The organism is Streptomyces sp. NPDC058371 (genome assembly GCF_042723265.1).
In the GTDB taxonomy this organism is placed as follows: domain Bacteria; phylum Actinomycetota; class Actinomycetes; order Streptomycetales; family Streptomycetaceae; genus Streptomyces.
This window is the reverse complement of record NZ_JBHXJC010000004.1, coordinates 94,616-150,722: the sequence shown is the minus strand read 5'-3', so window position 1 is coordinate 150,722 and position 56,107 is coordinate 94,616. Positions and strand designations below refer to the sequence as shown.

Sequence of the window (56,107 nt, the reverse complement as noted above, 5' to 3'; positions counted from 1 at the left end):
GGAATCCCCCGCCCAACTGGTCGTAGAGGCTGGAGCGCACCATAGCGTCGCAGATCCCCTCAGCCATCTCCAGCGCTCCCTCGGACTTCGTCCGGGCGTGGTGCCGCAACAAGAACTCGGTCACCATGCTCGGCGGGAACTTGGTGTCGCCACCGCCGAGCCAGCCGCTCACCGGGTCGTACTCCCGCGTCAGCCCCAGCAGCGCCTGGGCAAGCTCCTCCTCACCAGGCAGCTCACCCACTCCATGGTCCAGCTGTCGCGCCGCCAGGTCGCGAGTGATCTTCCCTGCGACCTCTCCGACCTCTTCACGCCGGCTGCTCCACGCGTTCTCAACGCCTTCCAGCACCTGCCGGAAGGACGGCATACCGTGCCGGGAGGCGGGCGGGAAGTACGTGCCGAAGTAGAACGGCTCCCCGTCCGGCGTCATGAAGACCGACATGGGCCAGCCCCCCTGGCCCGTGGCCGCCTGTACAGCCTCCATGTAGACAGCATCCACGTCGGGGCGCTCCTCGCGGTCCACCTTGACATTCACGAAGTGCTCGTTCATGTACACCGCCGTCGCCTCGTCCTCGAACGACTCGCGCGCCATGACGTGACACCAGTGGCAAGCGCTGTATCCCACGCTCAGGAAGACAGGCACGTTGCGCCGACGGGCTTCCTCGAAGGCCTCGGCCGACCAGGGCCACCATTCGACGGGGTTGTCCGCGTGCTGAAGGAGGTACGGGGACGTGGCGTGCACGAGTCGGTTGGACATACCTCCATCTTCGCGCACCCGCACATCTGCTCCCCACGCGCCACGGGGGGAGCCACGGACGGGAGTAGGGATCCAGGGTCGGCCGGAGACGCCAGCGCCTCAAGGTCGGGCACCGCGGAGGAGTGCCTCAGTGCGGGATGGGCCGATGAACTGGTCCGGACGAAGGCACGGCCCTGCGCTTCGAACTCACTTCTTGGCGGTGGTGTCCTTCTGCGAAAGCCAGTCGAACTCAAGCCGTTCCAAGATCGGGGTGCGGTCTCCCTGCCGGGCGGCGGGCTTGACCGTGATGCGGTCCTTTCCAAGGGCGCACCTCAGGAGTATCCGCTTGTCCGCCATATCCGCCGCTTCCCACGCCTCACGCAGGGTGTCGGCCTGCGTGAGGAGCGAGAGGTCTGCCTCCGCTTCCAATACCTCGACGGTTGCGGTGATGCTTTCGATGGCGGCGCGCTGCCCTTCGCTCAGCTCCTCGAAGCGCTCTTCGTCCATCTTCCCGTACACATAGAAGTCGTCTTCGAGCTTCTTCACACGTCGCTGGGCCGCCTCAAGGGCCGTCTGTGCCTCGTCCTTCTTCGACTGGGTCTCGGGGTCAGCGAAAGCGAGCCACCGACGGGCTATCTCAATGACCACCACATCACCGGGCTCAAGCCCCATGATGCGGTGGATCCAAGCCTGCCCGACCGCGTGGTCGATGCGGTCCGCGAGGGTTACCACTCCCTCGCAGATGGACTTGCCCCGCGTCTGCCTGAGATCACACCGGTAGCGTCCCCCACGGTGGCTCATTGATCCACCACACGGTTCAAGCTGCCCTGTACCGCTCTTGTCCCGCATCCGCCCGCATCGGTAAGTTCCCGTTCCCAAGTACTTGGCTTCCGGCTTCCCCTTCGCCCACCGTTCGTCGGTCCGCTCGGCGATGAGCGCCTTGATCTTGAACCACTCACCCGGCGTCACAACCCCCTTGCCGCACATGATGACTTCGCCCCTCTCGTTGCGCAGAGGCTCGCCGTATCCCTCCCAGCTGTCCAAGGGGTTACCGTGCCCGTCCGCCTTGCGGCGCCGGACCGGGACCATGCCTGCGAAGAGCGGGGATTGAGCCAACTTACTCACCGCGGTGGAGGACCAGGTGGCACCGCTTCGCGTCCGGTACCCCGCCTCATTGAGCTGATGGGCCGTGTTCTTCGTCGACTTCTTGTCGAGCAAGAGGTCCGCCAGCCTGCGAGCCGTGTCGTACTCGTCCGGGTGGGGTTCGACCTTGCCACTTCCTGGAGTACTGAAGAGCCCGAACGGGGGTTTGCCCGTGCCCCGTCGGCCTTCCGCCTTGTGCGAATCATGGCCAATCTTCACGCGCTTGGCCATGTCCTTCGCCTCCTCCCTGGCGCGTTCACTCAGGATCGCGAAGACCATGCGTCCACCCCTTGCGGAGTCCAGCCCTTCGGAGACGGACACAAGGCGCGCTTGTCGGCGGTCGAACTCGTCGAGCAACCGGCCCACCGCCCCCATGCCGCGCCGGTCGAAGCGGTCCGTCTTCCACACGCCGAGTGTCTTCGACTTGCCGTCCATGATCGCTTGCGTGGCCCTCTCGAACTCCCGGCGCCGCACGTAGGCTTTGGAGGCTGAGAGCTGTTCGAACCAGACGTGCCGGATCTGAACTCCGTTCGCCTGTGCCCAGCGCGCCACGTCCCGCAAGTGCCCTCGCAGCGTAGCCAGGTCTTCCTTTTTGTTGCTTCGCCGCAGGTAGGCGTCCATGAGGCCCGACGGCTCGGCCGTCGCGGGCCTGTCCAGTCCCAGGGTTTCCAGTTCCTCAGCGCTGAGCCCGAGCTCAACCAACGTCGTGTGATCCTCGCGCACCACAACTCCCTCTGTTCTCAGGAGAAAAGGTACAGAAGCAATGGTCCTTTATATTCAATTTTCCAGAAGTGCGGCACGATCCAGTCCGTCGTAGATGCCGCCGCGCGCCATGCGTTCGCAGAGGTCCCGCGCCATCGGCGGGGCACCCTGGGAACCTGTCCCCACGACCTTCCCGGCGACCTCGGCCACCTCTTCGCACCGGCCTGTCCGGGCACGCTGCACGCCTTCGATGCCCTGGCCGAAGGACGGCATTCCGTGGCGGGGCGGAGAAGCGCGCGGCCGCCCGGCGCGCCCCTCGAAGGCGCCTGCGCCAGTACGTCCGTACCCGGCGCCTCCCGTGCCCGTCGCGGGCGCTGGCCACGCGCGCTCGCGGGATCACCCCGCGGCGGTGATCGTCGGCCCCCTCGCGCTCGCGCTCCGGACCAAGGACACTCGTAGCCAATGCAGTTGCCGCCGGAGGGGGACGTGAGATGCGGGACAGCCATCGGGCGGAGGCCGAGCGGCTGGTGGCCCGGGCCGTGGAGGAGGAGGTGCGGCGTTCGGGTGGGCGCACCGACGGAGCCGTGCTGCTGTCGCGGGCGCGCGGCGGACTCGACACCATGGCGCGGACGGTCGCGGAGGAGTACGAGGCGTACACCCGCGCGCTCGACGAGGCGGAGACGGGCCGGCTGACCTTCGGGCAGCGCTACGCCCGCGAAGGCGCCGGAACTCCCTTGGTGGTGGCGGCCGTTGCCGCGGTCGCGGCCGTCGTGGCGGACCTGGCGCTCGGCACGGGCGCGGGTACGGCGTTGGGGGCCGGCGCCGTCGTCGGTGTGGCCGGCGCCGCGACGACCGTGGCAAAGGTGACCGCCGCGCATCTGCCGGACGCGAGCCGCAGCGCCGGTGCCCGGAGCCAGCCGGGGGGCCCGGAGCAGCTGCGGCTGCAGTGGCTGACCGCGCTGGAGGTACGTGGCATCCGCCCGTTCCTCGACCAGCAGCGGGTACTCAGCGCGTCCATGGGCGCGAAGCAGGGGGCGCCGCAGCTGCGCCGCACGGACAAGAGCGCGGCGGCGCGCCGACGTACCGTCCTGGAGCAGTCCTTCGGTCAACTCCCCGAGCCGGACGGGGTGTTCGCCGGGCGCCGGCAGGAGCTGGCGCGGGTGGCGCAGTGGGTGCACGCGGCTCGCGCCAGCACGGAGACGAGACCGACGGTGGTGGTGCTGCACGGGCCGCCCGGCTCGGGCCGCAGCACGCTTGCGGTGCGGGCGGCGCACGACCTGAAGGACCAGTTCCGGGGTGCGTGCGTGGTGGATCTGCGGGGCGACAGCCCGGAGGAGCCGCCGCTGACCACCCGCGAGGCACTGCTCCATCTGCTCAACCGGCTCGGCGCACCCCGCGAGCAGCTCCTGTTCCGTGAGCGTTCCTCGCAGGATCAGCAGGTCAGACGGCTGAGCGAGCTCTATCACCAGCATCTGACGGGCCTGCCGGTCACCATCGTGCTCGACGACGCGTCCGACGCCGAGCAGGTGCGCGCGCTGCTCCCCGAGCGCTCGGACAGCCTGGTGCTGGTCACCGCGCGCAAGCCGCTCGACCTGCCGGCCGACCTGTCCGCCTGGGCGCATCAACTCCCGCTGGAGGCGCTGGACGCCGCGGGCGCCGAAGAGCTGCTGAACGCTGCGGCGCAGGACGCGTCGGGCCCGTACGACGCCGAATCCTCGGACCGTATACGGGAGTTGTGCGGCGGCCTGCCGCTGGCGCTGCGGGTCGCGGGCTCCTCGCTCGGCACCCGTACGCCCCTCCGGCTGGCCGCGGACCTGGAGGCGTACGGGCCCGTGGAGCCGGTCGAGCGGGTGCTGTGGCTGCGCTACGCGGACCAGTCGGAGGCGGCCCGGCGGTTGCTGCGACGGCTGGCGCTGGCGGGCCGGGCCTCGCTGGGCGCGGCCGCGGCGGCGGCCCTGATCGCGACGGACGAGCAGGAGGCGACCCGTCAGCTGACCGCGCTGGCGCGAGCGGGCCTGATCGACCACGTGCGCGGCAGCCGCTACCGGCTGCACGACGTCGTAAGGACCTTCGCGCAGGCGCGGCTGCTGGACGAGGAGGAGCCGGCCGAGCGGACGGCGGCGCAGGAGCGGCTGATCGTCAACTACGCGGAGCTGGCGGACTCGGTGATCCGTCTGGTCGACGGCAAGACGTCGACGCGTGCGGACACCGCGTTCCAGTCGAGCACGGTCGGCCCGCACGGCTTCACGTCCCTCGACTCGGCCCTGCGCTGGCTGGACGACGAGTCGAGCTTCATCACGGCGGCGCTGCGGCACGCGGAGGGCGTGAACCAGGCGGCCGTTCTGAATCTGCTCGGCGCCCTGTGCGACTACTGCCTGCTGCGCGGCGACCTCTACCGTCTGGGCGAGATCAGCGAGCTGACCCAGGCCGTCGACCAGGGGCTCCTGGTCCGCTCGGTGCAGTGGCGTACGGGCATCGCGGCCCGTCAGCTCGGCGAGCTGGACAAGGCGCGCACGACCCTCGCCTCGGTCGTGGACCTCTATTTCGAGGCGCACCACGACGCGGGAGCGGCCCGCGCGCTCTGCTCACTCGGCATCACCCTGCACCACCAGGGCAATCTGACCGAGGCGGCGGCGCGGCTCCAGGAGGCGATGGACCTTCAGGCCTCCCCCGAGCTGTCGGCGGACCGCGCCTGGACGATGCACGCGCTGGCCGCGGTGGAGCGGGACCGCGCCCGGCTGTCCGAGGCCCTCGACCTGCTCACCGAGGCACTGGTGCTGCACCGCGAGGGCGAGTCGGTGCACGGCGAGGCGTGGGCGCACTTCCAGCTCGGCCAGCTCGGGCTGCGCATGGGCGATGTGCCGCGCGCGGAGCGGGAGTTGCGGGAGGCGCTCGATCTGTACGGCCGTACGCGCGACGCCCGTGGCGAGGCCTGGGCGCTGACGCAGCTGGCGCGGGCCCGGCTGGTGGACGGCGATCCGTCGTCGGCCGTCGACGGACTGCGCCAGGCGGCCTCCCGGCACCGGGACAACGAGGACGCGCGCGGCGAGGCCTGGACGGTGTACTACCTGGGCCAGGCGCTGGAGGAGACGGGCAGTCTGGACCAGGCGGTGCGCGAGCTGGAACGCTCCCGCACGATGTTCTCGCGGATGCGGGACGTCTACGGTCTGGCGTGCGCCCGCCACCACTCGGCACGGGTGACCCGCGACCAGCGGGCGGCCCAGACGGGCTCGCTGCGCAACTCCGGGTTCGCCCGTCAGCTTCTCGTGGACGCCCGCGCCGACTTCCAGCGCATCGGGGTGGCCCACGGCGAGGCCTGGACCTGCCTGGAGCTGGCCGTCGTCGACGCGGGCAACGCCCGTACGCAGCAGGCCCTCGCCCTGTGCGACGAGGCGCTGGGGCTCTTCACGTCCTACGGCGACCGCCGCGGCGAGGACTGGGCGCGCTTCCTGCGCTGCACGCTGCTGCCGTACGCCTCCCCCGGCGGCACGGAGGTGGGCTCGGCCGTCGCCCAGGAGGAGCTGAGCCGGCTCGCCCGCTCGGGCCACCCGTCCCGGGACGCCAAGCTGGACGACTACGTCGAGGGCTATCAGCTGCTGCTGGAACGCGGCGCGAACCTCGACGACGGCTGGCAGGCCTGGCGCCTGGGCATGGTCCCCAACCGTCACGCCCGCGAGGTCATGGGAGTACCGGTCACGACCAACCGGTAGCCGCTCGCCCAGGGGGTACGGCGGGGTACGGCGGGCTCTCTTCCCGCCGCGACGGCGCCGGCCCGGCCATCACTGCCGTACCCCGGCGCCGAGGGGAGGGGTGTTCTTCCTGCTGCGAAAGCGCCGGGCTCAGGGGGCGTCGTCCGGCGGTGCCACCACACCGCACCCCGGCGAAGCCGAAAGCTCGCGCACCTCCGCGAAGCCGAAGGCTCGCGCACCGCGACGGAGCCGGACGCGACGGCGCACCCCGGTGAAGCCGACAGCCTTCGCACCGTAAGGGCGAGCGGACGCGACGGCGCACCAACCGCCCCAGCGCGAGGTCACCACAGCGGACCGCGGCCGCCCCGGCCGAAGCGGGGCAGGCGCAGCCGAGGGAGCCGGACTCAGCCCTGCTGAGGCTTGGGCGTGGGCTTCGGACCGCCGGAGGTCTTCTCCGCGGTCCCGTTGCCGGAGGCCCCCGCACCGTTCTCCGAATCCACGTCGAAGTCGACCTTCCGCATGTGCCGGTTCATCGACTTCATCAGGCCCCACACCGCCAGAGCCATCACCGCGAAGACGATGAAACCGAGGACGCCGGGGGTGACCTTGTTCTCGTCGACCTCCTTGGCGAGAGGGACGAGGTGTGTCATTGCCAGGCTTGCGCTTGCGCTCATGTCAGGCATTGTCGCGGATGCCCGCAAAGAGGTCGTCCTCGGGGAGGGAGGTATCGACGAGGGACTGCACGAGCTCGTACTCCTCGGTGGGCCAGACCGCCTTCTGGATCTCCATCGGGACCTTGAACCAGCCGCCGTCGGGGTCGATCTGTGTGGCGTGCGCGATCAGCGCCTTGTCACGGATCTCGAAGAACTCCGCGCACGGAATGTGCGTGGTCAGCGTGCGCTCGGTGCGCTCGAACTCCGACCAGCGCTTCAGCCAGTCCCCGTACGGCGACTCCAGGCCCCGGTCGAGCAGCGCATGGTGCAGCGCCTCGGTGCGCGGGCGGTTGAAGCCCTGGTTGTAGTAGAGCTTCTGCGGCTGGTACGCCGGGCCGAACTCCGACTCCGGGTACTTCTCGGTGTCCGCCGCACCCTCGAACGCCACCATCGAGATCTTGTGGGTCATGATGTGGTCGGGGTGCGGATAACCGCCGTTCTCGTCGTAGGTGGTGATCACCTGCGGACGGAACGAGCGGATCTGCTTCACCAGCTCACCGGCCGCCTTGTCGACGTCCTCCAGGGCGAAGCAGCCGTCCGGGAGCGGCGGCAGCGGGTCGCCCTCCGGAAGTCCGGAGTCCACGAAGCCGAGCCACTCCTGCTTGATGCCGAGGATCTCGCGGGCCTCGTCCATCTCCTTCTTGCGCACCTCGTGGATGTGCTCCTCGATGTACTTGTCACCCTGCAGCTTCGGGTTGAGGATGGAGCCGCGCTCCCCACCCGTGCAGGTCACGACCAGCACGTCCACCCCCTCGGACACGTACTTCGCCATGGTGGCCGCGCCCTTGCTCGACTCGTCGTCGGGGTGGGCGTGCACGGCCATCAGTCGCAGCTGGTCAGTCAAGACTCAATCCTCAGTAAGTCGGCGCCCGGTGTGAATCGGCGCGATCGGCGGCTTCTATAGTGACCGAATCGGGGGGCGAATAATTCCGGGGCCGGGTCCCGGGAGCCCCTTCCGGGACCTCTGTTCCGGCCCCTTGCGAGAGGACGATCATGAGTACGGCGAGCACGCAGCTGCCCGAGGGCCGGTACGGCCCCTCCGCGGACGAGCGCGCCGACCGCAAGCTCAAGGTCATCGGCGGCGTGCTGGGCGTGGCCCTGCTCGTGCTCGTCGGCTGGTTCGCGTACTACTACGTCGGCGGGAACAAGATCAGCGCGGAAGTGATCACCTTCAGCGCTTCGGACAGCGCCGTGAAGGTGCACCTCGAAGTGCGCAAGGACACGGACGCGAGCGGCTACTGCACCCTGCGCTCGCAGAGCGCCGACGGTGGCGAGGTCGGCCGCGCGGACTTCCGCTTCGATCAGCACTCCTCCCGCATCGACAAGGTCGTCACCCTGCGCACGACCGCGCGGGGCACCACGGCGGAGCTGCTCGGCTGTCACGCGGACTGATCGCCAGGGCTTCTGGGGCTGCTGTGGCTCCCGGGGTCCGACCGCACCGCACGCGAAGCGACGCGGCCCGGTCTCACTCTTAACACTTGGGCGCTGACCTGCATTGACGTAATTCTGATGGCTTATGTCCTCCCCCTTGAGCCGCGGAATTGTTAGGCTCGTGGTTTCGCCCACCCGAGAAGGAACATTCTTCTGGGTAGGGCGATGCTTTGTATTCCCAGTACCTACGAGGAGCACCTGTGACCCAGACCAGCGAGAACGTCACCTGGCTGACCCAGGAGGCGTACAACCAGCTGAAGGCCGAGCTGGAGCACCTGTCTGGTCCTGCGCGCACGGAGATCGCCGCCAAGATCGCGGCTGCGCGCGAGGAGGGGGACCTGCGCGAGAACGGCGGGTACCACGCGGCCAAGGAGGAGCAGGGCAAGCAGGAGCTCCGCGTGCGCCAGCTGACCCAGCTCCTGGAGAACGCCAAGGTGGGCGAGGCCCCGGCCGCGGACGGCGTGGTCGCGCCCGGCATGGTCGTGACCATCGCCTTCGACGGCGACGAGGACGACACCCTGACGTTCCTGCTCGCCTCTCGCGAGTACGCGAGCGCGGACATCGAGACCTACTCGCCGCAGTCCCCGCTGGGCTCCGGCGCGAACGGCAAGAAGATCGGCGAGGACGCCCAGTACGAGCTGCCGAACGGCAAGCTCGCCTCGGTGAAGATCCTCAAGGCCGTGCCCTACCAGGGCTGAGCCTCGCTCCGTCCTTGGCGAGCCCCCGGCGCGTGGCGCCGGGGGCTTCGTCATGTCCGGACGACCGGATGATGCCCGGGGCACCGCCGCGGAGTGCGGACTGACGGGCCGGACAGGTCAATCGGGTCAGGCGGATCAGGCGGATCAGGCAGGTCAGGCCGCGGCGGAGCGGTACTTGCGGACCGCCAGGGTGCGGAAGATCAGCACGATCACCACCGAGTAGATCAGCGAGGCCCACACCGGGTGCTGCATCGGCCAGGCATCGGACGGGGACAGGCCGGGGTCGCCAAAGAGCTTGCGGCACGCTTGCACGGTCGCGCTGAACGGGTTCCACTCGGCGATGTGGCGCAGCCAGGGCGTCATCTTGCTGGAGTCCACGAAGGCGTTCGAGATGAACGTCACCGGGAAGAGCCAGATCAGTCCACCGGAGGTGGCCGCCTCAGGCGTGCGCACGGACAGACCGATCAGCGCGCCGATCCACGTGAACGCGTATCCCAGAAAGAGCAGCAGCCCGAAACCGCCCAGGATCTTCCCGAAGTTGGTCGGGTCCACCGAGCCGGGGCGCCAACCCACGATCAGCGCGACGATCGCGAGGACGAGCAGCGTCAAGGCCGTCTGCACGAGATCCGCAACGGTACGACCGGTGAGGACCGCGCCACGCGCCATGGGCAGCGAGCGGAAGCGGTCGATGAGCCCCTTGTGCATGTCGTCGGCGATGCCCGCGCCGGAACTGGCGGTGGCGAACGTGACGGTCTGCGCGAAGATGCCCGCCATCAGGAAGTTCTTGTAGACGTCCAGATCGCTGCTGTCGCCGATCTGCATGGAACCGCCGAACACGTATGTGAACAGCACCACGAACATGATGGGCTGGATGAGCCCGAACAGGATCATTTCGGGAATCCTGGTCATCCGAATCAGGTTCCGTCGGGCGATGACCAGGGAGTCGCGCACGGACTGGCCGAGGACGCCCTTGCGAACCGCCACCGGGGCGGCGTCTGTCGCGGCACTCACTTCGCGGTCTCCTTCTTCGTCCGGCTGTTCTTGCCTTCCGCCGTGCCGTTGTCCTCGTCCTTCACCTCGGCGACGTGTCCCGTCAGCGAGAGGAAGACGTCGTCGAGGGTCGGCCGGCGCAGGCCGATGTCGTCGATCTCGATGCCACGGGTGTCCAGCTCACGGATGACCTCCGCGAGAAGCTTGGCGCCGCCGGTCACCGGGACGGTGAGCTTGCGGGTGTGCTCCTCGACCGTGGTCTCGCCCTTGCCGAAGCCGCGCAGCACCTCGGAGGCGGTCACGATGTGCTCGCGCTCGTGCACGACGACCTCGACGCGCTCGCCGCCGGTGCGTGCCTTGAGCTGGTCGGAGGTGCCGCGGGCGATGACGCGGCCGTGGTCCACGACGCAGATGTCGTGCGCGAGGTGGTCGGCCTCCTCCAGATACTGGGTGGTCAGCAGCAGCGTCGTACCGCCGGAGACGAGCTGTTTGATGACCTCCCACAGCTGCTGCCGGTTGCGCGGGTCGAGGCCGGTCGTCGGCTCGTCCATGAACATGACCGGCGGGGACACGACGAGCGCGGCCGCCAGGTCGAGCCGGCGGCGCATACCGCCGGAGTACGTCTTCGCGGGGCGGTCGGCGGCGTCCGCGAGGTGGAACTGCTCCAGGAGCTCGCCCGCCCGCACCTTCGCGGCCTTCGCCCGCATCTGGTAGAGCTGGCCGACCATCTGGAGGTTCTCCCGGCCCGTCAGCAGCTCGTCGACCGCCGCGAACTGGCCGGACAGGCCGACGGAGCGCCGGACCGCGTCGGGGTGCTTCAGTACGTCGATGCCCGCGACGATCATCTTGCCGCTGTCGGGCCGCAGCAGGGTCGTCAGACAGCGGACCGCGGTGGTCTTACCCGCGCCGTTCGGCCCGAGGAGGCCCAGCACGGTGCCTTCCGGGACATCGAGATCGACGCCGTCCAGAGCCCTTACGTCACCGAAGGTCTTCACCAGGCCTTCGGCATAGATGGCGCCTGGCATATGAGTCTCCACGTCGTTGAGGATTCTTGAAAAGCCTAGGTTTGTGCCGTTCGCATCGCCCAGTGAGGAGCGTGAAACACACTGTAACGCGATGTATCGCGTCTCTCAATGGATTTTTCCCATGACCGACAACAAGGTCGTTGACCTCAGTCGATGACGGTGTAGCCCGCCTCGCGCAGCGCCCGGTTGACCTCGGCGCAGTGCTCGGGGCCCTTCATCTCCAGATGCAGCTCGACCTCCACCTCGGTGAGCCCCAGCCGCGGATCGGTCCGCACGTGGCTCACATCGAGGACGTTAGCGTCGGCCACTGACAACACCCCGAGAAGTGTCGCCAGGGCGCCGGGCCGGTCGGTCAGCCGCAGCGTGACCGCCAGATAGCGGCCCGCCGCCGCCATGCCGTGGCGCAGGATGCGCTGCATCAGCAGGGGGTCCACATTGCCGCCGGACAGCACCGCCACGACCGGCCCCTCGAAGGCGCCCGGCTCGCTCAGCAGGGCCGCGACGGGGCTCGCGCCGGCCGGCTCGACGACGAGCTTGGCCCGCTCCAGGCAGAGCAGGAGCGCGCTGGAGAGATGGTTCTCCTCGACCGTGACGACGTCGTCCACCAGGTTCTGGACGATCCGGAACGGGACGTCCCCCGGCCGCCCGACCTTGATGCCGTCGGCCATCGTCGCCGGCTTCTCGACCGCCAGCGGGCGCCCGGCCGCGAGCGAGGGCGGGTACGCCGCGGCGCCCGCCGCCTGCACGCCGACGATCCGCACGTCCCGGCGCAGCGCCTTCACCGCGGTGGCGACGCCCGCCACCAGGCCGCCCCCGCCGATCCCGACGACGATCGTGCGCACCTCGGGGCACTGCTCCAGGATCTCCAGGCCGACCGTGCCCTGACCGGCGATGATGTCCGGGTGGTCGAACGGGTGGATGAACACCGCGCCCGTCTCGGCCGCGTACTCCTGGGCGGCGGCCAGCGTCTCGTCGACGACCTGTCCGTGCAGCCGCACCTCGGCGCCGTAGTCGCGGGTCGCCGCGACCTTCGGCAGCGGTGCGCCGGTGGGCATGAACACCGTGGAGCGGACGCCGAGCAGCGAGGAGGCCAGGGCGACGCCCTGCGCGTGATTGCCCGCGCTCGCGGCGACGACACCGGCGGCGCGCTCCTCGGGAAGCAGTCCCGCGATCCGCACATACGCGCCGCGCAGCTTGAAGGAACCCGTCCGCTGGAGGTTCTCGCATTTGAGGTGCACCGGCGCGCCGACCAGCTGGGACAGATGCCTGCTGCCCTCCATGGCGGTCACCCGCGCCACGCCCGAGAGCATCTTCTGGGCACCCCGTACGTCGTCCAGGGTGACCGTCGGCAAGGAGTCAGCCGTGCTGTAGCTCATGACCACCAGTCTCGCAGTTCACAGCGCGCCCCTCCTGGTGTGACCACGGGGCGAGACTGGTTTGCACAGCAGCGGTACGACCCGCGCCCCGGCCGCGTACCCTGTCCCCCAACCCAGCACCCTCCGCATGAATTGAGCCCCCGGCCATGCCCACAACACCTGAAATGTCGATGGACATGACGACCCTCGGTGACACCGGTCTCCTCGACACGCTGCAGCACGAGGTGGCGGTGTTCGCCCGCCGTGCCGAACAGACCCGGCTCGGTGGGGTGGGCCAGGTGCGCAACTCCATGGACCGTGCCGCGTACCTGCTGCTCAACCGCCTCGACAAGGAAGGCCCGATGGGCGTCAAGGCGCTGGCGGCGAGCATGGGGATCGACTCCTCGACGGTCACCCGGCAGGTGGCACCGCTCGTCGACACCGGCCTCGTCAAGCGCACCTCCCACCCGGAGGACGGGCGGGCCGTGGTGCTCCAGCTCTCCCCGCGCGGGATGTCGCGCCTGGAGGAAGTGCGTTCGTCGAGGCGTCAGTTGATGGCCGAGCTGACCCACGACTGGGCGCCCGAGGAGCGCGACGCGTTCTGCACGCTCCTCACGCGCTTCAACGGCGCGCTCTCCGCCCGCCAGGCCGCGCAGGGGCTCCCGGTGGCGGAGCCGCAGCAGGAGTCCTGACCCGCCGGGCGTCGCGTCACGCGCGCGTGCATGTGCGCCGGGCTCTTGACCGGAAGCCCAGGCCTGGCCTCATATGAGATCGGGCCCTTGTCGTACGCGGTCTGACCTGTCGTACGCGGCCGGGGTTCCGCGTTTCCCACAAGTCCCTCAGGTCTCACAAGTCCCTCAGTTCCCCCAGGACCCGCAGGGTCGTCCTCAGGCGGAGGCGTGGTGCGAGAACGGCGTGCACTGCAGAGTGCCCGCCGGGCCCGGGAGTTCGAGACGTTCGTCGCGGGCGCGGCAGGGCGGCTGCTGCATGCCGCCACGCTGCTCACGGCGGAGCTCCCGGAGGCCAACCCGCGCGCGCGGCGCCTGCTGACGCTGGCCCTCGCCCACACGTACGCCCGCTGGGACCGGCTGCGCGGCGAGGACCCCTACGATCGGGCCCGTCAGGAGCTGGCGGTCCGCTTCGCGCGCACGGCCTGGCACCAGTACGGCGGCCTCGGCCGGGCCCGCCCCGGTGGCGTACTGGCGGGGCTCACGCCCCAGGAGCGGCTGATCCTGGTGCTGCGGTTGTACGAGGGCGTCGCCGAGGAGCAGACGGCGGCCCTGCTCGGCCTCCCGCGCGAACGCGTACGGACGATCTGCGCCCGCGCGATGGCCACCCTGCTGCACCCGCCGCGCGGACCGGCGCCCGCGCTGGCGAAGGTGGCGCCGTCGTGAACCTGCCCGAGCGGGAGTCGGCCGTACGGCGAATGCTGGAGCGGACGCCGCCGCAGGTGCCGGCCGACCTGTACGCCGACGTCGTACGCCGCGGTGGACGCATGCTGCGCCGCCGGACGGCGGCCCGGCGGCTGATGTGGCTGCTGCTGTTCGCGGCGGCCGTCGCGTTCATCGTGTGGGCCACGATGGCGCGGCCCTGGGTGGAGCCGCCGTCGGACACGACTCCACCCCTCACCGGCTGGTGAGCGCCGGTTCGTCCCCGGCGCTCCGCCCTTTCCGGCCTGTCTAGCCGAGGGCCTGCTGGAGGTCCTGGAGCAGGTCGTCGATGTTCTCGATGCCCACGGAGAGGCGTACGAGATCGGCGGGGACCTCGAGGGCCGAGCCGGCCACGGAGGCGTGGGTCATCCGCCCCGGGTGCTCGATCAGGGACTCGACGCCGCCCAGGGACTCGCCCAGCGTGAACACCTTGGCGCGGTTGCAGACCTCGACGGCCGCCTCCTCGCCGCCCGCCACACGGAAGGAGACCATGCCGCCGAAGGACTTCATCTGCTTCGCGGCGACCTCGTGGCCGGGGTGCTCCGGGAGGCCCGGGTACAGCACGCTCGTCACGCGCGCGTGCCGGGTGAGCATGTCGGCGACCTTGGTGGCGTTCTCACCGTGGCGGTCCATGCGCACGGAGAGCGTCTTGGTGCCGCGCAGCACCAGCCAGGAGTCGAAGGGGCCGCTGACCGCGCCCATCGCGTTCTGGTGGTAGGCCAGCTCCTCGCCCAGGCCCTGGTCGCTGACGACCAGCGCGCCGCCCACGACGTCCGAGTGGCCGCCCATGTACTTGGTCAGCGAGTGCACGACGATGTCCGCGCCGAGCGCCAGCGGCTGCTGGAGATAGGGGGTGGCGAAGGTGTTGTCCACGACGAGCCGGGCGCCCGCGTCGCGCGCGATCTGCGCGACCGCGGCGATGTCGGTGATGCCGAGGAGCGGGTTGGACGGCGTCTCCACCCAGATCGCCTTGGTCTTCGGGGTGAGGGCGGCCTGTACGGCGGCGGGGTCGCTGGTGTCGGCGACCGACCACTCCACGCCCCAGCGGGAGACGACCTTCGCGAAGAGGCGGAAGGTGCCGCCGTACGCGTCATTGGGGATGACCACGTGATCGCCAGGACTGAGCAGCGTACGCAACAGGCAGTCCTCGGCAGCCAGTCCGGACGCGAACGCGAGGCCGCGGCTGCCGCCCTCCAGGGCGGCGAGGTTCTCTTCGAGGGCGGTCCTGGTCGGGTTGGCGCTGCGGCTGTACTCGTATCCGCCGCGCAGCCCGCCGACGCCGTCCTGCTTGTAGGTCGAGACCTGGTAGATCGGCGGGACGACCGCGCCGGTGAGGGGATCGGCGGTGTTTCCCGCGTGGATCGCCAGGGTCTCGAAGTGCTGACTGAAGTGCCTGTCGCTCATGGGAACCGAGGGTAGTGCGCTCGCGCGGTGGATGACGGCACGCACCCCCCGCGAGGCGTCCGGACGGCGACCGCGAGGCCGCTCAGGGCCCGCCGCAAAAGCCTTCGGGGTCTGCCGGGAAAGGCCGTCGCCGACCGGGTTGGCCAAGTGTCCGACCCGTCTGGTTCGCTTGAGGCATGGAGATTCTCTGGGTCCTGATCGCGCTGGCCATGTTCACCATGGTTCTGCTGCCAGTCCTCAGGCGCAGGCACGCCGGAATTCAGCAGGTCGCCCCCGGTGACCCGGACGCCGCGGACCCGGCGAACTACGGCTTCGCACGGCAGGAGGAGCTGGACATCCGGATGCCCGGCCCGGACGGCGACCTGCTCGACGTGCTGGACCTGGTGCAGCGCACCCAGGACTACCGCGCCGCGTCACAGCTCCTCGCGGGCACGGACACGGACGGCGAGCTGCGCTGGCAGCGGGTGCAGGCCTTCGCCGGCGCGGCGTCCCTGGAGCTGCGGCAGCGCCCCGGCGGGGTCAGCGAGACGCCGGGCGGGCAGTGGCTGCGGGTGTGGCGGGCCGAGGCCCCGAAGGACGCGGGCGGCTCGGCGGTGCACGCGGAGTTCCTGGTGCAGCAGGCGTGGCGTACGGCGACGCCGGGCACGGACGAGTTCCGGATCATCATGGAGGAGGCGCGGGCGGCGTGCGGCGACGCGGCGCTGCTGGCCCCCGGTGACCCGGTTCCGTACATCATCGAGCTCTCCGTGGCCCGCGGACTGACGTACTCGCAGGCGGAGTTCGAGAAGCTCTGGCTGAAGATCCTGGACCGCGCGCCCGCCCATATGGGCGCCCATCTCGCCGCCCTGCACTACTGGTGCGAGAAGTGGCACGGCTCGCGGGCGCTGGCGTACGCCTTCGCGGAGGCGGCGGCGGCCCGGGCGCCCCAGGGGTCACTGCTGGCCGCGATGCCGCTGTTCGCGGTCTTCGAGCACCTGCCCGAGGTGAATCTGGTCAGCGGGTTCTACCAGAGCGAGGTCGTGACGAAGGCGGTGCACGGCGCACTCTTCGCGGTGCACGCGGCCCGCCCGGACGACCCGATGCTGGCCCACGTCCGCCACCTGCTGGTGTTCTTCCTGGTCCGCGGGGAGCGCTGGGCGGAGGCGATGAACCAGTTGGTCCACATCGACGGACACGTCGGGGCCCTGCCCTGGACCCTGACGTCCGACCCGGCCGCGGACTACGCGGTCTATCGCGCCCTCGCGGTGGCGGGGTACGAGGCGAATGGGGGGAGTCCGGCCACGTTGTCGCACTGAGTGCGGTGTCGCGGAGCCGGGGTTTTCCCGCGCGAGACGGCCCGGCCGCGGAGCCTCGGCCCGGTGGGCCTCCGCTCTCCGGCGGGCCGTCTCGTGTGGCCGGCCTGCGCCCTGCGCAGGGACGTCTCGCCCGGTCAGCCTGCGCATTGCGCCGGGACGTCTCGCGTGGCCTGCCCCCGCTCTCCGGCGGGCCGTCTAGCCCGGTCAGCCTGCGCCCTGGCCAGGACGTCTCGCCCGGTCAGCCCGCCGTGCGGGTGGGCAGCCGCCAGCCGGGGCGCGGGAAGTGGCAGGTGTAGCCGTCCGGGTAACGCTCCAGGTAATCCTGGTGCTCGGGCTCGGCCTCCCAGAAGGGGCCGACCGGCTCCACCTCGGTGACGACCTTGCCCGGCCACAGTCCGGAGGCGTCCACATCCGCGATCGTGTCCTCGGCGATCCGCTTCTGCTCGTCATCCACGTAGTAGATCGCCGAGCGGTAGCTGAGGCCGATGTCGTTGCCCTGACGGTTCTTGGTGCTCGGGTCGTGGACCTGGAAGAAGAACTCCAGGATCGCGCGGAAGTCGGTCCGCTCAGGGTCGAAAAGGATCTCGATGGCCTCCGCGTGCGTGCCATGGTTACGGTACGTCGCGTTCTGCACATCGCCCCCGGTGTAACCGACCCGGGTCGCCGTCACACCCGGAAGCCGGCGGATCAGGTCCTGCATCCCCCAGAAGCATCCGCCCGCCAGCACGGCCCTCTGCGTCTGCGCAGCCATCGCGGCCCTCCAATATCTGTCAGCTGTCTGTCAGCTCGGTCACTCGGGCTGCTCGGCTCGCACACCGCCGGCATCCCCTCCCACCCCCTCAACGCGCGAGGGTGCCGAGCGATTCCGTGCCCGTTCAATCGGCCGAGCGGCCGGCCGCCGTGAGGAGTGCACCGGCCGGTGCCTCCCCCATGGCGGCGCCCTGTTCCGGGGAGCCCGGCGGCTCACGGCGGGGTCCAAAGGCACCAGGCGACCCCGACGCCTCTGATCTGTCGGCGTCAGCGAGGGATGCCTGCGTCATCCAGGTATTGGTGCATGACTTCCGCCGGAAGGCTCGGGTTGCCGAGGGCGCGGGAGGAGGTCTCCGGATTCCCACAGCTTTCGTGGATGAGATCGACCGGCAGTGCGGGGTGCGCGGCTGCCATGGCACGTACACGACCGTCGGGGTCGGAAAGCAGCCGGACCACAGCTTCGACGGGTGCTTCGGAGTCCAGCGCCACCAGCTGTCGTTTCTCTGGATCCGGGTCGTCGGCGAAGCGTTGTCCGTTGCCCGCGCGCGGAAAGTTGGGGTGGGCCTGCAGACCGCCCTTGGTGATGACCTTGCAGTCCAGATACGTCTGCAGCACCACCTCGCCGTCGACGGTCGGCTGGTTCTCGCACAGCAGGAGTCGTACGGGGTAGTCGTCGTCCTTCGAGAGCAGGTCGACGGCGTCGGCAGGCAGGTGCCGGCTGTAGGCGGCGCTGCGCCGCAGCAGAGTGTTGGCCGACTTGGCGCATTGGCGCAGGACATCGGGATCGGCGCAGAGGCGAACCCATTCGACGGGATGGAGCCGGTCGGACGGGCTGATGGTGACGTCAATGGCGGCGCGTTCGGTCTCCGTCAGCTCGGGCCGTACCGATACCGCCAGCCTGACCCGGTGCGCGTCGTCGTTCGCCAGCGTCCGGACGATGTCGATGGGAACGTTGAGGTTGGCCGCCAGCTCCCGCCGGACCTCCTCTTCGGTGCTTGCGGCGAGCCGTTCGGCGGTCGCCCTGCTCATGGCGCCGGAACGGATCACTTGCCACCTGACGAGGCCGGCAATTCCTGCGTCGAGAAGAAGGTCCGTACAACCCGCGTCATCGCGGCAGGCCTCGATCATCGCCGCCTGGCGGACCGTGTCATCGGCGTCTCGGAGCAGACGGCTTCGGGTGTCCTCGGACAGCAGGGTCCACTCGCGGCAGGCTGCCTGTCGGAAGTCCGCATCCTGATGGTCGGCGAGCCCGGCGACCAGGCTCGGAGCCGTGTCATTGCAGAAGGCCGCGTTCCGGCGGACCTTCGGGTCCGGATCGGCGAGCAGGCGCTGCTGAGTGGACAGGGGCAGTGGTGGCGTGGGGATGCGGAACCAGTCGGGTCCGATGGCCAGGCCAAGGCGGACGTGGGTATCGGGATCGTCCACGAGCCTGGCGCGTTGTTCCGCCGGCACCGCGATGTTCTCCGTGAGCATGCTCCGAAGCCTGCCGTCGGGATGCGCCACGATGGCGTCGACCACCTCGTCCGGCAGAGCACGCCAGGCCATCGTGTCCCAGGCCGCGATGGCCTCCTCGTACAGCAGCCTGGTCAGGACATCGGCCGGCGCCGCAGGATTGCGCGCGATCGCGGTGAGAGTCGCGCGGTGACCGCAATCTCCACACACGGTGGACCCCCTGTTCGCCAACAGCCCTCGTGGGCCCGCAGATTGTGCGCATGCCAGGTGTACAAGGTCAACATCAGTGATCGGCCCACCCGCCGTCCGCGAGGGCCGTTTCTCCGCCGTGCGGAAGCGAGACAGGATGACGTGGACCATCAAGCAGCGCTGACAGACCATTGCCCATCACCGACGTCGAACCCCGGAGGGCGCGCGGACGGGCCCTGCCATGCTGCCCGACAGCCGGCACACGCTCGCTCGGGCGGGCGTTTCTTGCCCGATTGGCGTGGTCGGCTTCGGGCGTCGGCTGAGTCGCGCGCCTGCGCTCGCGGCGCGGGCGACCAGGGAGCTGTCCGGGTCAGGTCTGACAGCCGCAGCCGGACGCGGTGTGCGCGGCTGTGACGGGGACGCCGGACTCGGCCGGCGTGCAGCAGGCGGTGCCGCCGCAGCATGCATCGGCCGATCCGGTCGCCTGGGATGACTGCGTCCCGGTACGGGGCTTGGTGGCGCGGACGATGGCGGAGTGCATGCCGTCGGCCACGGGGTGCGTGGGCGTGATCTCCACGTTGACGAAGCCGGCCGCCTCAAGGCCCGCGCGGTACTCCGTGAAGGAGAGGGCGCCCGCGATGCAGCCGACGTGGTCCCCGCGCTCGGCGCGCTGGGCGGGGGTGAGGGTGTCGTCGGCGACCACGTCCGAGACGCCGACGCGGCCGCCGGGCACCAGGACACGGTAGGTCTCGGCGAACACCGCCGCCTTGTCGGTCGACAGGTTGATCACGCAGTTGGAGATCACCACGTCGATGGTGTTCGCGGGGAGCGGGACGGCCTCGATGGTGCCCTTGAGGAACTCGACATTCGTCGCGCTCGCCTTCTTCGCGTTGGCCAGGGCGAGTTCGAGCATCTCCTCTGTCATGTCGAGGCCGTACGCCTTGCCCGTGGGCCCGACACGGCGGGCGGAGAGCAGGACGTCGATGCCGCCGCCGGAGCCGAGGTCGAGGACGCGTTCGCCTTCGTGGAGATCGGCCACGGCGGTCGGGTTGCCGCAGCCCAGTGAGGCGGCGACGGCCTCGGCGGGCAGGGCGTCGCGCTCGTCGGCCGCGTAGAGGGTGGAGCCGAAGTTCTCGTCGACCTCGACCGGCTGCGGGCCGCAACACGCGGTGCCGCCCTCGGTCACCATCACGGCCGCGGCGGCGTACCGCCGGCGGACGGTCTCGCGCAGTTCACCGGCCTGTTCACTCATGACTCACTCCTTACGACGGGGCATGACAGGCCACGACAAGAACGGCGGGGCAGGACGGGCCCGGAACGACTGTATTGACGTTCATTGATGCAACCTTGCGCCCTGGATCGAAAGACGTCAACATAGAGGCATGTCGAAACAGGAGCTCGAGGTGATCGGCCAGGGGGCGGACGGTGCCTGCTGTCAGGGGCTGGCCACCGCCCCGCTGACCGAGGACCGGGCCGTCGAACTGGCGAAGGTGTTCAAGGCGCTGGGCGATCCGGTCCGGCTCAGGCTGCTCTCGATGATCGCCTCGCGGGAGGGCGGCGAGGTGTGCGTGTGTGAGCTGACACCCGCCTTCGAGCTGTCGCAGCCGACGATCTCCCACCATCTCAAGCTGCTCCGGCAGGCCGGGCTCGTCGACTGCGAACGTCGTGGGACCTGGGTCTACTACTGGGTGCTGCCCGGCGTACTGGACCGGCTGGGCGCGCTCCTCACCACCCCCGAGTCCGTCGGGGCGACCGCGTGAGCGCTTCGCTCGGACGGCGTGCCCTGGCCGAACTGGTGGGAACGGCCGGGTTGGTCGCGGTGGTGGTCGGATCCGGTGTCCAGGCGACGGAGCTGTCCCGGGACGTCGGCGTGCAGTTGCTCGCGAACTCGCTCGCCACCGTCCTCGGCCTGGCCGTGCTGATCACGCTGCTCGGGCCGGTCTCCGGGGCCCACTTCAACCCGGCCGTCACGCTGGCCGCCTGGTTCACGGGGCGGAAGAGCGGCGACGGGACGACCGCACGCGATGTGGCCGCGTACGTCCCTGCGCAGGTCGTCGGCGCAATCGGCGGTGCGGTGCTGGCCGACGCGATGTTCGCCGAACCGCTGGTGAAGTGGTCCACGCACGACCGGTCCGCCGGCCACCTGTGGCTGGGCGAGACCGTGGCGACCGCCGGGCTCGTCCTGCTGGTCTTCGGCCTGGCCCGGACCGGTCGCGCCCACCTCGCGTCAGCCGCGGTGGCGTCCTACATCGGGGCCGCGTACTGGTTCACGTCCTCCACGTCGTTCGCGAACCCGGCGGTGACGGTCGGCCGGGCCTTCAGCGACACGTTCGCGGGCATCGCTCCCGCCTCCGTCGGCCCGTTCGTGGCCGCGCAACTGGTCGGTGCGGCAGTCGGTCTGGGCCTGCTGGCGGCGGTGTTCGGCCGGCCGGCGCCCGCTGCGACGGACGTGGTCGTCCCTCACGGTGAGACCGAACTGGTCCCGTCCGCTTCCTGAGCCCCTCCCCGGAGAAGACACCTGCAATGACCACTTCCGCCCCGCGCCCGTCCGTGCTGTTCGTCTGCGTCCACAACGCCGGGCGGTCCCAGATGGCCGCCGCGTTCCTCACCCACCTCGCGGGCGACCGGGTCGAAGTCCGCTCGGCGGGCTCCGCCCCCGCTGAAACGGTCAACGGCGCGGTCGTCGACGCGATGAAGGAAGTCGGCATCGACATCTCCGCCGAGACTCCGAAGGTGCTGACCCTGGAAGCGGTGCAGGCATCCGACGTCGTCATCACCATGGGGTGCGGCGACACGTGCCCGGTCTTCCCCGGCAAGCGGTACCTCGACTGGCAGCTCGACGACCCGGCCGGTCAGGGCGTCGACGCGGTTCGGCCGATCCGGGACGAGATCGAGCGCCGCATCCGCGGCCTGGTGACGGAGCTGACCGACTGAACGAACGGCCCCTCTTGCGGCGCCGTTGCTCGTCCTCCCCAGCCTTCGAGGCGTGACCATCGACGCGACAGTTGGTCATGCCGACCGCACGACGCTTCCCTTCGAGCGAGCTCACCGGAACGAACGGCACCGCGAGGCAGCTGCGTGAAAGGGTGCGGCATGATCCACTACTTGCGATTCTTCTTCGAGGCCGGAGTGGTCACTCCGTTGTGGCCGGAGGACATGGACAGCCCGTACGGGTATCCCATCGATCTGGAACGCCTGCCGATCACCCGGGCTACGCGGGCCGAGTTGGCGAGGCTCAGCGAGCGGTACCAGTCGTCGATCGACTGGGAGTACCCACCGGATCCGTCCCCGTGGTCCGACGAGGAATGGCAGTTGTTCAAGCAGCAGGCGCACGCCGCGCTCGAAGCTCTGCGCAACGAGTTGGGTGAGGGCTGGAAAGTCCAGGACGAAAGCCTGCTGTGAGAGACGCTGCGGCCGCCCGAGCGGGGCGTTCCCTTCCGCGTGGATTCGACAGCGAAGAGGAGTGTCCGACACCCGCGGCACTCACCGCTCGGCCCTGGAGGCGGACGGAGATCTCCACGGCGACGTCGTCCCCTGCCGAGATGCCCTGCCGCTTGCGTACCGCGGCCTTGAGCGGCAGCAGGTAGTGGCCGTCCTTGGGGAAGAGCGACGTCTCGAAGACGACTTCGCCGATCCGTGCCTCGACCGGGATCACCCCCCAGCCGTACGAAGCCATCGCGGCCACCTCGCGAATGTCGGCGGACTGCTCATTCGGCACAGGGACGAAGTAGTACGGCGACGGCCCGCGCCATTCGATCACCTGGCCCGCGAAGACGAGCTCCACCGTGTCGGTCTCCTTCCGCACGTACGGCCAAGTCGCACTCGGCATACCTACCGTGCCACCGCTCCTCGTTGAGAGCGACCAGCAGGCGCCCGCGGACGGGAGAAGGCATCCCCCCTCGCCCGGCCGGCCGCGGCCCGCGAGCTGCTCGGCCGGCCTGTCACTGCTGCGATCCCTGACGTGGATCACCAAGGCTCGTTCACAGCCTCATCCGTGGTCGTAAGATCTCCCGCTGGTGGTCGACACAGCCTGCGGGGGGCGAACATGGAGAGACCGGACGACCGCATCGCATCCCTCCTGCGTTTCGCCGCGGAACTCGTCGCCTGGGTGGCGACTCCCTGGGCCTTGTCCAAGTACTCATGGCTGCTTGCCGTCTTGGCGGTGGTGGTACTGGTCAGCCTCCCGACCGTCTTCTCCACTCCGGGAGACAAGGCGCAGGTGATCATCCCCGTCTCGGGTGCGGTCACGATCCTGCTCGTGCTGCTCCAGCTCACTGCTGCCGCGATGGCCGCATGGTTGGCATGGCCCGTCTATGCGGCAGTCCTCGTGTCTCTCCTCGTGGCCGCCACCCTCGTCACGGAACGTCGACGATGGCAGTGGCTGCTCTCCACCGACCGGCACACCGGCTGAGCTGCGGAGGGGTGGCACCGAAGTGCGTCAGCCCTCCGGGCGGGCCCTCCACTTCCCGGCCGCTCCCTACCCTTCACCCTTCGGTGAAGTAGGTGTACGGCGCCACCGGGATTCCTTCGGAGACCGCGCGTTCGCCGTCCTCGCCGGCTTCCGATCGAGGTCGCGCGCCCATGCGGCTGCCGATCCAAGAGGCTGCCGGCCAGTGGTAGGACTGGGTGACTTTGGTTGTAGAGCCATGTCTTGTTGGTGCTGAGGAGGCGGTCATGTTCGACGAGGCCAGCGAGAACGAGCTCCTGCTCGCCGCGATGATGCAACTGGGTGCGAAGGGCGGCTCGATAGGAGCTGCCGCTGGAGGGGCGGCCACCGGAATACACGGTTTGGGCAGAGCAGGGGCACGGGGCGGTGCTCGTGGAGCCGCGCGAGGCTTCAAATGGACAAAGAAGGACGTCAGTACCACTCTTGTCGAGTTGTCCGGAACGGTGACGGCGGTCTCCCAGCTGGTCTACACGACTCTGGCCGACACAGGGAATCTGCTGGGCGCGGAGGCCCGGGACAACGGGGGCATCGCCGTACGAGCGATGGTCGGTGTAGGGATTGGGGGCCTGAACCCCACCGTTGTGACCGCAGTTGTGGCCGCAGGTCCCGAAGGTGTGGCGGTGGTGGAGCTCCGCGCCGCAGGTCGTGAAGGGCTCATCAAACAGCACCCCGCCGAAAAGGCTCTGTCCAAAATCACCACTCAGCTCAAAGCGGCTTCGCAGTAACGACGGCCGCACGGACCCAGCCCAGCGCGCGCCCCCCGTGCGCCCGGCGGCTTCACGCCACGTGACGTGGCGATCTTCACGGGCGAAGCCGAACACTTCTCCCGCCCTTCCTACCGAACGGCGTTGGTCTACTCCGGTCTCGACGAGTGGGGGCTCCATGGGCAAGCCGTAATCCAAGGCACCCATGGATACGGCTCCTACGACCCGTCCCCCAGCGCGAAGCGCAGGTACCGCTCTGCGGAGCGTCGCACCGCCGCCTCCCCGTCGGCCACGACCACTCGTCCCCAGAAGGCTCCGTAGATGCGTTCGAAGCTGAACGGTTCGACCAGTTCGAGTGCGCGGCGGATGGTGCTCGGCCGTTCCGGAATGAAGTTGGGAATGCTGTACATGAAGCTGACCCAGCGCCGGTCCATGACCACCAGGAAGATGTCGCCGCTGAACAACGCACCGCGCCCCTCCGGGTCGGCGTCCCAGTGCAGCACGGTGCCACCGGCGAAGTGCGTGCCCGCATTGATCAGCGTCATGCCCGGCGCGATCTCGTGGGTGTCGCCGGTCCAGTACTCGATGGTCGGATCGGGCCGCCCGACCCAGGCACGGTCAGCGGCGTGGACGTACACCGGAACGTCGAAGGCCCGGCCCCACTCGGTCATCGCGCCGTAGAAGTGCGGATGGCTGACGCCGATCGCTCGGATCCCGCCCAGTTTCTCGATTTCGACGGCGAGATCGTCATCGAAATAGCCCACGCAGTCCCACAACACGTTGCCGGAAGGTGAGCGGATCAACAGGGCGCGCTGGCCAACGGCCACGGATGGCTCCACACCGACCCCGAGCACGCCGGGGCCTTCCTCCTCCAGCCGGCCTCGCCTGCCTTGGGCGCGCAACTCGGCCAGGCTGGTCCACTGTTGGCCGTCCCAGCCGACGTACTGCCGCTCGTCCAGGCAGATCGGGCAATCGGAGCGCGGGGCCCCGTACTGCACACCACAGGTACAGCAGATGGGAAGCTGATTACCGGTTACGGATGCGATCGACTCCGAGGACGACACGAGAGTCCTCCCTCCCTGTGAATTCCGCCGAATCCCACTACTTGACCATGCTCGCAGCTATTGCCCCAGCTCAGCGACGGCACGCAAAGGCGACCGTGTGCGAACGCGAGGCGTTAACGCCTCGCGTTCGCTCGACCGGTGTTGTTAGCGTGCGGAGCCGTCATGGGGCGGCTGGGCAGTGAGGGGGAAGCGCGATGGGCAGGGCGTTCTTGATCGGGGGCGGGTGGGCCGAGGAGGCCGCCGAGGTCGTCTACGGGCCGTTCGTCCGGGCGGCCGGTGAGCGGGGCGTCGTCGGATGCCTCGTGCTGGACGAGGGTGAAGGGCACGGGGCGGAGCAGTTCGCGCGGTACGAGGGCGTGTTGAAACGGGTCGGCGACTGCGTGCCGGTGCCACTGAACGTGCCCCTCGGGGGGAAGTTCGACATCGCCGAGTTGGAGCGGGTCGACGCGCTGCTGGTGTGCGGTGGGCTGACTCCCGCCTACCAGGACGCGCTCAGTGGCGTGCTCGACGAGGTGCCCCAGGTGCTCCGCGAACGCGGGATCCCGTACGCCGGCTTCTCGGCCGGGGCCGCCCTCGCCGCACGTCGGGCCGTCGTCGGGGGCTGGCTCAGCGACGGGGTTCCCGTCTGCCCCGAGGACACCGGGGAGGACCTGGAAGAGATCGACGTACGGGCGGGCCTGGGGCTCGTGCCGTTCGGTGTGGACGTCCATGCCGCGCAGTGGGGGACGCTGGCCCGCCTGATCGAGGCCGTCGCGCGCGGCCGGGTTCCGTACGGCGTGGCCCTCGACGAGAACACGCTCCTCGACGTGGAGTTGGGCGAGAGCGGGGACGGCAGCGCGGCCGCGGCCCATGGGGAAGTGCGGGTCTCGGGGCTCGGACGCGCGCACGTCGTACGGCCGGACACGTCGGGCGCGAAGGGCGACGGTGGTGTTCTCGTACGGTCCTACCGCGCCGGCGAAGCCTTCAGCGCCGCCCTCTGACGCACTCTGATGCACTCCTAGGGAACACGCCCACGGCCGCGTACTTCCGAGAACGGCGGTGCCCGTGCACCACCCGTCGGGTATCGCCGTTCCGGAGAGATCGTGATGATCCGCGCGCCGGACGGTCGTCGGTCGTACGGGTCGGACCGCGCCTGCACCCCCGGGCATACAGGTCGGACCGCGCATGCACCCCCCGAGTCCCGGCCACCGAACCGACCGTTTAAGGTAAGGCTTACCTTAGTCAAGCGGTCGGAGTGCTCGTGCGTACGTTGCGATGGAAGGCCTTCCTGGCCGGCGTGCTGGTCACCGGCGTGCTGGCCGGCTGTTCGGGGGCCGGTGGAAGTGGCGGCGGTACGGGCAAGGGCGCCGACGGCTCGCGCAATCTCGTCGCCGGGGCCTCCGCAGGGCCGTCCGTCGCGCCCAGCGCCGTGGCCGACGGCATGGGCGCGGGCGACGCGACGGACGGGCAATTCCCGCGCACCGTCGGGCACTTCGAGGGGAAGACCCGGCTCGCCACCCGGCCCACCCGGATCGCCGCGCTCAGCACCGGCCAGCTGGACGATCTGCTCTCGCTCGGCATCGTGCCGACGGCCACCACCCGCGCCGACAACGCCGGGCTCGTACCGGAGTATCTGCGCGACGCCTTCCCCCAGCACAAGAAGCGGCTGGCCGCGATGACCGACGTGGGGACGCGGACCGCGCCCAATCTGGAGACGCTGGCCGCCGCCCGTCCGGACCTGATCCTGGTCAACGACTCGCTCGGGGAGCTCTACCCGAAGCTCTCGAAGATCGCGCCCACCGTCGTCACAGCGGGCAACGGCATCAACTGGAAGCGGGATCTGCTGCTCGTGGGCGCCGCGGTCGGCAAGGCCGGGCAGGCCCAGCAGGCGCTGGACGACATCGCGGACGACGCCGCCGACGGCGGCAGGGGGCTGGGCGGCACGTCGGTGTCGATGGTGCGCTTCACTCCCGACCGCACGCGGATGTTCGGGGTGTCCTCGTTCACCGGGTCGATCGCCGCGGACATGGGGCTCGGGCGGCCCAAGTCGCAGCGGTTCCGGGCGATTTCGCAGGACATCGGGGCGGAGAGCATCGATGTGGCCGACGGGGACTGGATCTTCTACTCGGTGCAGGGAGACGCGTCGCGGACGGACGCGGGCAGTGTGCTGGCCGGGCCGTTGTGGAAGTCGATGAAGGCGGTCGGGGCCGGCCACGCGGTGAAGGTCGACGACGACCCCTGGTACCTCAACGCGGGACCGACCGCCGCCCGCCTCGTCGTACGACAGCTCTCGACGGACATCGCCGGGCACCGCGCCAAGTGACCGCCCCCACCGGGGAGTCGGCCGGGCGACACACGGGGCTCGGCGGACGTACGCGGGCCCCCGCCCCCGAAGGCCGCGGAACCCGCCGTACCAAGTCCGCCGCCTGGCTGCTCGCCGCCCTCGTCCTGACCCTCGTCGCCGTCGGGCTCAGCCTCTGCGTCGGCACCCGGCCCGTGCCGCTGTCGGCCGTCGTCGACGCCCTGGTGCACGGCGGGAGTTCGCCGGACGCGCTGGTCGTACGGTCGTTGCGGGTGCCGCGGACGGCGGTCGGGGTGACGGCGGGGGCCGCACTCGGGCTGGCCGGGGCCGCGCTGCAGGCCGTCAGCCGCAATCCGCTGGCCGATCCCGGCATCCTCGGACTGAGCCAGGGCGCGGCCGCCGGGGTGGTCGTCGCCATCTCCCTGGGCCTCGCGAACGGCTTCGGCGGGTACGTCTGGTACGCGTTCGCCGGGGCCGTCGCCGCCGCGTGTGCCGTGTACGCGATCGCCTCGCGCGGGCGGGGCGGCGCCTCACCGGTGAAACTGGCGCTGGCCGGGACCGCCCTGTCGGCGATGACGGCCGGGGCCACCACCGTGGTGCTGACGTCGAGTTCGGCCACGCTGGACCAGTTCCGCTTCTGGCAGGTGGGGGCGCTCAGCGGACGGGACGCCGGGACGGTCGGGCGGATGCTGCCGTTCCTCGCGGCCGGTGCGCTGCTGGTGCTGGCCTGCGCGCGCGGCCTCGACGCCCTCGCCCTCGGCGACGACACGGCGCGGGCGCTGGGGCACCGGGTCCGTGCCGTACGGGCGTGTGCGGCGCTCGGCGCGACGGTGCTCACCGCGGCCGCGGTCGCCGCCGCGGGGCCGATCGCCTTCGTCGGTCTCGCCGTTCCGCACCTTGCCCGGCGCCTCGTCTCCGGCGGCCATCGGTGGGTTCTGCCGCTCTCCGCGCTGCTCGGCGCCGGGCTGCTGCCCGCGGCGGACGTGGCGGGCCGGGTGGTCCGGGCACCGGCGGAGGTACCGGCCGGGGTGATGACGGCCCTCGTGGGCGTGCCCGTACTGATCGCTCTCGTACGGCGAAAGGACGTGGGAGCGTGAAGAACGCGCCCCGCACTGGTGCGGCGAAAACCGCACCAGCACACGCCCGAACGGCAGAAGCACCCGCGACCGAGAACGACGCGGCACACCCCGGCACGGCGAAAACCACGCGGCCACACGCTCGTACGGCAGAAGCACCTGAGGTCGAGAACGACGCGGTCCACCCCGGTGCGGCGAGAGTCACGTCGGCGTGGTCGGTCGATGCCGGCGGAGGGACGGGGCGCCGCGCCCGGCCTCCCGCCACCGCCGTGCTCCGTCCCCTCCCCGGCGTCTCGCTGCTCCTGCACCGCCGCTCGGCCCTCGTGGTCGGGGTGCTGTTCGTGCTGCTCTTCGGGGTGATGCTCGGGTCGGCGTGTGCCGGTCGGACGTACGTCCCGCCGGGCGAGGTGTGGCAGGTGCTGCGCGGGCAGCGGACAGCGTACGACCTCGTCGTGGGTGAGCTGCGGGTGCCGCGCATCGTGCTCGGTGCGGCGGTCGGCGTCGCGCTCGGGCTCGCCGGGGCGCTGGTGCAGAGCGTGACGCGGAATCCGCTGGCCAGCCCGGATGTCATCGGTGTCGGGCACGGTGCCGCCGCCGCGACGGTGCTGGCGCTCGCCACGGGCGTGGCCGCGTCGCCCGGCGCGCTCCCGGCGGTCGCCGTCGCCGGCGGCCTCGCGGCCGCCGCGCTCGTGTATGTGCTGGCCTGGCGGCACGGGATGCAGCCGAGCCGGTTCGTCCTGACGGGAGTCGGGATCGGGGTCGCGCTCTCCGCCGTCGTACAGCTGTATCTGACCGAGACCGAACTGGCCGCCGCGGAGCAGCTCAAGCTGTGGCTGACCGGCAGCCTCAACGGGCGTGGCTGGGCGCAGGCGGCACCACTCGGCTGGGTGCTGGCCCTGTCCCTGCCCGCCCTGGTGTGGGCGAGCAGGGCCCTGCGGCCACTCGGTCTGGACGCCGACACGGCCGCGGCGCTCGGGGTACGTGTGCACCGTGACCGGCTCGGCCTCACGGCCCTCGGCGTGGTGCTCGCGGCGACCGCGACCGGCGCCGCGGGTCCGATCGGCTTCGTCGCGCTGACCGCCCCGCAGCTGGCCCGCCGTCTCACCCGCACCCCGCAACTGCCGCTGGCGGCCTCGGCGTTGACCGGCGCGATCGTGGTGGTCGCCGCCGATCTCGCGGCCCGCACCCTGCTGCCGCCCCTGGAGATCCCGGTCGGGGCGCTCACGTCCCTGGTGGGAGGGCCGTATCTGCTGTGGCTGCTGGGGCGGTCGGGCCGCGGCTGAGGACGGCCGACCCCGCTGTCCGGGGTCGGCTCACGCCGTTCAGATCGTCGCGCTGTCGATCACGAAGCGGTAGCGGACGTCACTCGCCAGCACCCGCTCGTACGCCTCGTTGATCTCGGATGCGCTGATCAGTTCGATCTCGGCGCCGAGGCCGTGCTCGGCGCAGAAGTCGAGCATCTCCTGGGTCTCCTGGATGCCGCCGATGCCCGAGCCGGACAGGGACTTGCGGCCCATGATCACGGAGAACAGGTTGAGCGAGATCGGCTCCTCGGGTGCGCCGACGTTCACCAGCGCGCCGTCCGTCTTCAGCAGGGAGAGGAACGCGCCGAAGTCCAGCGGGGCGGACACCGTCGACAGGATGATGTCGAACGTGCCGGCCAGCTCCTCGAAGGTCTTCGGGTCGCTGGTCGCGTAGTAGTGGTCGGCGCCCATCTTGAGGCCGTCGTCCTGCTTGCGCAGGGACTGCGAGAGCACGGTCACCTCGGCGCCGAGGGCGTGCGCGATCTTGACGCCCATGTGACCGAGACCGCCCATGCCGAGGACGGCGACCTTCTTGCCGGGGCCGGCGTTCCAGTGCTTGAGCGGGGAGTACGTGGTGATGCCGGCGCAGAGCAGCGGTGCGGCCTCGTCCAGGGCGAGTCCGTCGGGGATGCGCACCGTGTAGTTCTCGTCGACGATGACGTGCGTGGAGTAGCCGCCGTAGGTGGGCCTGCCGTCCTTGCCGATGCCGTTGTACGTCGGGACGTTGCCCTTGGAGCAGTACTGCTCCAGGCCGGCCTTGCAGTTCTCGCACTCGCGGCAGGAGTCGACCATGCAGCCGACGCCCACGCGGTCGCCGACCGCGAACTTGGTGACACCGGAGCCGGCCTCGGTGACCACACCGGCGATCTCGTGGCCCGGGACCATCGGGAAGATGGCCTCGCCCCAGCCCTCGCGGGCCTGATGGATGTCCGAGTGACAGATTCCGGCGAACTTGATCTCGATCAGGACGTCGTGCGCACCGACCGGGCGGCGCTCGATGGTGGTGCGCTCCAGCGGAGCCTTGGCGGCGGGGGCGGCGTAAGCAGCGAAAGTGGTCATGCCGGGGTTCTCCTCGGGAGGGGTTCCGTACCCGGACGCCTTCCGGCCGGGTACGCCTTCCAGACTGCGCCTTCCCCCGACATTCACCCAGGTCACGGCTTTGCCTACGTTCAGTGGTCCTACTACTGGCGGGGTCAGGCTGATGGGCGTACGACCGTGAATACTGGATGCATGGACGAACAGGCCTCCCTCCCCGCGGGCGCAGCGGGGCAGCCGCTGGACCAGCGTGCCGAGCTCAGCGAGTTCCTGCGCACCCGCCGGGCCCGGCTGAAGCCGGAGGACGTCGGGCTGCCGGACTTCGGCCGGCACCGCAGGGTGCCGGGGCTGCGGCGCGAGGAGCTGGCGCAGCTGGCCGGGGTCTCCGTCGCGTACTACACCCGCCTCGAACAGGGCAACGGACGGAACGTGTCCTCGGAGGTGCTGGACGCGATCGCGCGGGCCCTGCGGCTGACCGACGCCGAGCACGCGCACCTCACGCACCTCGCCAAGCCCAAGCAGCACAAGAAGAAGCAGTCGGCGCGTCCGCAGCAGGTCCGGGGGGCGCTGCGGCAGCTCCTGGACACCATGGACGGCATCCCGGCGTACATCACCGGGCGCCGCTCGGACGTCCTGGTCTGGAACCGGATGGCCGCGGCCGTCTTCGGCGACTGGTCGGAGCTGCCGCCGCAGGAGCGGAACTGGGCGCGGATGGTGTTCCTGAAGCCCGAGTACCTCGACCTGTTCGTGGAGTGGGAGCAGAAGGCGATCGACATCGTGTGTCTTCTGCGCATGGACGCCGGCTGCCATCCGGACGATCCGCAGCTGTCCGCGCTGGTCGGGGAGCTGTCCGTGAAGAGCGAGGACTTCCGGCGGCTGTGGGCCACGCATGACGTGAAGGAGAAGACCTACGGGGTGAAGCGGCTGCGGCATCCGCTGGTGGGGGACCTCGCGCTGCAGTTCGAGTCGTTCCGGCTGTCCGACGACAGTGAGCAGGCGCTGATCACGTATCACGCGGAGCCGGGGTCGGCCTCGGCGGAGGCGCTGCGCCTGCTGGCCAGTTGGGGCAGGGACGCGACGCGGGCGGGCGCCGCCTCGCAGTAGGCGTTCGCGCGGTAGGAGTTCGCGCGGTAGGAGTTCGCGCGCTGCCCCGCGGCCCCTGTTTCAGAGGCGCGGGGCACCACGTGAACGGGGTCCGACGGGACGGCCGTGGCGACAGGACCCACACCTCACCCCCGGTACGGCGGTGCGGACCCCCAGGTCCACCTGGGGATCGGCTGCTCCCCCGGCGGCGTGGCGTCCGGTCCGGAGAAGTAGACGGCGAGCCGCGTCCCCCACTCCGTGTACGCCACGAACGCGGAGCGGAACTCGGCGTCGGTCGGGAGGCCGGCGTCGTCCGCCGCGTCCTGGAGGAGGTTCACCCAGCGGCGGCGCTGGGGCTCCGTGATCCCCTTGCCCAGGTGCTTGGCGACCATGTGGCCGTGTCCGCCCTGGCTCTCGGAGTACGCGGGCGGCCCGCCGAAGACCTCGCCGAGCCAGAGGGCGACATGGGCGGCGTGTTCGGGGGCCAGGTCCGCGAACAGGGGCGCGAGGAGGTCGTCCTTGAGCACCCTGTCGTAGAACGCCTCGGTCAGGCGGGTGAAGGCCTCCGCGCCGCCCGCCCAGGCGTACAGGGTCGGTACGGAGGCGCCCGAACCCCGCACCGTCGTCGGCTTGTAGTGGCGCATCTCCTCGATGTCGCCGATGTAGGGGCGGATCTCGGCCAGGAAGTCGGGGAAGAGCTCCGACTTGCGGAAGCCCTCGACGTGGTCCTCGGTCGAGGTCCAGGTGATCCGCAGGACGAAGTGCTCGAAGTCCTCCTCGCAGCGCGCCAGTTCGTAGTCCACGCACTGCGGGGCCGCGGCGAGCTGGGCGGCGGCCCGGGTGTAGGCGGCCAGGAACTCCGCGGACTGCTGCTCGGGGATCCGGTACCGGATGTATTCCACGGTCGATACGGTCATGCCCCCACACAAACACGGACGGCCCGCCGGAAGCTCTGCTTCCGACGGGCCGTCGTGCGTATCAGCGCTGGGCGAAAACCGGTCAGCGCTCAGCGAGACGCGCGCCTGCGGTACGGCTCACTTGCCGTAGTAGGCGTTGTAGATCGAGATCGTCGACTTGTTGCCCTTCTTGTCGGCGATCTTGGCGTGGAAGGAGATGCCCTTGTCCTTCGCCGGGTTCTTGACGGTGATCTTGCCGTTCTTGACGTTGACCTTGGTCCACGTCTGGCCGTAGTCGTACGACACGTACACCGCGAGCGACTTCAGGTTGCTGCCGGCGGCCGCGCCCTGGACGGTGACCGGGACGGTGACCTTCTTGTCGGCCTCGACACGGCTGTCCAGACCCGTGGCGGCGTTGAAGCGGACCGTGGAGACGGGCAGCTTCGCGCTGTCGACCTTCTTGGAGTGGAAGGTCCAGCTCGCGTCGATCCGGGTGGAGGCCGCGGCGACCTTCACACTGCGCTTCACCGAGGTGGTCAGCTTGTACTCGGCGTTGCCGGCCGGGACCTTGAACTGCTCGTCACCGAAGAGCGGGTCGGCGTTGGAGCCGACCTTGGTGCCGTTGCGGTACAGGGTCGTGGTGACCGAGCTGAACAGCGAGGAGCCGGCGTGGGTCTGACCGTCGGCGAACAGCGGCACGAGGCCGTAGATGTTGTTGCCCTCGCGATAGACGCCGTAGGAGCCGCCGATCCGCGGCCCGAAGACGGCCGTGCCGAAGACCTTCTCGTAGGTCTTGCCGCCCGTGAAGGCCTGGGAGTTGCCGAGCGTGTAGTAGGCCTCGCTGATCGGGAAGCCGTCCGGGTCGACCCCGCCGTACTGCTCGAAGTCGATGCTCCACTTCACGCCGCCACCGGTGGACAGGTGCAGCGTCCGGGTGCCGGGGAGGGCCTGCGGGATGGAGATGGCGGAGCTGCCGGAGCTGCCGGGCAGCCAGCCGAACGCGGTGAGCGCGCCCTTCTTGCCGCTCGTGGAGCCGCCCAGGCCGGTCTTCACCGTGGCCAGTTCGTTCGCCTTGTAGTGCTTGGTGTAGCCGGTGGCGAGCTGCTTGACCTTGGCGCCGACGGTGGTGTCGTACTCCGCGTCGTCACCCTTGGTCCAGTGCGCGTCCCACTGCTGGGAGAGCGAACCGTCGGTGACCTGCGGACCGAGGTGGGCGGTGTGGAAGTTCTCGTACGAGTCCAGCCACCAGCCGTAGGAGTAGCTGCCGTTGCCGGCCTCCACTGTGAAGTCCGGGGACGCGAACGCCGACGTGACGCCGGTGTCGGGCACGGTGATGTCCACCGGCTCAGCGGTCCGCGCGTCGACGGTGATCGTCGTGTCCTTGGCGATGTTCAGCTTCGGCTGGGCGATCCAGTCGGCGCCCTTGGTGAAGTCCTGCGGGTCCACGAACAGACCCGAGTTCAGGATGTAACCACCCTTGGGGACGCGCACCTTGACCGTGCCGGAGGCGTCGTAGGGCGAGAACCACTTCTCCGTGGCGAGGCCCGAGACACCGGACAGGTCGGTGCCGTAGTTCACGGCCGGCTTGCCGTCACGGTCGATGTGCTTGAGCGTGACGGTGTACGACTCCACCTCACGCTGCACCGCGGCCGCCGTACGGACACTCTGGCCGCCACCGGTCGCCGTGACGTACGCGGAGTACGCGCCGTCCGTGGTGCCGCCGAGCTTGCTGTTGACCGTGAGGTCGACGGAGGCCTTGCCGTTCGCCGGGACGGTGACCGTCTTCGCGCCGAGCGTGAAGAAGCCGGCGGGAGCGGCCTGGCCCTTGGGGTTGGTGGCCGCGACCGACACGTTCAGCGTGACGTCGGTCTTGCCGAGGTTGCGGTACGTGACCTTGTTGGTGACCGGGGTGTCGTCGGTGTGCGGCCACTGCTGCGTGCCGAAGCTCACCGAGACCGGCTCGGCGATGACGGACTGCTTGATGGCCTTGTCGACCTGGATCCGGCCCGAACCCTGCTGGAACGGCGTGTACTTGCCGCCCTTCGTGGATCCGGTCAGCGCGCCCTTGAGCTCGGCGGACGTCCAGTCCGGGTGCTCCTGCTTCAGGATCGCCGCGGCGCCCGCGACATGCGGGGTGGCCATCGACGTACCCGAGATCGTCAGGTAGCCGGGCGGGTTCTCGCCGACTTCCTTGTCGATGACGCTGCCCGGTGCCGCGGCGGCGGTGATGTTCACGCCGGGGGCGGTCACGTCGGGCTTGATGGCGCCGTCGAGGCCGGGGCCACGGCTGGAGAAGGAGGCCAGCTTGTCGGCGTCGTCGACGGCGCCGACGGTGAGCGCGGCGGCCGCGCTGCCCGGGGAGCCGATCGTCTGGTCGCCGAACTCGCCGTCGTTGCCGGCGGCGATGGCGAAGAGGATGCCCTTCTCCGCCGAGAGCTTGTTGACCTCGGCTTCGAGCGGGTCGATCTCGGGGGTGTCGCCGCCACCGAGGCTGAGGTTGACGACGTCGGCCCCCTGCGCGGCGGCCCACTCCATGCCCGCGAGGATCTCGGAGTCCTCTCCGTAACCCTCGTCGCTGAGCACCTTGCCGTTCAGGATCTTCGCGCCGGGCGCGACACCCTTGAACTTGCCGTTCGACTTCGCGCCCGTGCCGGCCGCGATGGAGGCGACGTGCGTGCCATGACCGAAGTGGTCGGTCGCGTCGGGCGAGGTGGAGAAGTTCTTCGACTCCAGCACCTGGTCCTTGAGGTCCGGGTGGGTGGCGTCGACACCGGTGTCCAGGACGGCGATCTTGACGCCCTTGCCGTCGTAGCCCGCCGCCCACGCCGTGGGGGCGCCGATCTGCGGCACGGACTTGTCGAGGCTGGCCTTGCGGACGCCGTCGAGCCACACATGGGCGATGCCGGAGGCGGTGGCGCCGTCGTTGGTGACCGCGTCCCACAGCTGGTTCGCGTCCTGCTTCGGCGTGAGGACCGCGTCCGCGTTCAGGGACTTCAGGGTCCGGCGGACCTTGGTCTCCCCCGCGTCGCGCACGTCGGACTTGGCGGCCGTCGCGGATCCCTTGTAGCCGACGATCAGCTTCAGGCCCTGCTTCTGCGCCTTGCGGCTCGCGGCCTTGTTGAGCTCGGTCACGTCGAAGAGACGCTGGTCCAGCTTGCCCGTGGCGATCAGCCGCTGTGCGTCGGCCGGGACGACGAGCGTGCGCCCGTCGGCCTTGCGCACCTGGACGGGTATGTGCTCGCGGCCCTTGGCGTGCTCGAAGCCGACCACGCGCCCCTTGCCATCGATGACGACACGGTCACCGGTGATCAGGGTGATGCGGTGCTTGGCGGTGAAGTCGCCGGCTGTGGCCCCCGTGGCACTGCCGGTCTGCTCGGCCCTGGCCGACGCCGGGCTGGTCATGCCCGCCGCCAACGCCACGGCAGCCGCCGCGGCGACCGTGGCCGCGCATGCTCTTTTCACTTGTCTGCGCAAGTCTCCCCCTGGAGATGAGTTCCGGATGAATTCCCCATTCACCCGGTCGGGGGTAGTCCCGCACGTGTGCACGTACACCCCCCGGTATAGGCAGTATGCCCGGGGGGTGATCAGGTGCTCAATAGTGAGACGAGAGTTAAGAGTTGACGACTTCCTTCCGTTTGGCGCCCAAAAGGGACGACTCGGGGCTCATCCGCCGAACCGGCCTCAGCGGCCCACGTTCTCCTTGACGGTGATCTTTCCCTTGCGAATCGTCGCGACCCTCGGGGCCTTCTTCGCGATCGCCGAATCGTGGGTGACCATGATGAAAGTGAGGCCGTGCTCCTTCCACATGGTCTCCAGGACGTCCATGATCTCGTCGCGCATGGACTCGTCCAGGTTGCCGGTGGGCTCGTCCGCGAGGAGCACCTTCGGCTGCTTCACCAGTGCCCGGGCGATGGCGACCCGCTGCTGCTGGCCGCCGGACAGCTCCGCGGGCAGATGCCCGGCCCGCTCGGCGAGACCCACCGACTCCAGCGCGTCGGCCGCCCGCTGCCGCCGCTCCTTGACCTTCACCCCGAGCGGTACGAGGGCGGTCTCGACGTTCTCCTGCGCGGTGAGCGTCGGGATGAGGTTGAAGCTCTGGAAGACGAAGCCGATGTTCTCGCCGCGCACCTTGGTGAGCTTGGCCTCGGACAGCTTCGCCAGGTCGGTGCCGTCGAGGTCGACGCTGCCGGAGGTCGGCCGGTCGAGCCCGCCGAGCATCTGGAGGAGGGTGGACTTGCCGCCACCGGTGGGGCCCTGGATGACGAGCCGGTCGCCGTCCGCGATGGTGAGGTCGACGCCGGCGAGCGCGTCGACCGTCTCCTTACCCCGCGTATAGCGCTTGGTGACGCCTCTGAGTTCGTACATGGTGCAACTCCTGGTTGACGTAAGGGTGATGGCGCCGGGGGCGGGGACGGTCGGGCGGGCCGGGGACGTGTGCCGCAGGGCCCGCCCGGCGCGGTGCGGAGGTCCGCGGGGCTACTCGACGCGGCGCAGGGCGTCCGCGGGCCGCAGCCGGGAGGCGCGCCAGCCGCCGAAGGCACCGGCGACCAGACCGCCGGTGACGGCGAGGGCGACCGCGACGACGATCGTGCTGACGCTGACCGGAGCGGTGAGCGCGACGTCGAGGGCCTTGGACGCGGTCTGCCGCGCGGGGCCGCCGAAGCCGCCGCCGGGACCTCCGCCGCCGGGGCCGCCACCCGCCGACGGCAGCTGGGCCTTGAGGGTGGGGCTGATCGCTGTGACGACGTAGGCGCCCGCGAGACCGACCCCGATGCCGAGGACACCGCCGACGAGCCCGTTGACGATGGCTTCACCGACGACCTGGCGGGTCACCCGGCCGGACTTCCAGCCGAGAGCCTTGAGGGTGCCGAACTCGCGGACGCGGCGGGAGACGGCGGCGGAGGTGAGCAGTCCCGCCACCAGGAAGGCGGCCACGAGGACGGCGATGGACAGCCACTTGCCCACGCTGGAGGCGAGGTCGGAGGCGGTCGACAGGGAACCGGAGACGGTGTCGGCAAGGTCCGCCGAGGTGGTGACCGTGGTACCCGAGATGTTCTTCTGGATGGTGCTCTTGACCCCGCTGATCTGCTGCGAGTCGGCCGCCTTGACGTAGATCGTGGTGACCTTGTTCTTGGAGTCGCTGAGCGTCTGCGCCTGCTTGAGCGGGATGTAGAGGTTGGCCGCCGCGTCACCGCTGTCGGGCGTCGCGATGCCGATGACCTTGTACTTGACGCCCTTGACCGTGACGGTGTCGCCGAGGACGAGCTTCTTCTCCTTGGCGTACGACTTGTCGGCGATCACGACCTTGGCATTGGTCTCGGAGGACTTGAAGGTACGACCGCTGGTGATCTTCGAGGAGGTCAGCGGGCCGAGCGCCGGCTTGGTGACGTCCGTGCCGTAGACGGAGTAGCTGTTGACGTCGAACTCGGCGCCGCCGCCCTCGACCCGGCCCTGCGGCGAGGGCTGGGCACCCCTGCCGCCGCCCTGCTGGCTCGGGTCCTGCTTGAACTGGCCCTGCTTGAACTGGCCGTTGACCTTGATGACCTGGAGGCTCAGCCCGCCGACGGCGTCGCCGACACCCTTCTGGGCGTCGACCTTGGCGACGGTGGTGGCGGCCAGGGTCTGGAAGCCCTGGACCATCACGCGGTCGCTGCTCTGCTCCGCGTCGGAGTCGGAGTCGCGTGCGTCGAAGTTGAAGCGGGGCCGGTCGCTGCCGGTGGACTGCGCGGCCGCCGCCTTGGTGACGGTCATGTCCGTGCCCAGTCCGTACAGCGACTGGAGGACCTTGCCCTGCGCCTTCTCCATGCCCGAGGAGACGGAACTGACCACGATGACCAGGGCGATGCCCAGGGCGAGTCCGGAGGCGACGACGAGAGCCGCTTTTCTGCGGCGGCGCAGTTCGCGCCTCAGGTAGGTGAAGAACATGGCCGAAAGCTAGGTACGAACCGTGATGACGGGATAAGGCCGGGATAAGAGAACGATGAGAAGGCTGTGGTTACGGCTGCTTACGGCTGTGCACCGCCTCGGAACCCTGTGTTCCGCCCCGGAATCCCGCGCTCCACCCCCGGAGCCGCGTGCTCCGCATGTCTGCGCGGGCCCCCGGAAACGCCGAAGCGGCGACTCCCCTGCACAGGGAGCCGCCGCTTCGAACGGAGGGAGCCGGCGTCAGACGCCGTGCACCGGGTGGCCGACAGCGTCAGGCCGCGGCCGGACGGACCGGTGTCAGGCCGCCGAACCCGCCTGCCAGGCCGCCCAGTCCATGTTCCAGTCGCTCAGGCCGTTGTCCGGAGCGATGGTCTTGTCGCCGGTGTTCTTGATGACCACGACGTCACCGATGATCGAGTGGTTGTAGAACCACGCGGCCGGGGTGTTCGGGTCCTTGGCACCCTTGGTGTCCGAGAGGCCCACACAGCCGTGACTGGTGTTCACCGAGCCGAAGATGGACTTCGCGCCCCAGTAGTTGCCGTGGATGAACGTGCCGGAGGCGGACAGCCGCATGGCGTTCGGCACGTCCTTGATGTCGTACTCGCCCTTGCCGTCGTCGTCCGTGAAGCCGACCGTCGCGCCGTTCATCCGGGTCTCCTTGAACTTCTCGGAGATCACCATCTGGCCCGCGTACGTCTTGTTCTCCGGAGAGCCCGCGGAGATCGGGATGGTCTTGACCGTCTTGCCGTCCTGCGTGACCTTCATGGTCTTCGTCTGGGCGTCGACGACCGAGACCTGGTTGCGGCCGATCTTGAAGGTGACCGTCTTCTGCTGGACGCCGTACACGCCGTTCGCGCCCTCGACGCCGTCGAGGTTCAGCTTGAGGGTGATGGTGGAGCCGCCGGTCCAGTACTGCTCCGGGCGGAAGTCCAGGCGGTTGGCGCTGAACCAGTGGCCGACGACCTCCTGGCCGCTGCTGGAGGAGACGGTGATCCCCTTCTGCACGGCCGCCTTGTTCGTGATGGCCTTGTCGAAGTTGATCGACACCGGCATGCCGACGCCGACGGTGGAGCCGTCCTCGGGCGTGAAGTTGCCGATGAAGCTGTTGGCCGGGGAGACCGTGGCGAAGGAGGCGTTCTCGTGGGCGGCGCGGCCCTCGGAGTCCTTGGCCTCGGCGGTGATCTTGTACGTGGTGGCACGCTCGAGCTGGCCCGTCGGCGCCCAGCTCTTCTTGTCCGCGGATATCTGGCCGGCCACGGCGGCGCCCTCGGCGGTCTTCATGGTGACGTCCGTGAGCGAGCCCTTGCTCACGGTGACCTTGGTGCCGTTGTTGATGGAGGCGTTGTCGGAGCCGTCCTTGGGCGTGATCTTGATCTGGGCCTCGGACGTCTTCTTGGCGGCCGCCTCGTCGACCTTGGCCTGCGAGGTGCTGTCACCGCCGCCCGAGCCGCCGGCCTTGTCGTCGCCTCCGCTGCACGCAGAGAGCACCAGCACCCCGCCGAGCAGTGCGGACGCGGCCATCAGGCCCTTGCGCCGCTTACTGTCCGTCATCACACGCTTCTCCATCGTTGCCGAATCCCCAAGAACCACGAGAGCCCCGTACGAACTTTCAACGCTACGACCGGTTCGTCCCGTTCCACATACCGCTGAGGTGTGGGGCACACCACGTCCGATCGACCGGACCGACTGCTGCGGACCCGGAATCGAAGCTGGTGCGGAGGTGGTCGGTGCGTCTCCTGAGACGAGGAAACCCCGGGCGGCGGTTGCCGCCCGGGGTCACGATTTCCCCCAAGCCGCGTCAGCCGAGCCCGTTTTCCTCGTCGTCCTCGGCAGCATCATCCTCGTCCAGGTCCCAATCCGGCGAATCGGGATCGTAGTCGATCTGCTCGCTGCTCCAGGAGGCCTGCGCGAGCTCGATCCCGGGTACGTCGCTGACCAGGTCGAACGGATCGACGAGATACGCGAGGGCCTCGGCAGTGTCTTCCGTCACTGCGCCCTCGGCGTGCGCCCGCTCATCGGCCGGCATGGCGGTGTCAGCGGCGATACGCTGCAGCGCGGCTTTGGTGACGGCGCCGGAGTCGTCGACTTCCAGCACCAGTTCGACCCGAAGCCGTACAAAACGTGATGTCTCAGGTGTACTCATGGGACGGAGCGTACGACCCACAGGTTGCGCGACTTTCCCACGACCCGCGCCTTTCATTAGCATCGCCTCGCACGGCCAATTCGCCAGCGCCACAAGGGGATCGATATTCCGTGTCCGCACGTCGATCGTTGCTGACCGCCACCGCCGCGGGGACCCTCCTGGGAGCCCTGTGGTTCGTCCCGTCCGCCAACGCCACGCAGGACGAGCTCGCGCAGCACTCCTCGACCTCCACGGCACAGACCTCGACGGACTCGACGCGTTCGTCGTACGTCTCCGACTCGTCGGACTCCTCGACGGTGGCGGACGTGACGCGGACGTCCGCCGACTCGGCGGGCGACGGTGCCCGGCTCGCCGACACCGGCGGCATCGACACCACGCCGTACGTCGTCGGCGGCACGCTCTTCCTCGGCCTCGGGGCCGGGTTCGTGGCGTACTCGGTGCGGCGGGAACGTGCGACGGCCTACTGAGCACCGTACGACCGCGCCTTGAGCCGCCGTCGCGGCCCGCGAGACCCCCGGGTGGAGCCATGCGAGATCTGACCGAGCTGATCGATGTCGAGGAGCCCGCGTGGCCGCTCGTCTCCGCGGAGCTGGCCACGGGCGAGGTGCACGTGGACCTGCTGCCGGTGGATCCGGAGCGGGGCCGCCGCGCGCTGCTCCAGCTGCAGATCACCGCCCGCTCGTGGCTCGGCGGGATCGTCCTCAACTGCGGTGGCCTGGTGCTCGACAGCGGCTGGCTGCGGGTCTACGGCAGTCCCGGCGACGACGGCCCGGGCGGGCTGCCCGGTGTGGTCGCGCTGCCCTCACTGGCCGAGGTCAACGGCTTCCCCGGGCACTTCGACCCGGCGTGGCGGCCGCGGGACGCGCTCGTCGTCGCCCATGACGTGCTGGGCGGCGTCTTCACCGTCAACGGCCCCGACCCCCAGGCGGCGGGGCGCCCCGGCGAGCCCGGCGAGGTGGTGTACTTCGCGCCGGACTCGCTGCGCTGGGACGCCCTCGGAACCGGCTACGGCCCCTGGCTCGCCTGGCTTCTGACCGGGGGCATGGACCAGTTCTACGAGACCCTGCGCTGGCCCGGCTGGCGGGCCGAGACCGGCGCGCTGAGCGGAACGCAGGGGCTGTCGTTCGTACCGTTCCTGTGGTCCGCCGACGCCCGGCGGGACCTGGCCGCGACGAGCCGCCGTGCGGTCCCCCTGGCCGAACTCCTCGGCGTCAACAGGGACTTCTGCCAGGAACTGGACTCGGTGGATCCGGGGTTCCTGGGAGACATCTAGCACCTGTCCGGCCGACAGGTCCCAGCGCGATGGTGCGTGCCGGACGCCGCCGGGCCGACAGACCCAGGGCGGGAGTGCGTATCCCGGCGTCGCGGGCCGAACAGGTCCCGGGCGGGAGTGCGTATACGGCCCGTCCCGGGCCGACAAGCCCGCGGGCGGCGTTGCGTATCCAGGCGCCGCCGGGCCGAACAGGTCCCCGGGCGGTAGTGCGTATACGGGCGTCGCGGGCCGACAAGCCCCCAGGCAGAAGTGCGTACAGGCGTCCCGGGCCGAACAGGTCCCCGGGCAGAAGTCCGTATCCAGGCGTCCCGGGCCGACAGGCCCTTTGCGGAGACGGCCCAGGGCCCGTCCGGCCGATCACGGAGACGCGGGGTGTGGCGCGCACAGCTGCGGCGACAAGGCGCCGCAGCTCCGCTCCCCGTGATCGACCGGACTGGTCCTAGGCGGCCTTGCGACCGCCGCTGCCCTGACCGCCGCGCTGCGCGGCACGGCCACGACCGCCCGACCGTGCGGCACCCGCGCCGGCGCCGGTGCCCGAACGGCCACCCGTGCCCGCCCCGGTCCGCCCGCCGGTGGCAGCGCCCGAACGGCCTCCGGTGCCGGCGCCGGTACGGCCTCCGGCCGCGGTGCCACCGCGGGCCGCCGTACCGGAACCGCCGCGGCCGGCCGTGCCGTTGCCGGTACGGCCCGCGGTGTTCGCACCCGTGCCCCCACGGCGGCCGTTCCCGCCCGCCGACGCGGTCCGCGGCCTCGACCTCGGCCGCTGCTGCTGCTTGGGCTGCTCGGCCTGCTGCGGCACCTCGATGACCACCGGGACGCCGGAGGGCTCGCGCGCTCCGGTGAGCCGGGCGAGTTCCTCGTCGCTGGACGAGACACGGGCCGTGCGCGGGGTGATGCCGGCGTCGGCCATCAGCCGCGTCATCTCCCGCTTCTGCTCGGGCAGTACGAGGGTCACCACGCTGCCGGACTCACCGGCCCGGGCGGTGCGGCCGCCGCGGTGCAGGTAGTCCTTGTGGTCGGCCGGCGGATCGACGTTGACCACCAGGTCGAGGTCGTCGACGTGGATGCCACGGGCGGCCACGTTGGTCGCGACCAACACGGTGACCTGACCGTTCTTGAACTGGTCGAGGGTGCGGTTGCGCTGCGGCTGGCTGCGCCCGCCGTGCAGGGCGGACGCCCGCACACCGTTCGCCAGCAGTCGCTTGGTGAACCGGTCGGCGCCGCGCTTGGTGTCGACGAAGAGGAGCACCCGGCCCTCACGCGCCGCGATCCGCATCGCCACGGCCTTCTTGTCGGTCTCGTCGGCGACATGCAGCACGTGGTGCTCCATGGTGGTCACCGCGCCCGCCGACGGGTCGACGGAGTGCACGACGGGGTCCGTCAGGAACATCTTCACGAGGCGGTCGATGTTCTTGTCGAGCGTGGCCGAGAAGAGCAGCCGCTGACCGCCGGGCTCGACCTGCTTGAGCAGCGCGACGACCTGCGGCATGAAGCCCATGTCGGCCATCTGGTCGGCCTCGTCGAGGACGGTGATGGTGACCTGGCCGAGAGAACAGTCACCGCGCTCGATGAGGTCCTTGAGCCGCCCGGGGGTGGCCACCAGCACCTCGGTACCGCGCCGCAGCGCACCGGACTGCCTGCCGATCGACATGCCGCCGACAGCCGTGGTGATCCGCAGGTTGACCGCTGTCGCGTACGGCGTCAGCGCGTCGTCGACCTGCTGTGCGAGCTCACGCGTGGGCACCAGGACCAGCGCGAGCGGTGACCTGGGCTCGGCGCGGCGACCCGCGGTGCGCGCCAGCAGGGCGAGCCCGAAGGCGAGCGTCTTGCCCGAGCCGGTGCGGCCACGGCCGAGGACGTCGCGCCCGGCGAGGGAGTTGGGCAGAGTGGCGCCCTGGATCGGGAAGGGCTCGGTGACGCCCTGAGCCGCGAGCGTCTTCGTCAGGGCGGCCGGCATGTCCAGCGCGTCGAAGGACTCGACGGCGGGCAGCGCGGGCGTGACGGTCTCGGGCAGCGAGAACTCCTGTGGCGCCGCCGCGACCTTGCGGACGGGGCCGCCCTTGCGGGCGCCTCCGCCGTTGTTCTGGGTGCGCCGGCTCGCGGCGCCGGTGGGCCGGCCCGTGGTCTTGCGGGCGGGACGTTCGGATCGAGTCATGCTGGCTCTGGATTTCCTTCCTGGGCCCCATGGAGAGCAGGAGCCGGGGCCCACACCCGAGAGGTGCGGGCCCCGGCTCCAGAGAAGAGCGTCCCCGCTTCCGTCCCGGGACGTCCTCCCGCAAAACAAAACGCGCCTGCGGAAGATTCCGATCAGGCGCACAAAGTGAAGGGAGTAATGGGATAACTAGAAAACGTATCAATGGGACCTTAGCACAGCAAGGGCCGCCGTCCCTCGGACGGCGGCCCTCACCAGCGCTTTCGCGTGCTAGGCCAGCGGCCCGGTCACCGGCTCGACCGCCGCGACGACGTGACCGCCCCGCACGAAGGCGTCGGCCGCCGCCAGGTCGGGCGAGAGGAAGCGGTCGGGACCGGGCCCCTGGACGCCGGCCGCGCGCACGGCGTCGATGACCGCCTGCGACGCGGGAGCCGGGGTCAGGCCCTCACGCAGCTCGATCGCGCGGGTGGCGGCGTACAGCTCGATCGCGACGATGCGGGTGAGATTGTCCACGGCGGTGCGCAGTTTGCGGGCCGCCGACCACCCCATGGACACGTGGTCCTCCTGCATCGCGGAGGACGGGATGGAGTCCGCGGACGCCGGTACGGCGAGCCGCTTCATCTCGCTGACCAGTGCGGCCTGCGTGTACTGGGCGATCATCAGGCCCGAGTCGACGCCGGCGTCGTCCGCGAGGAACGGCGGCAGACCGTGCGAGCGGTTCTTGTCCAGCAGCCGGTCGGTACGGCGCTCGGCGATGGAGCCGAGGTCGGCGGCCGCGATGGCCAGGAAGTCGAGGACGTACGCCACCGGGGCGCCGTGGAAGTTGCCGTTCGACTCCACGCGGCCGTCGGGCAGGACGACCGGGTTGTCGACGGCGGAGGCGAGTTCGCGCTCGGCGACCGTACGCGCGTGGGCCAGGGTGTCCCGTCCGGCGCCCGCGACCTGCGGGGCGCAGCGCACCGAGTAGGCGTCCTGGACGCGGGGTGCGTCGTCCTGGTGGTGCCCGGTGAGCTCCGAACCCTTCAGCACGGCCAGCATGTTGGCGGCCGAGGCGCCCTGTCCGGGGTGCGGGCGGATGGCGTGCAGTTCGGGGGCGAGGACCTTGTCGGTACCGAGCAGGGCCTCGAGCGACAGGGCGGCCGTCACGTCGGCCGACTTGTAGAGGGTCTCCAGGTCGGCGAGGGCCATCACCAGCATGCCGAGCATGCCGTCGGTGCCGTTGAGCAGGGCGAGGCCCTCCTTCTCGCGCAGCTCGACGGGCGCGATGCCGTGCTCGGCGAGCAGCTCGCCCGCAGGCCGCACGACACCGTCCGGGCCTTCGGCGTCGCCCTCGCCCATCAGGGTCAGCGCGCAGTGGGACAGCGGCGCCAGATCCCCGGAGCAGCCGAGCGAGCCGTACTCGTGGACGACCGGGACGATGCCCGCGTTCAGGACGTCGGCCATGGTCTGCGCGACCTCGGGCCGCACGCCCGTGTGCCCCGAGCAGACGGTCTTCAGCCGCAGGAACATCAGCGCGCGGACGACCTCGCGCTCCACGCGCGGGCCCATCCCGGCGGCGTGCGAGCGGACGATGTTGCGCTGCAGCTGGGCGCGGAGTTCCGGGCTGATGTGCCGGGTCGCGAGGGCTCCGAAGCCGGTGGAGACGCCGTAGACCGGCTCCGGCTTGGCCGCCAGCGCCTCCACGATCGCGCGGGCCGCGGCGAGGGCCGCCACCGCCTCTTCGGAGAGCTCGATCCGGGCGCCGCCGCGCGCCACGGCGAGTACGTCGGACGCGGTCACGCCGGACGTCCCCACCACCACAGTGTGCATATCCATATTCAGGAGCGTACGCAGTGAATTCGATGATGTCACTAGTGGGTGACGGGTTGACCCCTTACTTCGACGTACGTCACAGGGAGGCCCGTACGGAGGCTCGAACGGACCTCCGGGCAAGGGCTCGGCTCAGGGGCGCGGTTCGTGGCGGCCGCGGAAGCGGCGGCGCTCGGCGGCCTCGGGCGGCGGGGTGTCCGCGAGCCGCACGACCGGGTCGTCCGGGCCCTCCCGGCCGGCGACCACGGGCTTCGTGGCACGCACGGCCTTCGCGCGGTACTGCGCCGCATCGGCCAGCCGGAAGAGCCGGCGCGCCGACCGTACGGGTCCGATCGCGTCCTCGGTGGAGGCGACCCCGCACGCCACACCGTCACCGAGCTCCAACTCGGCCGCCCGGCGGCAGAGTTCATCGGCGATCCGGACGACCTCGTCGGCCGCCGGGCCGATGGCGAGCAGACAGAACTCGTCCCCGCCGAGGCGGGCGACGAGCGTGCCGGGCACCATGGCGCCGCACACGGACAGCACGGAACCGAAGCGTTCCAGCAGCCGGTCGCCGACGGCGTGCCCCCGGGTGTCGTTGACCCGCTTGAGGCCGTTGAGGTCACAGACGACGAGGCTCACCACGACCCCGTCGCGCCGGTGCAGCTCGATCGCCTCGTCGAGCCGTACGTCGACGGCGCGCCGGTTGGCGAGACCGGTCAGGGCGTCGGTGTAGGCCAGCCGGCGCGCCTCCTCCAGCCGCTCGGTCTGCGCGATGCCCGCGGCGACGACGGACGCGAGGACGGTGGCGAAGTCGGCGTCACCCCGGTCGAAGACGGGAGCGCCGACCGGGCGGGCCACGTACAGCTCGCCCCAGGCGCGGCCGTGCAGGACGATCGGGGCGACGACGCAGCAGCCGCGGCCGCGGCGGCGGAGCGCGGCGACCCGCTGGTGGCAGTACTCGGCGGGGCCCTCGGCGGGCCCGTCCGCCGTCTCCACCCAGGCGTTGGGCTCGCCGCCACCGGCCCAGCGCTCGTGCAGGAACTCGGCGATCTCCGGGAACTGGTGGACGGGGTAGGCCTCCCCGTCGGGGAACTCCTCCTCGCCTTCGGTGCGTTCGCCGACGTTGGCGAGGACCCGCAGGCGGCCGAGCTCGCGCTCCCACACGGAGAGCGCGGCGAAGCTCCCGGCCAGCGCACGGCACGCGCCGCTCGCCGCCGCCCGCCAGGACTCGCGCGGGCTGTGCGCCGCCGCCATCCCCTGCGCCAGCTCCACCACGGCCCTCAGCCGTCTGTCCTCACCCATCCGTCCAGGCTAGGCAATTTCCGACAATCCGGGACATTGATGCGCCGAACAGGGGTCCGAGTGGCCGTACGCGGCGGCCGGTCGGCGGCGGCCGTCACTCCCCGGGCCACTGCGGCGGGCGCTTCTCGTTGAACGCGGCGACGCCCTCCGCTCGGTCGCCCGAGAAGGCGACCGAGCGCCAGGCGGCGTCCTCGACCTCCAGGCCGGCCCGCAGGTCGAGACCGTGCCCGAGCCGCAGTGCCCGCTTGGCGGCCCGCAGCCCCACGGGAGAGTTCGCGGCGATCCGGGCGGCCAGCTCCAGCGCCGCCGTCCTGTCCCGCCCCTCGTCCACCAGTTCGTCGACGAGCCCCAACTCCCGTGCCTCTACCGCCTCCAGGCGCCGCGCCGAGAAGATCAGCTCGGCCGCCCGGGCCGCCCCCACCCTGCGCGGCAGCAACTGCGTACCGCCGCCGCCCGGGATCACCCCGACGGACACCTCGGGCAGGCCCACCACCGCCGTACGGTCGGCCACGATCAGGTCACAGGACAGCGCCAGCTCGAAGCCGCCGCCCAGCGCGAAGCCGTGCACGGCGGCGACGGTGGGCATCGGCAGTTCCAGCACGCCCGTGTACGCGGCCCGCGCCACGGGGCGCTGACGGACCAGGTCGGCATCGCTGAAGGAGTTGCGCTCCTTCAGGTCGGCACCGACGCAGAACGCGCGCTCATGGGTGGACGTCAGCACGACCACGCGCACCTCGCGGTCGGCGGCGAGGGCGGCGCAGGCCCCGGCGATGGCGCGGGCCATGTCCGTGGAGACCGCGTTCATGGCCTTCGGCCGGTCGAGGGCGAGCTCCGCGACATGCGCATGCCGCCGTACGACGACGTACTCCCCGAATCGCCGCTCGTCCCCTTGCTCCGCCATGACACCCTCCCGGTTAACGCGGGTTAACTTCCGACGCCCCGATCATCGCAGCCGCGCCCGCCCAAGAAAAGGCGCACCGTCCGCACCCCGTCCCGCAGGGGCGCCCCGTTCGAGTGAAACCGCCCCCAACTCCCTCCGCACGCCCCCGCACCGTGCATAACCTGCGCACCGCCACAGCGCGCCGGGGGGGCGCCGGCGCACCGGGGAGGGATCGCCATGACGAACACCGCAAAAACGCCAGAACCCGCAGGCCCAGCCCGTACGACACCCCAACCGACACGACCCGCGACGGCTCCGTCCACGGACGGGGTCGCAACGCGCATAGCCACCGAGGCGAAAGCCTTCCGGGGGCCGGGAGCGGTGGGGGACACCGGGGCGTCGGCGAAGACGGACGCTGGAGCGTCGGCGCAGATGGACACCGAGGCGTCGGCGGAGGGGACGACCCGCGCCTTGGTGGGGGCGACGGCGGGGGCGGACACCGGCGCGACGGCGGGAGCGGTCGGCGCGGCGGCGGGCGGAATGGGCGCGGGCGGCGCGGCACCGGGCGGGAAGCTGGGCACGGCACCAGGCGTGAAGCCCAGCACGGCAGCCGACGCAAAGTCCGGCGCCGGGACGGACGCGGCCCCTGGCGCATCGGCCGACGCAAAGACCGGCGCTTCGACGGACGTGCGCCCTGGCACATCGGCCACCGCAGGAGCAGACACGGCGGCGGGCGTGGCGCCCGACGCGGCAGCAGGCGCAGGGGCAGCCTCAGCGCCCGCCCTGGATCCCCGCGCAACAGCCGACGCAGCAGCCGACCTCGCGGCAGGCGCCAAGCCAGCCGCAACAGCGGGCGCACGAGCAGCCACAACAGCAGGCATGGCCCCCTGCCCGGACCCAACGGCAGGCGCCAAGTCAGGCGCAACAGCAGCCCCGACAGCAGGCGGCAAACCCGGCGCAGCAGCCGACGTACAAGCGGACGCGACGACCGGCGCAGAAGCAGAGGGAGACGACGCGGACGGCGGCCCCCTCCAGGCCCGTCCCGTGCGGGGCCGGCATCGCAGGCCCCGGCCCCGTCGGGTCCTCCTCGCCGTCGGCGGACTCGCCCTGGCCGTCGGCGCGCTGAGCCTCGTACGGCTGGCGCCCGAGTCGATCGTCGGGGTCCCCGGAACCGCGGAGGCCGAGCCCCGGGCGGTTGCCCCCAGCGACACGGCAGGCAACGCCGCGGTCACCGTGGAGGCCGTACCGCCGGCCGGTTCCGTGACCGCCACGGCGACGGCTCCGATGGGCGGCACGAGCGCGACCCCGACGTCCGGCGCGGCCACGGTCCCGGGGGCGAGCCCCGTACTACCGACACCCTCCGGCGCCGCCGGGCCGGCGGTACCCGCCGGTCCCGAGACCGGGATCCCCGGGGCGCCCGCGACAACCGCACCCCCCGCTCCGTCGAAGCCACCGGCGACCACTCCCGCGCCGCGGCCCACCCCGAGCCCCAGCACGCACGCCCCGGACCCGGGTCACGGCGATCCGGGCCTGTGCGTGCCGATCATCGGCCTGTGCATCGACCCACTGGGCAGGACGCCCACGGGCTGAGCCCCACCCACCGGGCCGGACCCGCGTACGGCTAGAGCGTCGGGGAGCGGCGGGTGAGCAGCCAGGGTTCGACCACGCCGAGTCCACGGACGGGCCGCTGCCACATCGGCTGGAGCGCGAAGCGGTACGTGGGCGGCTCCTCGCCCTCCTTCTCCGCGGCGGCCGCGGCCTCGGCGGCCTCCGCCTCGGAGGCGGGGGCATCGCCGGTGCGGACCAGTTCCTCCGCGAAGGCGCCGTCCACCAGGACGGCATCCCGTGGCGCTATCGACGTGAGCCGGCTGGCCAGGTTCACCGTCGTACCGAAGACATCACCCATACGGGTCGTCACCGTGCCGAACGCGATGCCGACGCGCAGCTCCGGCATCGTCTCGTCGTTCGCCATCGTCTCGATGAGGCGCAGGGCGATCTCGGCGGCCACGCCGGCGTCGTCCGCCGCGTACAGCACCTCGTCGCCCAGGGTCTTGATGAGCCGGCCGCCGTGCGCGGCCACCAGGTCGGCCGCCGTGGTCTCGAAGGCCTCGACCAGTTCGCCGAGTTCCTCCTCTTCCATACGGCGGGTCAGGCGCGTGAAGCCGACCAGGTCCGCGAAGCCGACGGCGAGCCGCCGGTCGACCATCTCCTCGTCGTCCGCGGCCTGGACGACGCGGCCGGTCGCGGCGGCGAGCTGGCGCCGCCAGACGTAGACGATGAACTCCTCCAGCTCGGGCAGGAGCAGCTCGACCAGGGGGTACGTCACCTCGGTGCGGGTCATGCCCGGCTCGGGCGGCTCGGTCAGGCCCTCCAGGAAGGAGTCGATCTGCCACTCGGCGAGCCGGGCGGTGGTCTGGCCGGTGGACCGGGCGACCTGGACCGCCATGGCCTCACTGAGCAGCCCCGCCTCGACGAGACCGGCGAGCCGGCGCAGGGCGAGCACGTCCGCTTCGGTCAGCGCCTTGGCCTGGCCGATGTCGGCGAAGCCCATGGCCCGCCAGAAACGGGACGCCAGCTCCATGGAGACGCCCGCACTGCGTGCGGCCTGAAAAGGGGTGTAGCGCCGCTCGGCACCGAGGATGAGCTGTTCGAGCCGCAGGGCGAGCGGGTCGTGCTCCTCGTCCGGATCGTCCGGGTCGTCCATGCGGTCGTGGGTGTCGGCGCGGGAGGTGCGCGTGTCCGCTCTGGCGTCCGAGTCGTACCGCGCGGGAGACGAGTCGGCGACCGGCCGGGCGGCACGCTCCGGCTCGCCGTCGGCGCCGGGGTGTTCGCCCGTGCCGGAGCCCGTGTCGTCGACGGTCACGCCTGCTGCCCTTCCGATCTGCCGCGGTCAGGTATCGACCGCGCTCAACTCTACGGCAGGTGTGCTGTGGCTCACTCCCGACGCGTACGGCTGCCGGGCTGACCTCGGAGTTCCCCACTCTCCCCGCTCCGGCCCGCCCCGCGAAGCGGCCGCCCCCGGTACGGCCCGCTCAGCGGACGCCGAACGGGCCGACAGCCCGACCCGCACCAGGCGCACAAGCGCGATTCACGCGGGCGCAGGCCCACGATCCACGCCGGGGCGCAGGCGCCGATGCACGCCGGGGGGGGCGCAGACGCACGATGCACGCCGGGCGCAGGCCCACAATCCACGCCGGGGCGCAGACGCACGATGCACGCCGGGTGCGCGGACGCACGATTCACGCCGGGCGCAGATGCACGATGTCGCCCGCCCCCACGGGCTCCTGCACGCCCTCTCCGGTGGCCAGCACCAGCCGCCCGTCCCCGTCCACGGCCACCGCCTCCCCGGTGATGGACCGGTCCCCGGGCAGCTCGGCCCGCACCGACCGCCCGAGCGTGGCGCACCCCGCGGCGTACGTCTCCTGGAGGCCGGAGGCGGCCGGGTCGCCGCCCGCGTCGCGCCACTTGCCGTACCACTGCTCCAGGGAGCGCAGGACGGCCCGCAGCAGAGGGTCACGGTCCGTGGACACCGCTCCGGCCAGCGCGAGCGATCCGGCGCCGGGGACCGGCAGCTCGTCCGCACGGAGCGTGACGTTGACGCCGATGCCGACGACCACCCCGTCGGCGCCGGCCCGCTCGGCGAGGATGCCGCCGGCCTTGCGCTCCTCGCCGTCGACGGTGATCAGCAGGTCGTTGGGCCACTTGAGTGCCGTGTCGACGCCCGCCGCCCGCGAGAGGCCCGTCGCCACCGCGATCCCGGTGAGCAGCGGGATCCAGCCCCAGCGCTCGACGGGCACCTCGGCGGGCTTCAGCAGGACGGAGAAGAAGAGGCCCGAGCGGGCGGGGGCGGTCCACCGGCGGTCCAGCCGCCCGCGTCCGGCGTCCTGCTCCTCGGCGACCAGGACCGCGCCCTCGGCCACCTTGCCCGCGGCGGCGAGGGCGACGAGGTCGGAGTTGGTCGAGCCGGTCCGCTGCACCACCTCGACGGAGCTCCAGAGCCCGTCCTCGCGCACCAGCGCGCGGCGCAGGGCGACGGAGTTGAGGGGCGGGCGGTCCAGGTCGGACCAGCGGCTCGCGCCCGGGCCGTCACCAGGGCCGTCGTCACGCTTGTCGTTCGCGTCTGCTGCATCTCGCGGCGTCATGCAACCCACCCTAGGTGTGGTAAACGCCGCACTGCCGAACCGTATCCGCACCACTACCCTACGAGTCAGTAGCAATCTCCCCCGAGTACGTCTCAGCACCTCCTCAGCACGTCCCCCTCACGTCCCCTTTGAGCAGGCAGGGAGCCGCATCCCGATGTCCGAGCCGGAAGAGCGCCAGGCGATCCATGAGATCGACATCCACACGACCGCGGGCAAGCTCGCGGACTTGCAGCGCCGCATCGAGGAGGCGACGCACGCCGGCTCGGAGCGCGCCGTCGAGAAGCAGCACGCCAAGGGCAAGCTGACGGCCCGTGAGCGCATCGAACTCCTCCTCGACGAGGGCTCCTTCGTCGAGCTGGACGAGTTCGCGCAGCATCGCTCGACCGACTTCGGCATGGAGCACACGCGGCCGTACGGCGACGGTGTCGTCACCGGGTACGGGACGGTCGACGGCCGTCCGATCGCCGTGTTCTCCCAGGACTTCACGGTCTTCGGCGGCGCCCTGGGCGAGGTCTTCGGGCAGAAGATCATGAAGGTGATGGACTTCGCCCTGAAGACGGGCTGTCCGGTCATCGGCATCAACGACTCCGGCGGCGCCCGCATCCAGGAGGGCGTCAGCGCGCTCGGCATGTACGGCGAGATCTTCCGCCGCAACACCCATGCGTCGGGCGTCATTCCGCAGATCAGCCTGGTCGTCGGCCCTTGTGCGGGCGGCGCGGTGTACTCGCCCGCGATCACCGACTTCACCGTCATGGTCGACCAGACCTCGCACATGTTCATCACCGGCCCCGACGTGATCAAGACGGTCACCGGCGAGGACGTCGGCTTCGAGGAACTGGGCGGCGCCCGCACCCACAACGCCGTGTCGGGCGTGGCCCATCACATGGCGGGCGACGAGAAGGACGCCATCGAGTACGTCAAGCAGCTGCTGTCGTACCTGCCGTCCAACAACCTCAGCGAGGCCCCGGCGTTCCCCGAGGAGGCGGACCTCACCGTCACCGACGAGGACCGCGAGCTGGACACGATCGTGCCGGACAGCGCGAACCAGCCGTACGACATGCACACGGTGATCGAACACGTCCTGGACGACGCGGAGTTCTTCGAGACGCAGCCGCTCTTCGCGCCGAACATCCTCACCGGTTTCGGCCGGGTCGAGGGCCGCCCGGTGGGCATCGTCGCCAACCAGCCGATGCAGTTCGCCGGCTGTCTCGACATCGACGCGAGCGAGAAGGCCGCGCGGTTCGTGCGGACGTGCGACGCGTTCAACGTGCCCGTCCTCACCTTCGTGGACGTGCCGGGCTTCCTGCCGGGCGTCGACCAGGAGCACACCGGCATCATCCGCCGCGGCGCCAAACTGATCTACGCGTACGCGGAGGCGACGGTCCCGCTGATCACGATCATCACCCGCAAGGCCTTCGGCGGCGCGTACGACGTCATGGGCTCCAAGCACCTCGGCGCCGACCTGAACCTCGCCTGGCCGACCGCGCAGATCGCCGTCATGGGCGCGCAGGGCGCGGTCAACATCCTGCACCGGCGCACCATCGCGGCCGCCGACGACCAGGAGGCGACCCGGGCCCGCCTCATCCAGGAGTACGAGGACGCCCTCCTCAATCCCTACACGGCGGCCGAGCGCGGTTACATCGACGGCGTGATCATGCCGTCCGACACCCGCGCCCACCTCGTACGGGGTCTGCGTCAACTGCGTACGAAGCGGGAATCACTGCCTCCGAAGAAGCACGGCAACATCCCCCTCTAGACCCCGGGACCCTTGGGAGCAGACATGACGATCAAGGTCGTACGGGGCAATCCGACCCCGGAGGAGCTGGCCGCCGCTCTGGCGGTCGTACAGGTGCGCGCCGCGGCGGCTGCCGGTACGCCGTCCGGCGCGCCCGGGCCCCGGGACTCCTGGGCCGACCCGTCCCGCATCGCCGGCCGACGGCTGCCCCCGCCGGGCCCGACGGCGTGGGGCCGCACGTACTGGCCCGGCTGACCCGCCCCGGTCAGAGTTGTTCGGCGAGGACTTCGGCCATCACCGCGTACCCGGCGTCGTTCGGGTGCAGGTGGTCGCCGAAGTCGTACGCCGGGTGCAGCCGGTCCGGGTCCACCGGGTCGGCCAGCGCGCGGTGGAGGTCCGCCACCGCGTCCCACTCCCCCGAGCCGCGGATCCACTCGTTGACCTCGTGGCTCACCTTCGCCGCGTGCTCGCCCCAGTGGTCGGAGCCGCCGAGGGGCAGCAGGGTCGAACCGATCACCCGTAGCCGCCTCGCGTGGGCCTGCGCGATCAACTCCCGGTAACCGTCGATGAGTTCGTCGCTCTCCACGACCGGCGCGGGCCGGTAGGTCGGCTGTTCGTCCGTCTCGCTGAAGCCGATGTCGTTGAGGCCGAGGAGCACGACGAGCGTGTCGACGCCCGGGTGGTCGAGAACGTCGCGGCCGAGCCGGTGGACGGCCTTCTCGCCGTACCAGGCCGAGTCGTTGAGCAGCAGGTTCCCGCCGATGCCCGCGTTGAGGACGGGTCGCCCGGTGCGCTCGGCGAGCGCGTCGGACCAGCGGCGGTCGGCGCCCGGGGTCGATCCGAAGCCGTCCGTGACGGAGTCCCCGAGGAGCGCCACCGCGTCCGCGCGGCCCGCGTCGACCTCGACGGCGGACAGGAAGTACCAGGACTCGCTGGACGCGTCGAAGCCCTCGCCCGTCAGGTCCGCCAGCCGGTCGCCCGGACCCCGGTAGGCGGTCGCGAAGGCCTGCGCGTGGAAGGTCGCGGGACCGGTGACGGCGTCGAGGTGGAGCGTGACGGTCATCGACTCACCCGCTTCCAGGGCGAGTTCGGCCGGGTCGCTGACGGCGTGACCACGCGCCGGGATCTCGACGGCGTCCGCCCCGGCGAAGGTCAGCCGCCGCAGTGTGCCGGGCCGGACGGCCGGGCCCGCCGCGGTACGGGCCACGGTGGCGCCCGCGATCCTCAGGGGCGAGGCGCCGTACGCGTTCGACAGCTGGACACGCATCCGGGGGCCGCCCGCGGTGACGCGGACGATCTGGCGCAGCGACTGACGCCAGAAACCCTCCCGCGACCAGTTGGGGGTGAAGCCCTCCGCGGGGAGCTGGGGCGAGGCGGTCCAGGCAGTGGTGAACACGACAGTTCCCTCCCTAAAAGGGACCAGAGTCCCTTTAGCAATGCTCATGACCGTAGCAGGAGCTCCCGCCCTAAAGAAACCCCAGACCCGTTTACGCAAGTTGAGTACGCGTACTCAGGCGTGCGCGCCCGTGCCGTCGCACGATCGAGAGCATGCTGTGGTCCGACCCCGAGAACGAGCCCCCCGAGGAGCTCCGCGACATGCAGAAGATGTTGCGGCGGCTGGGCGTTCTCATGGCACTCGCCATGGTGCTCGCGATGATCGTCCTCGGCGTCAGGTGACCACCTGCGACCTGGACCTCGGCAGCGGGCAGCGCGCCAGGACCGCACCTGGGACGGCGGTCGCACCTACGGCCCGCGGCATCAAGACTGCGCCCAGGACGGCGCCATGACCGCGCCGATACCCTGACCGCATGACTGATCAGCCACGCCGCCGCCTCGTCCTCGCCTCCCAGTCCCCCGCCCGGCTCGGACTGCTGC

At 70.8% G+C, this 56,107-nt stretch carries 51 protein-coding genes and 1 pseudogene (2 of these 52 cut by a window edge); 25 read left to right on the top strand and 27 right to left on the bottom strand.

The features are described from left to right. Together ACFWM2_RS15440 and ACFWM2_RS15435 are read right to left on the bottom strand one after the other, a co-directional pair. Positions 1–754 carry the start of a thioredoxin domain-containing protein gene (locus ACFWM2_RS15440; RefSeq protein WP_383278745.1) on the bottom strand. The gene continues 1,298 nt to the left of window position 1, outside the view, so only the first 754 of its 2,052 coding nucleotides appear in the window; its start codon is at positions 752–754; its stop codon lies off the left edge, out of view. A gap of 186 nt (positions 755–940) precedes the next feature. After that, positions 941–2,599, bottom strand: a complete 1,659-nt coding sequence (locus ACFWM2_RS15435) for a recombinase family protein (RefSeq protein WP_383278742.1) — start codon at positions 2,597–2,599, stop codon at positions 941–943. A gap of 470 nt (positions 2,600–3,069) precedes the next feature. On the opposite strand from ACFWM2_RS15435, the gene ACFWM2_RS15430 reads away from it, so the two are divergent. Further along, complete coding sequence (locus tag ACFWM2_RS15430) at positions 3,070–6,288, top strand: tetratricopeptide repeat protein (protein WP_383278739.1); 3,219 nt, start codon at positions 3,070–3,072, stop codon at positions 6,286–6,288. A gap of 383 nt (positions 6,289–6,671) precedes the next feature. On the opposite strand, the gene ACFWM2_RS15425 is transcribed toward ACFWM2_RS15430, so the two are convergent. Both ACFWM2_RS15425 and mca read right to left on the bottom strand, forming a co-directional pair. Next, positions 6,672–6,950: a hypothetical protein gene (locus ACFWM2_RS15425; RefSeq protein WP_383278737.1), complete on the bottom strand. Its 279-nt coding sequence runs from the start codon at positions 6,948–6,950 to the stop codon at positions 6,672–6,674. Further along, positions 6,943–7,803 carry a mycothiol conjugate amidase Mca gene (gene mca / locus ACFWM2_RS15420; RefSeq protein ID WP_383279756.1) on the bottom strand — a complete coding sequence of 287 codons (861 nt, stop codon included), beginning with the start codon at positions 7,801–7,803 and terminating at the stop codon, positions 6,943–6,945. Before mca ends, ACFWM2_RS15425 begins: the two co-directional genes overlap by 8 nt. A gap of 170 nt (positions 7,804–7,973) precedes the next feature. On the opposite strand from mca, the gene ACFWM2_RS15415 reads away from it, so the two are divergent. Then, complete coding sequence (locus tag ACFWM2_RS15415; protein ID WP_383278734.1) at positions 7,974–8,372, top strand: DUF4307 domain-containing protein; 399 nt, start codon at positions 7,974–7,976, stop codon at positions 8,370–8,372. A gap of 239 nt (positions 8,373–8,611) precedes the next feature. Next, complete coding sequence (gene greA / locus ACFWM2_RS15410) at positions 8,612–9,109, top strand: transcription elongation factor GreA (RefSeq protein WP_383278731.1); 498 nt, start codon at positions 8,612–8,614, stop codon at positions 9,107–9,109. A gap of 153 nt (positions 9,110–9,262) precedes the next feature. Here greA and ACFWM2_RS15405 read toward each other — a convergent pair whose 3' ends face one another. From ACFWM2_RS15405 to ilvA, 3 genes are all read right to left on the bottom strand, one after another. Next, positions 9,263–10,120: an ABC transporter permease gene (locus ACFWM2_RS15405; RefSeq protein WP_383278728.1), complete on the bottom strand. Its 858-nt coding sequence runs from the start codon at positions 10,118–10,120 to the stop codon at positions 9,263–9,265. Then, a complete protein-coding gene (locus ACFWM2_RS15400; RefSeq protein ID WP_383278725.1) occupies positions 10,117–11,124 on the bottom strand; it encodes an ATP-binding cassette domain-containing protein in 1,008 nt (335 codons plus the stop codon). The genes ACFWM2_RS15405 and ACFWM2_RS15400 overlap by 4 nt, the downstream gene beginning before the upstream one ends. A gap of 146 nt (positions 11,125–11,270) precedes the next feature. Continuing rightward, positions 11,271–12,500 (bottom strand): threonine ammonia-lyase, encoded by a 1,230-nt coding sequence (ilvA, locus tag ACFWM2_RS15395; RefSeq protein WP_383278722.1) that lies wholly within the window; start codon positions 12,498–12,500, stop codon positions 11,271–11,273. A gap of 164 nt (positions 12,501–12,664) precedes the next feature. Here ilvA and ACFWM2_RS15390 point away from each other — a divergent pair, with 164 nt between their 5' ends. The 3 genes from ACFWM2_RS15390 to ACFWM2_RS15380 all read left to right on the top strand — a co-directional run bounded on the left by ACFWM2_RS15390 (position 12,665) and on the right by ACFWM2_RS15380 (position 14,118). Then, the gene (locus tag ACFWM2_RS15390) at positions 12,665–13,171 is read left to right on the top strand and encodes a MarR family winged helix-turn-helix transcriptional regulator (RefSeq protein WP_383279753.1); all 507 of its coding nucleotides are present in this window, start codon (positions 12,665–12,667) and stop codon (positions 13,169–13,171) included. A 210-nt stretch (positions 13,172–13,381) separates the two neighbouring features. Next, positions 13,382–13,873: a sigma factor-like helix-turn-helix DNA-binding protein gene (locus tag ACFWM2_RS15385; protein WP_383278719.1), complete on the top strand. Its 492-nt coding sequence runs from the start codon at positions 13,382–13,384 to the stop codon at positions 13,871–13,873. Then, the gene (locus ACFWM2_RS15380; protein ID WP_383278716.1) at positions 13,870–14,118 is read left to right on the top strand and encodes a hypothetical protein; all 249 of its coding nucleotides are present in this window, start codon (positions 13,870–13,872) and stop codon (positions 14,116–14,118) included. Before ACFWM2_RS15385 ends, ACFWM2_RS15380 begins: the two co-directional genes overlap by 4 nt. Before the next feature lie 40 nt (positions 14,119–14,158). Here ACFWM2_RS15380 and ACFWM2_RS15375 read toward each other — a convergent pair whose 3' ends face one another. Next, positions 14,159–15,313, bottom strand: coding sequence for a cystathionine gamma-synthase (locus ACFWM2_RS15375; protein ID WP_383278713.1), 1,155 nt, complete (start codon positions 15,311–15,313; stop codon positions 14,159–14,161). A 176-nt stretch (positions 15,314–15,489) separates the two neighbouring features. Between ACFWM2_RS15375 and ACFWM2_RS15370 the strand changes: the two genes are divergently transcribed. Beyond that, the gene (locus ACFWM2_RS15370) at positions 15,490–16,608 is read left to right on the top strand and encodes a hypothetical protein (RefSeq protein WP_383278710.1); all 1,119 of its coding nucleotides are present in this window, start codon (positions 15,490–15,492) and stop codon (positions 16,606–16,608) included. Between the two features lie 238 nt (positions 16,609–16,846). Here ACFWM2_RS15370 and msrA read toward each other — a convergent pair whose 3' ends face one another. The 3 genes from msrA to arsM form a co-directional block, all read right to left on the bottom strand. Further along, on the bottom strand, positions 16,847–17,359 hold the full coding sequence (msrA, locus tag ACFWM2_RS15365; RefSeq protein WP_383278707.1) for a peptide-methionine (S)-S-oxide reductase MsrA: 513 nt from the start codon (positions 17,357–17,359) through the stop codon (positions 16,847–16,849). 266 nt (positions 17,360–17,625) lie between these two features. Beyond that, positions 17,626–19,041, bottom strand: a complete 1,416-nt coding sequence (locus tag ACFWM2_RS15360; RefSeq protein ID WP_383278704.1) for a hypothetical protein — start codon at positions 19,039–19,041, stop codon at positions 17,626–17,628. A 328-nt stretch (positions 19,042–19,369) separates the two neighbouring features. Next, positions 19,370–20,251 (bottom strand): arsenite methyltransferase, encoded by an 882-nt coding sequence (gene arsM / locus ACFWM2_RS15355; protein ID WP_383278702.1) that lies wholly within the window; start codon positions 20,249–20,251, stop codon positions 19,370–19,372. Between the two features lie 130 nt (positions 20,252–20,381). Here arsM and ACFWM2_RS15350 point away from each other — a divergent pair, with 130 nt between their 5' ends. From ACFWM2_RS15350 to ACFWM2_RS15335, 4 genes are all read left to right on the top strand, one after another. After that, complete coding sequence (locus ACFWM2_RS15350) at positions 20,382–20,759, top strand: ArsR/SmtB family transcription factor (protein ID WP_383278699.1); 378 nt, start codon at positions 20,382–20,384, stop codon at positions 20,757–20,759. After that, positions 20,756–21,496: an aquaporin gene (locus ACFWM2_RS15345; RefSeq protein WP_383278696.1), complete on the top strand. Its 741-nt coding sequence runs from the start codon at positions 20,756–20,758 to the stop codon at positions 21,494–21,496. The genes ACFWM2_RS15350 and ACFWM2_RS15345 overlap by 4 nt, the downstream gene beginning before the upstream one ends. 26 nt (positions 21,497–21,522) lie before the next feature. Then, a complete protein-coding gene (locus ACFWM2_RS15340) occupies positions 21,523–21,933 on the top strand; it encodes an arsenate reductase ArsC (RefSeq protein WP_383278693.1) in 411 nt (136 codons plus the stop codon). A 159-nt stretch (positions 21,934–22,092) separates the two neighbouring features. Continuing rightward, on the top strand, positions 22,093–22,401 hold the full coding sequence (locus tag ACFWM2_RS15335) for a hypothetical protein (protein ID WP_383278690.1): 309 nt from the start codon (positions 22,093–22,095) through the stop codon (positions 22,399–22,401). Positions 22,402–22,498: 97 nt separating this feature from the next. Here the strand turns inward: ACFWM2_RS15335 and ACFWM2_RS15330 are convergent. Next, positions 22,499–22,783, bottom strand: a pseudogene (locus ACFWM2_RS15330) (DUF1905 domain-containing protein); the annotation flags it as partial. A 261-nt stretch (positions 22,784–23,044) separates the two neighbouring features. On the opposite strand from ACFWM2_RS15330, the gene ACFWM2_RS15325 reads away from it, so the two are divergent. Both ACFWM2_RS15325 and ACFWM2_RS15320 read left to right on the top strand, forming a co-directional pair. Further along, the gene (locus ACFWM2_RS15325; protein ID WP_383278687.1) at positions 23,045–23,410 is read left to right on the top strand and encodes a hypothetical protein; all 366 of its coding nucleotides are present in this window, start codon (positions 23,045–23,047) and stop codon (positions 23,408–23,410) included. A gap of 263 nt (positions 23,411–23,673) precedes the next feature. Then, a complete protein-coding gene (locus tag ACFWM2_RS15320; protein WP_383278684.1) occupies positions 23,674–24,171 on the top strand; it encodes a hypothetical protein in 498 nt (165 codons plus the stop codon). A gap of 197 nt (positions 24,172–24,368) precedes the next feature. Here ACFWM2_RS15320 and ACFWM2_RS15315 read toward each other — a convergent pair whose 3' ends face one another. Continuing rightward, positions 24,369–25,214: an MBL fold metallo-hydrolase gene (locus tag ACFWM2_RS15315; protein WP_383278682.1), complete on the bottom strand. Its 846-nt coding sequence runs from the start codon at positions 25,212–25,214 to the stop codon at positions 24,369–24,371. A gap of 194 nt (positions 25,215–25,408) precedes the next feature. On the opposite strand from ACFWM2_RS15315, the gene ACFWM2_RS15310 reads away from it, so the two are divergent. The 4 genes from ACFWM2_RS15310 (at position 25,409) to ACFWM2_RS15295 (ending at position 29,854) form a co-directional block, all read left to right on the top strand. Further along, complete coding sequence (locus ACFWM2_RS15310) at positions 25,409–26,194, top strand: hypothetical protein (RefSeq protein WP_383278679.1); 786 nt, start codon at positions 25,409–25,411, stop codon at positions 26,192–26,194. A 260-nt stretch (positions 26,195–26,454) separates the two neighbouring features. Then, positions 26,455–27,516, top strand: coding sequence for an iron-siderophore ABC transporter substrate-binding protein (locus ACFWM2_RS15305; RefSeq protein ID WP_383278677.1), 1,062 nt, complete (start codon positions 26,455–26,457; stop codon positions 27,514–27,516). A 107-nt stretch (positions 27,517–27,623) separates the two neighbouring features. Then, positions 27,624–28,592: a FecCD family ABC transporter permease gene (locus ACFWM2_RS15300; RefSeq protein WP_383279750.1), complete on the top strand. Its 969-nt coding sequence runs from the start codon at positions 27,624–27,626 to the stop codon at positions 28,590–28,592. A 248-nt stretch (positions 28,593–28,840) separates the two neighbouring features. Continuing rightward, complete coding sequence (locus ACFWM2_RS15295) at positions 28,841–29,854, top strand: FecCD family ABC transporter permease (RefSeq protein WP_383278675.1); 1,014 nt, start codon at positions 28,841–28,843, stop codon at positions 29,852–29,854. Positions 29,855–29,893: 39 nt separating this feature from the next. On the opposite strand, the gene ACFWM2_RS15290 is transcribed toward ACFWM2_RS15295, so the two are convergent. Further along, positions 29,894–30,934 carry an NAD(P)-dependent alcohol dehydrogenase gene (locus tag ACFWM2_RS15290; protein WP_383278672.1) on the bottom strand — a complete coding sequence of 347 codons (1,041 nt, stop codon included), beginning with the start codon at positions 30,932–30,934 and terminating at the stop codon, positions 29,894–29,896. Positions 30,935–31,105: 171 nt separating this feature from the next. Here ACFWM2_RS15290 and ACFWM2_RS15285 point away from each other — a divergent pair, with 171 nt between their 5' ends. Beyond that, positions 31,106–32,014 carry a helix-turn-helix domain-containing protein gene (locus tag ACFWM2_RS15285; RefSeq protein ID WP_383278669.1) on the top strand — a complete coding sequence of 303 codons (909 nt, stop codon included), beginning with the start codon at positions 31,106–31,108 and terminating at the stop codon, positions 32,012–32,014. A 125-nt stretch (positions 32,015–32,139) separates the two neighbouring features. Here the strand turns inward: ACFWM2_RS15285 and ACFWM2_RS15280 are convergent, their stop codons facing one another. From ACFWM2_RS15280 to ACFWM2_RS15255, 6 genes are all read right to left on the bottom strand, one after another. After that, on the bottom strand, positions 32,140–32,910 hold the full coding sequence (locus ACFWM2_RS15280) for a group II truncated hemoglobin (protein ID WP_383278666.1): 771 nt from the start codon (positions 32,908–32,910) through the stop codon (positions 32,140–32,142). Between the two features lie 117 nt (positions 32,911–33,027). Continuing rightward, positions 33,028–36,351: a S8 family serine peptidase gene (locus ACFWM2_RS15275; RefSeq protein WP_383278663.1), complete on the bottom strand. Its 3,324-nt coding sequence runs from the start codon at positions 36,349–36,351 to the stop codon at positions 33,028–33,030. Positions 36,352–36,570: 219 nt separating this feature from the next. Continuing rightward, positions 36,571–37,254 (bottom strand): ABC transporter ATP-binding protein, encoded by a 684-nt coding sequence (locus ACFWM2_RS15270; RefSeq protein WP_383278660.1) that lies wholly within the window; start codon positions 37,252–37,254, stop codon positions 36,571–36,573. Between the two features lie 111 nt (positions 37,255–37,365). Next, entirely contained in the window at positions 37,366–38,814 is a 1,449-nt protein-coding gene (locus ACFWM2_RS15265; protein ID WP_383278657.1) for an ABC transporter permease, read from the bottom strand. A 297-nt stretch (positions 38,815–39,111) separates the two neighbouring features. Then, entirely contained in the window at positions 39,112–40,380 is a 1,269-nt protein-coding gene (locus ACFWM2_RS15260; protein ID WP_383278654.1) for an Ig-like domain-containing protein, read from the bottom strand. Between the two features lie 232 nt (positions 40,381–40,612). Beyond that, entirely contained in the window at positions 40,613–40,957 is a 345-nt protein-coding gene (locus tag ACFWM2_RS15255; RefSeq protein WP_383278651.1) for a hypothetical protein, read from the bottom strand. Between the two features lie 128 nt (positions 40,958–41,085). Between ACFWM2_RS15255 and ACFWM2_RS15250 the strand changes: the two genes are divergently transcribed. Further along, the gene (locus tag ACFWM2_RS15250) at positions 41,086–41,424 is read left to right on the top strand and encodes an LPXTG cell wall anchor domain-containing protein (protein WP_383279747.1); all 339 of its coding nucleotides are present in this window, start codon (positions 41,086–41,088) and stop codon (positions 41,422–41,424) included. 59 nt (positions 41,425–41,483) lie between these two features. Then, the gene (locus ACFWM2_RS15245; RefSeq protein ID WP_383278648.1) at positions 41,484–42,230 is read left to right on the top strand and encodes a DUF2625 family protein; all 747 of its coding nucleotides are present in this window, start codon (positions 41,484–41,486) and stop codon (positions 42,228–42,230) included. A gap of 439 nt (positions 42,231–42,669) precedes the next feature. Here ACFWM2_RS15245 and ACFWM2_RS15240 read toward each other — a convergent pair whose 3' ends face one another. The 4 genes from ACFWM2_RS15240 to ACFWM2_RS15225 all read right to left on the bottom strand — a co-directional run bounded on the left by ACFWM2_RS15240 (position 42,670) and on the right by ACFWM2_RS15225 (position 48,376). Beyond that, positions 42,670–44,385, bottom strand: a complete 1,716-nt coding sequence (locus ACFWM2_RS15240; protein WP_383278645.1) for a DEAD/DEAH box helicase — start codon at positions 44,383–44,385, stop codon at positions 42,670–42,672. Between the two features lie 267 nt (positions 44,386–44,652). Next, positions 44,653–46,191: a histidine ammonia-lyase gene (hutH, locus tag ACFWM2_RS15235; RefSeq protein ID WP_383279744.1), complete on the bottom strand. Its 1,539-nt coding sequence runs from the start codon at positions 46,189–46,191 to the stop codon at positions 44,653–44,655. 132 nt (positions 46,192–46,323) lie between these two features. Continuing rightward, entirely contained in the window at positions 46,324–47,475 is a 1,152-nt protein-coding gene (locus ACFWM2_RS15230) for a diguanylate cyclase domain-containing protein (RefSeq protein WP_383278642.1), read from the bottom strand. A 94-nt stretch (positions 47,476–47,569) separates the two neighbouring features. After that, a complete protein-coding gene (locus tag ACFWM2_RS15225) occupies positions 47,570–48,376 on the bottom strand; it encodes an enoyl-CoA hydratase/isomerase family protein (protein ID WP_383278639.1) in 807 nt (268 codons plus the stop codon). Between the two features lie 1,023 nt (positions 48,377–49,399). Here ACFWM2_RS15225 and ACFWM2_RS15220 point away from each other — a divergent pair. Continuing rightward, positions 49,400–49,945, top strand: a complete 546-nt coding sequence (locus ACFWM2_RS15220; protein ID WP_383278636.1) for a hypothetical protein — start codon at positions 49,400–49,402, stop codon at positions 49,943–49,945. 31 nt (positions 49,946–49,976) lie between these two features. Here ACFWM2_RS15220 and ACFWM2_RS15215 read toward each other — a convergent pair whose 3' ends face one another. Both ACFWM2_RS15215 and ACFWM2_RS15210 read right to left on the bottom strand, forming a co-directional pair. Next, complete coding sequence (locus ACFWM2_RS15215) at positions 49,977–51,059, bottom strand: adenylate/guanylate cyclase domain-containing protein (protein ID WP_383279741.1); 1,083 nt, start codon at positions 51,057–51,059, stop codon at positions 49,977–49,979. A 535-nt stretch (positions 51,060–51,594) separates the two neighbouring features. Beyond that, a complete protein-coding gene (locus tag ACFWM2_RS15210) occupies positions 51,595–52,497 on the bottom strand; it encodes a biotin--[acetyl-CoA-carboxylase] ligase (RefSeq protein WP_383278633.1) in 903 nt (300 codons plus the stop codon). A gap of 154 nt (positions 52,498–52,651) precedes the next feature. On the opposite strand from ACFWM2_RS15210, the gene ACFWM2_RS15205 reads away from it, so the two are divergent. Further along, positions 52,652–54,253, top strand: a complete 1,602-nt coding sequence (locus tag ACFWM2_RS15205; protein ID WP_383278631.1) for an acyl-CoA carboxylase subunit beta — start codon at positions 52,652–52,654, stop codon at positions 54,251–54,253. 24 nt (positions 54,254–54,277) lie between these two features. Further along, positions 54,278–54,487, top strand: coding sequence for an acyl-CoA carboxylase subunit epsilon (locus tag ACFWM2_RS15200; protein ID WP_383278628.1), 210 nt, complete (start codon positions 54,278–54,280; stop codon positions 54,485–54,487). A 10-nt stretch (positions 54,488–54,497) separates the two neighbouring features. On the opposite strand, the gene ACFWM2_RS15195 is transcribed toward ACFWM2_RS15200, so the two are convergent. Beyond that, complete coding sequence (locus tag ACFWM2_RS15195) at positions 54,498–55,628, bottom strand: SGNH/GDSL hydrolase family protein (protein ID WP_383278626.1); 1,131 nt, start codon at positions 55,626–55,628, stop codon at positions 54,498–54,500. A 152-nt stretch (positions 55,629–55,780) separates the two neighbouring features. On the opposite strand from ACFWM2_RS15195, the gene mmpB reads away from it, so the two are divergent. Both mmpB and ACFWM2_RS15185 read left to right on the top strand, forming a co-directional pair. Further along, positions 55,781–55,909 (top strand): morphogenic membrane protein MmpB, encoded by a 129-nt coding sequence (mmpB, locus tag ACFWM2_RS15190; RefSeq protein ID WP_383278623.1) that lies wholly within the window; start codon positions 55,781–55,783, stop codon positions 55,907–55,909. A gap of 131 nt (positions 55,910–56,040) precedes the next feature. After that, positions 56,041–56,107 carry the start of a Maf family protein gene (locus ACFWM2_RS15185; RefSeq protein WP_383278620.1) on the top strand. The gene runs 548 nt beyond the window's last position, so only the first 67 of its 615 coding nucleotides appear in the window; the start codon lies at positions 56,041–56,043; its stop codon lies beyond the right edge, outside the window.

What these genes read in the sequence shown, in the direction of transcription:
- ACFWM2_RS15340 (WP_383278693.1), top strand. Translation starts at nt 21,523, where the DNA reads ATGACCACTTCCGCCCCGCGCCCGTCCGTGCTGTTCGTCTGCGTCCAC.
- msrA (WP_383278707.1), bottom strand. Translation starts at nt 17,359, where the DNA reads ATGGCTGCGCAGACGCAGAGGGCCGTGCTGGCGGGCGGATGCTTCTGG.
- ACFWM2_RS15260 (WP_383278654.1), bottom strand. Translation starts at nt 40,380, where the DNA reads ATGGAGAAGCGTGTGATGACGGACAGTAAGCGGCGCAAGGGCCTGATG.
- ACFWM2_RS15325 (WP_383278687.1), top strand. Translation starts at nt 23,045, where the DNA reads ATGGAGAGACCGGACGACCGCATCGCATCCCTCCTGCGTTTCGCCGCG.
- ACFWM2_RS15370 (WP_383278710.1), top strand. Translation starts at nt 15,490, where the DNA reads ATGGAGATTCTCTGGGTCCTGATCGCGCTGGCCATGTTCACCATGGTT.
- ACFWM2_RS15215 (WP_383279741.1), bottom strand. Translation starts at nt 51,059, where the DNA reads ATGGACGACCCGGACGATCCGGACGAGGAGCACGACCCGCTCGCCCTG.
- ACFWM2_RS15320 (WP_383278684.1), top strand. Translation starts at nt 23,674, where the DNA reads ATGTTCGACGAGGCCAGCGAGAACGAGCTCCTGCTCGCCGCGATGATG.
- ACFWM2_RS15265 (WP_383278657.1), bottom strand. Translation starts at nt 38,814, where the DNA reads ATGTTCTTCACCTACCTGAGGCGCGAACTGCGCCGCCGCAGAAAAGCG.
- ACFWM2_RS15400 (WP_383278725.1), bottom strand. Translation starts at nt 11,124, where the DNA reads ATGCCAGGCGCCATCTATGCCGAAGGCCTGGTGAAGACCTTCGGTGAC.
- ACFWM2_RS15430 (WP_383278739.1), top strand. Translation starts at nt 3,070, where the DNA reads ATGCGGGACAGCCATCGGGCGGAGGCCGAGCGGCTGGTGGCCCGGGCC.
- ACFWM2_RS15310 (WP_383278679.1), top strand. Translation starts at nt 25,409, where the DNA reads ATGGGCAGGGCGTTCTTGATCGGGGGCGGGTGGGCCGAGGAGGCCGCC.
- ACFWM2_RS15350 (WP_383278699.1), top strand. Translation starts at nt 20,382, where the DNA reads ATGTCGAAACAGGAGCTCGAGGTGATCGGCCAGGGGGCGGACGGTGCC.
- ACFWM2_RS15255 (WP_383278651.1), bottom strand. Translation starts at nt 40,957, where the DNA reads ATGAGTACACCTGAGACATCACGTTTTGTACGGCTTCGGGTCGAACTG.
- ACFWM2_RS15200 (WP_383278628.1), top strand. Translation starts at nt 54,278, where the DNA reads ATGACGATCAAGGTCGTACGGGGCAATCCGACCCCGGAGGAGCTGGCC.
- ACFWM2_RS15205 (WP_383278631.1), top strand. Translation starts at nt 52,652, where the DNA reads ATGTCCGAGCCGGAAGAGCGCCAGGCGATCCATGAGATCGACATCCAC.
- ACFWM2_RS15335 (WP_383278690.1), top strand. Translation starts at nt 22,093, where the DNA reads ATGATCCACTACTTGCGATTCTTCTTCGAGGCCGGAGTGGTCACTCCG.
- ACFWM2_RS15210 (WP_383278633.1), bottom strand. Translation starts at nt 52,497, where the DNA reads ATGACGCCGCGAGATGCAGCAGACGCGAACGACAAGCGTGACGACGGC.
- ACFWM2_RS15270 (WP_383278660.1), bottom strand. Translation starts at nt 37,254, where the DNA reads ATGTACGAACTCAGAGGCGTCACCAAGCGCTATACGCGGGGTAAGGAG.
- hutH (WP_383279744.1), bottom strand. Translation starts at nt 46,191, where the DNA reads ATGCACACTGTGGTGGTGGGGACGTCCGGCGTGACCGCGTCCGACGTA.
- ACFWM2_RS15245 (WP_383278648.1), top strand. Translation starts at nt 41,484, where the DNA reads ATGCGAGATCTGACCGAGCTGATCGATGTCGAGGAGCCCGCGTGGCCG.
- ACFWM2_RS15375 (WP_383278713.1), bottom strand. Translation starts at nt 15,313, where the DNA reads ATGAGCGACAGGCACTTCAGTCAGCACTTCGAGACCCTGGCGATCCAC.
- ilvA (WP_383278722.1), bottom strand. Translation starts at nt 12,500, where the DNA reads ATGAGCTACAGCACGGCTGACTCCTTGCCGACGGTCACCCTGGACGAC.
- mca (WP_383279756.1), bottom strand. Translation starts at nt 7,803, where the DNA reads ATGGCCGTGCACGCCCACCCCGACGACGAGTCGAGCAAGGGCGCGGCC.
- ACFWM2_RS15225 (WP_383278639.1), bottom strand. Translation starts at nt 48,376, where the DNA reads ATGGCGGAGCAAGGGGACGAGCGGCGATTCGGGGAGTACGTCGTCGTA.
- ACFWM2_RS15240 (WP_383278645.1), bottom strand. Translation starts at nt 44,385, where the DNA reads ATGACTCGATCCGAACGTCCCGCCCGCAAGACCACGGGCCGGCCCACC.
- ACFWM2_RS15230 (WP_383278642.1), bottom strand. Translation starts at nt 47,475, where the DNA reads ATGGGTGAGGACAGACGGCTGAGGGCCGTGGTGGAGCTGGCGCAGGGG.
- ACFWM2_RS15425 (WP_383278737.1), bottom strand. Translation starts at nt 6,950, where the DNA reads ATGCCTGACATGAGCGCAAGCGCAAGCCTGGCAATGACACACCTCGTC.
- ACFWM2_RS15280 (WP_383278666.1), bottom strand. Translation starts at nt 32,910, where the DNA reads ATGACCGTATCGACCGTGGAATACATCCGGTACCGGATCCCCGAGCAG.
- mmpB (WP_383278623.1), top strand. Translation starts at nt 55,781, where the DNA reads ATGCTGTGGTCCGACCCCGAGAACGAGCCCCCCGAGGAGCTCCGCGAC.
- ACFWM2_RS15290 (WP_383278672.1), bottom strand. Translation starts at nt 30,934, where the DNA reads ATGACCACTTTCGCTGCTTACGCCGCCCCCGCCGCCAAGGCTCCGCTG.
- arsM (WP_383278702.1), bottom strand. Translation starts at nt 20,251, where the DNA reads ATGAGTGAACAGGCCGGTGAACTGCGCGAGACCGTCCGCCGGCGGTAC.
- ACFWM2_RS15285 (WP_383278669.1), top strand. Translation starts at nt 31,106, where the DNA reads ATGGACGAACAGGCCTCCCTCCCCGCGGGCGCAGCGGGGCAGCCGCTG.
- ACFWM2_RS15390 (WP_383279753.1), top strand. Translation starts at nt 12,665, where the DNA reads ATGTCGATGGACATGACGACCCTCGGTGACACCGGTCTCCTCGACACG.
- ACFWM2_RS15415 (WP_383278734.1), top strand. Translation starts at nt 7,974, where the DNA reads ATGAGTACGGCGAGCACGCAGCTGCCCGAGGGCCGGTACGGCCCCTCC.